This is a genomic window from Micromonospora sp. NPDC004336 (genome assembly GCF_053602615.1).
Map to the genome: position 1 here is coordinate 1 of NZ_JBSGDY010000039.1, position 43,505 is coordinate 43,505.

Below are 43,505 nucleotides of genomic sequence, written 5' to 3' on the forward strand. Positions count from 1 at the left end.
AGCAGGCGGCCCGGAGGCGACCCGGTTCGCCGCCGGTACTGGGGCAGGCGGCTCGGAAGCCGCCCGGTCCGCCGCGGGCGCCGGAGGAGGCGGCCCGGAAGCGGCCCGGTTCGCCGCCGGTACTGGGGCAGGCGGCTCGGAAGCCGCCCGGTCCGCCGCGGGCGCCGGAGGAGGCGGCCCGGAAGCGGCCCGGTCCGCCGCCTGCGCCGGGGCAGGCGGCCCGGAGGCGGCCCGGTCCGCCGCCGGTGCTGGGGCAGGCGGCCCGGAGGCGGCTCGATTCACCGGCGGCACCGGACCGGGCGCGCCGGTCGGCGGGGCCGGCGCGGTCATCGGGGCAGGGCGGTGAGCCGGCCGGCGGCCCGGTCGTCCACCGCCTCGTACGCCTCCGCCGCCGCGCGCACCGCCCCGGCCGTCGCCGCCACCCGGGCACCGAGGGCGCCGAACCAGGCGTGCACCGCCGACTCCAGCCCGGTCAGCGCCGCCCCGGCCGCCCACTCCGGGGCCGGCACCACCAGCCCGGCCGCCCCGGCCAGCAGGTGCGCCAGCCGGTACGCGTCGTCGCCGAGCGCCCTCGCGGCCCCGCGCAGCGCCTCTGGTCGTACGGTGATCGGCTCCTCGGTCATGGCGGCCCCCGTGCCTCGCGGAACATCGACGACCGGGACGCTAGGCGGCGTCCACCGGCCCCCAGGCGCCCTGTGGACGGCCGTCCCCGGCCGACGCACGCCGTCGTCCACAGGCGTTGCCCCGCGGTCAGCCGGCGGCTAATGTGCGGCCGCCCGCGCCGGTAGGGTGAGCCCGTGATCGTCGCTGTCGGCATCGACGTCGTCCTGGTCGAGCGGTTCGCCAGGGCCCTGGCGCGGACGCCGCTGCTCGCCGACCGGCTCTTCACGGAGGCCGAGCGCTACACCAGCTCCGGCAACCCCCGTTCGCCCGAGTCGCTGGCCGCGCGGTTCGCGGCCAAGGAGGCCGTCGCCAAGGCGCTGGGCGCGCCGGCCGGGCTGAGCTGGCACGACTGCGAGATCGTGCCGGATCCCGACGGCCGTCCCTGGCTGACCGTCTCCGGCACGGTCGCCGCGGCGGCCGTCGAGCGCGGGGTCAGCCGCTGGCACCTGTCGTTGTCCCACGACGGCGGGATCGCCTCGGCGATGGTGGTCGCGGAACGGTGATCGGGGCGCGCCGGCGGGGCGCGCCGGGAAGTCGGACGGGGGCGGTGGCGTGAGATCGGTGTGGCGGGTCGCGGACGTACGCGCGGCGGAGGCGGGGCTGATGGCGACCCTGCCACCCGGGACGCTGATGAGGCGGGCGGCCGCCGGACTGGCCCGGCGGTGCGCGCTGCTGCTCGCCGACCGGGGCGGGGTGTACGCCGCCCGGGTGCTGCTGCTGGTCGGCTCCGGCGACAACGGCGGCGACACCCTCCTGGCCGGCGCGCACCTGGCCCGCCGCGGCGCGGCCGTGTCGGCGCTGCTGCTCACCCCCGGCCGGGCGCACGCCGAGGGGCTGGCCGCGCTACGGGCCGCCGGCGGGCGGATCGTGGACCGGCCGCCGGCGACGGTCGACCTGGTGCTGGACGGCATCGTCGGGATCGGCGGCCGGGGCGGGCTCCGGGACACCGCCGACCAGCTCGCCGCCAGCCTGGTGCGGCACCGCGGGCGCGACGGCGCCCCGGCCACCGTGGTCGCGGTGGACGTCCCCAGCGGCGTCGGGGTCGACACCGGGCACGTGCCGCTGACCGCCGCCGGGCGGCCCAGCGCCGTCCGCGCCGACGTGACGGTCGCCTTCGGCGCGCTGAAACCCGCGCTGGTGGTGGGCCCGGCCGCCGCGCTCGCCGGCGAGGTGGAACTGGTCGACATCGGGCTGGAGCCGTGGCTGCGCGGCAGCCCGGCGCTGCGCGTCACCGAGTGGTCGGACGTGGCCGACTGGTGGCCCCGGCTCGGCGTGGCCTCGGAGAAGTACACCCGGGGGGTGGTGGGCGTCGCGACCGGCTCGGCGACCTATCCCGGCGCGGCGGTGCTCTCGGTCGCCGGGGCGCTGGCCGGCCCGACCGGCATGGTGCGCTACGCCGGCTCCGCGCGGGCCGACGTGCTGCACCGGCACCCGTCGGTGATCGCGACGGGTCGGGTCGCCGACGCGGGGCGGGTGCAGGCGTGGGTCTGCGGCTCCGGGCTCGGCACCGGCGAGGAGGCGGCCGGGGAGTTGCGCGCCGTCCTCGCCGCCCCGGTGCCCGTGGTGCTCGACGCCGACGCGCTGACCCTGCTGGTCGACGGCTCGCTGGCCGACCGGCTGCGCGGGCGGGACGCCCCGATCGTGGTCACCCCGCACGACCGCGAGTTCACCCGGCTCTGCGGGGAGAGCCCGGGAGCGGACCGGGTGGGGGCCACGCTGCGGCTGGCCGCCTGGATGAACGCGGTGGTGCTGCTCAAGGGGGACCGCACGGTCATCGGCACGCCGGACGGCCGGGCGTACGTGAACCCGACCGGCACCCCGGCGCTGGCCACCGGCGGCACCGGCGACGTGCTGGCCGGGCTGCTCGGCTCGCTGCTGGCGGCCGGGCTGGCGCCGGAGCGCGCGGCGGCCGCGGCCGCGTACCTGCACGGGCTCGCCGGCCGGGAGGCGGCCCGGGGCGGGCCGGTGACCGCGCCCGACGTGGCCGACGCCCTCCGCCCGGTCCTCGCCCGCCTCGGCTGAGGCGCGGCGGGGGTGTGCCGGCCTCGGTCTGGGAGATCAGCGCGGAAAGTAGGCTGGGGGCATGTGGCAGGCCGAGGTGCGGGTGGATCTGGACGCGATCCGCGAGAACGTGAGCCGGCTGAGGTCCGGCACCGCCGCCGAGCTGATGGCGGTGGTCAAGGGCGACGGCTACGGCCACGGCATGGTCCCGGCCGCCCGCGCCGCGCTCGACGCCGGGGCGGACTGGCTGGGCGTCTGCACGCTGGACGAGGCGCTGACCCTGCGTCGGGCGGGGATCACGGTGCCGGTGCTGGCCTGGCTCCTCGCGCCCGGGCTGCCGCTGCACGAGGGCGTCTCCGCCGGGGTCGACCTCGGCGTCGCCAGCCTGCCCCAGCTCGACGAGATGGTGGAGGCGGGCCGCGCCGCCGGTCGGCCGGCCCGGCTGCACCTCAAGATCGACACCGGGCTGGCGCGGGGCGGCGCGACCGTCGCGGACTGGCCGGCCCTGCTCGACGGCGCCGCCAAGGCGCAGGCCGACGGCCTGGTCGAGGTGGTCGGGGTGTGGAGCCACTTCGTCTACGCGGACTCGCCCGGTCATCCGACCATCGACCGCCAGATCGCCGTCTTCCACGAGGGCCTCGGCATGGTCGAGCAGGCCGGGCTGCGGCCGCGCTACCGGCACCTGGCCAACTCGGCCGCCACGCTGACCCGGCCGGACACCCACTTCGACCTCGTGCGGCCCGGGCTGGCCGTCTACGGCCTCTCCCCGATCGCCGGGGAGAGCTACGGGCTGCGCCCGGCGATGACCGCGCGGGCCCGGGTGATGCTCGCCAAGCGCGTCCCCGCCGGCTCCGGCGTCTCGTACGGGCACACCTACACCACCGAGCGGGAGGCGAACCTCGCCCTGGTGCCGCTCGGCTACGCCGACGGGGTGCCCCGGCACGCCTCCAACAGCGGCCCGGTGCGGCTCGCCGGCAAGCGGCGGACGATCTCGGGCCGGGTCTGCATGGACCAGTTCGTGGTCGACTGCGGCGACGACCCGGTGGCCGCCGGGGACGTCGTCACGCTCTTCGGCAGCGGCGTCGACGGCGCGCCCACGGCCGACGACTGGGCCGAGGCGACCGGCACCATCAACTACGAGATCGTCACCCGGTTCGGCAGCACCCGGGTGCCGCGCGTCTACGACGGCGAGCGCCCGTGACGTCGCGTTCCCGGATCCCGCTGCCCCGTTCCGGGCACGCCAGGGCCGCCGTCGGCGCGCTGGCCGCCGTCGGGGTCGCCGCCGCCGGGCTGGCCGCCGAACGCGCCCTGGTCCGCAAGCTCAAGGCCGACCCCACCGACCGGTACGCCGACGAGGTCTTCGACGACCAGCGGTACGACGAGTCGTTCCGGCTGGAGATGCCCGACGGCACCGACATCCACGTCGAGGTGGTCGAGCCGACCCGGCCGACGCCCGGCAACCCGACCGTGGTGCTGGTGCACGGCTTCTGCCTGGACATGGGCACGTTCCACTTCCAGCGCAAGCTGCTCGCCGAGCGGGGCGAACACCGGATCGTCGCGTACGACCAGCCGGGGCACGGCCGGTCCGGGCGGCTGGAGACCGGCGAGTACGACCTCACCGCGCTCGGCCGGACGCTGCGCGAGGTGATCGACCGCACCGCCCCGGAGGGGCCGCTGGTGCTGGTCGGCCACTCGATGGGCGGGATGACCATCATGGCGTTCGCCGAGCTGTTCCCGGAGCTGTTCGGCGACCGGGTCGTCGGCACGGTGCTGATGGCCACCTCCGGCGGCCTGCTCGCCGAGACCAAGCTGGTCGCGCCCGCCCTGCTCGGCCGGGTCGGCGCGCCGGTGCTGCACATGGTCGGCAACGTCACCCGTTACGGCGGCCCGGTGATCGACCGGGCCCGCAAGTCCACCACCAACGTGGCCTGGCTGCTTACCCGCAGGTACGGCTTCGGCACCCGGCACCCCAGCCCGGCGCTGGTGTCGTACGTCGAGACGATGAACTCGCGCACGTCCGCCGACACGGTGACCCGCTACCTGCGCACGCTGGCGACGCACTCCCGGTTCCCGGCGCTCGCCGCGCTGGCCGGCACCCCCGTGCTGGTGATCGTCGGCGACAAGGACATGATCACCCCGGTGACGCACTCCGAGGAGATCGTCCGGCGGCTGCCGCACGCCGAGTTCGTCAAGATCCCCGACAGCGGGCACGTGGTGATGCTGGAGCACGCCGACGAGGTCAACGAGGCGCTGACGCGCTTCCTGGAGGAGCTGTGACGCACGTCGTCGAGCTGCCGACGGTCGAGGACACCCACGCGTTCGGGCGGCGGCTGGCCGGGCTGCTGCGCGCCGGCGACCTGCTGCTGCTGACCGGGCCGCTGGGCGCCGGCAAGACCGCGCTCACCCAGGGCATCGGGGCCGGGCTCGGCGTGCTCGGCGACATCACCTCGCCCACCTTCGTGATCGCCCGGGTGCACCGGCCCGACCCGGCGCGGGGCGGCACGGTGGCGCTGGTGCACGCCGACGCGTACCGGCTGGGCGACGCCGCCGACCCGCGCGCCGAGATCGACGACCTCGACCTGGACGCGTCGGTGGACGAGTCGGTGACCGTGGTGGAGTGGGGCGAGGGCCTGGTCGAGCAACTGGTCGAGGCCCACCTGCGGGTGCGCGTCGACCGGCGCGACGACGACACCCGGGTGGTCGGGCTGGAGCCCGTCGGCGGCGACTGGGCGCGGCGCCTCGCCGCCCTCGCGTGAGCGCTGTCGTACCGTCTGCCTAGAGTGCGCGGGGACGGACCCGACAGGCGAAAGGTTGCCGATGCCCGACGACGCCCCCACCCTGGACCTGCTGGCGCTGCTGCCGGAGGCCTGGCGTGCCGTGCTCACCCCGCACCTCGACCCGGCCCGCACGGCCGCGCTGGGCGAGTTCGTCGCGGGGGAATACGCGACCCGCACCGTCTACCCGCCGGTGGAGGACCTCTTCTCGGCCTACCGGCTCTGCGCGCCGGCCGACTGCCGGGTGCTGATCCTCGGGCAGGACCCCTACCACAAGGCGGGGCAGGCGCACGGGCTCAGCTTCAGCGTGCGCGAGGGCGTCAGCGTCCCGCCGTCGCTGCGCAACGTCTTCAAGGAGCTGGGCGAGGACCTCGGCGTGCCGAAGCCGCGCAGCGGCAACCTGAGCGGCTGGGCGGCGCAGGGCGTCCTGCTGCTCAACGCGGTGCTCACCGTCCGCGAGGCCACGCCCGGCTCGCACGCCAACCGGGGCTGGGAGGAGTTCACCGACGCCACCATCCGGGCGCTCGACGCGATGGACTCCCGGGTGGTCTTCCTGCTCTGGGGCGGCTACGCGCGCAAGAAGGCCGCCCTGGTCACCAACCCGCAGCACGTGGTGCTGGAGGCCGGGCACCCCAGCCCGATGAACCCGCGCGGCTTTCTGGGCAGCCGGCCGTTCAGCGCGGCCAACAAGGCCCTCGCCGACGCGGGCCTGCCCACGGTCGACTGGGAGCGCTCGGCCGGCTGACGAAGTCCGCAAGCTGCGCGTCACCGGGCGGTGACCGTCCGCTGTAGCCTGTGGCCGCAAGCGGTCGGCGAGCCGGGAGGCGACGGATGACGGCGACGGTCAGCGACGAACGGTGGCAGGTGGCGCGGGCGGCCCTGGCGGAGCAGACCGACCGCTTCGTCGAGCTGGTCCGCGCCGCCCCGCCGCAGGCCGGGGCCACGGCCCACTGGTCGGTGGCGGACACGCTCGCCCACGTCGGGTCCATCGCGTGGCTTTACGTGTGCCTGGTGGACCCGGAGCGCCCGCTCCCGCCGGTGCCGGGCTTCGACGAGCTGCTCGACGGGACCACCGTCGACACGGTGGCGGGCTTCAACGACGTGCTGCTCGGGCACCTCACCGAGCGCGACCCGCACGTGCTGCTCGACCGGTTGCAGGCCGACGTGAAGCAGTTCCTGGTCGCCTGCGAGGGGCGGCGCCCCGACGAGACGGTGTCGTGGCTCGGCGGGGCGCGGGTCCCGCTCGCCGGCCTCTGCGCCCACCTGGTCAACGAGGTGCTCATCCACGGCCACGACATCTCCCGCGCCACCGGCCTGCCGTGGCGGATCCCCAACCCGCACGCCGTGCTCTTCCTGGAGCTGTTCCTGGCCGGCGTGGTCCGGCACGGCTACGGCCGGCTGATCGACGGCGGCGCGCCCCCGAGCGAGCGCCGGGTCGTCGTCGAGTTCCGTTCGGCGTACGCGCCGCCGCTCCGGCTGCTGCTGCACCGGGGCCGGGTGACCTTCGCCGAGCCGGACGCCCGGCCCGACGCCGTGGTCGACCACGAGCCCGCCACGCTCAACCTGATGATGTTCGGCCGGATCAGCCGGGCCCGGGCGGTGCTCAGCGGCAAGGTGCGCGTCGGCGGGCGGCGTCCCTGGCTGCTGCCGGCCTTCCAGCGCAAGTTCCGCACCCCGAGCTGACCCGCGTCGCCGGGGCCGCCGACCGGGGCGGCTAGGCTGGCTTACCGTGCTCGTACTGGTGGTGGACAGCTCGACGCCCGCGGTGACGGCGGCGCTGGTGGAGGTCACGGCGGAGGGCGTCGCGACCCGGGCGCACCGCTGCACCGTCGACGCCCGCGCCCACGGCGAACTGCTCGCGCCGCAGGTCGACGCGGTGCTCGCCGACGCCGGCGCCCGCCCGGCCGACCTGGGGGCGATCGTCGCCGGGCTCGGCCCCGGCCCGTTCACCGGGCTCCGGGTGGGGCTGGTCACCGCCGCCACCATGGGCCAGGTGCTCGACGTGCCCACGTACGGCGTCTGCTCGCTGGACGCCATCGGCCACCCGGCGGCCGCCGGCGAACCGGTGCTGGCCGCGAGCGACGCGCGGCGGCGCGAGATCTACTGGGCGGTCTACGACGGCGCGGGCCAGCGGCTCGTCGGGCCCGAGGTCTCCGCCCCGGCGGTCGCCGCCGAGCGCGCCCGGGGCCTGGCCGTCACGGTCGCCGTCGGCGACGGCGCGCACCGGTACGCGGACGTGCTCGGCCTGCCCGTGCGGGCCGAGCCGCGCTACCCGGACGCCGGCGTGCTGGCGGCCCTGGCCGCCGAGCGGATCCGCGCCGGCGCCACCGGCGAGGCGCTCACCCCGCTCTACCTGCGCCGCCCCGACGCCGTGGCGGCGACGGCCCGCAAGCCGGTCCTGCCGTGACCGGTGTGCGCCTCCAGAGGTTCCGGTGGTGGCACATCGACGAGGTGCTGCCGATCGAGGCGGACCTCTTCGGCGCCGAGCAGTGGTCGGCGGCCATGTTCTGGAACGAGCTGGCCAACGGCCACCACTACCTGGTTGCCGCCGCCGACGACGGCACGGTGCTGGGCTACGCCGGGCTCACCGTCGCCCCGCCCGACGAGGCGTGGGTGCAGAACGTCGCGGTGCGCCGGGACGCCCAGCGGCGCGGCATCGGCCGGCTGCTGCTGGAGGCGCTGCTCGCCGAGGCGGCCCGGCTCGGCGCCCGCGCCACCCTGCTGGAGGTCGCGGCGGACAACGCCCCCGCCCAGAAGCTCTACGCGACGTACGGCTTCGAGCCGATCGGCGTGCGGCGCGGCTACTACCAACCGAGCAACACCGACGCGCTGGTGATGCGGCGCACGCAGGATGTGAGCGATGACTGAACCCCTGATCCTCGGCATCGAGACCTCCTGCGACGAGACCGGTGTCGGCATCGTGCGCGGGCACACCCTGCTGGCCGACGCGCTCGCCTCAAGCGTCGAAGAGCACGCCCGCTTCGGCGGCGTGGTGCCCGAGGTGGCCAGCCGGGCCCACCTGGAGGCGATCGTGCCGACCATGGACCGGGCGCTGCGGGAGGCGGGGGTGACCCTCGCCGACATCGACGCCATCGCGGTCACCTCCGGCCCGGGGCTGGCCGGCGCGCTGCTGGTCGGGGTGGCCGCCGCGAAGGGCTACGCCCTCGCCGCCGAGAAGCCCGTCTACGGCGTCAACCACCTGGCCGCGCACGTCGCCGTGGACACCCTGGAGCACGGTCCGCTGCCCGAGCCGGCGATCGCCCTGCTGGTCTCCGGCGGGCACTCCTCCCTGCTGCTCGTCGACGACCTGGCCCGGGGCGTCACCCCGCTCGGCGCCACCATCGACGACGCGGCCGGCGAGGCGTTCGACAAGGTGGCCCGGCTGCTGGGGCTGCCGTTCCCCGGCGGGCCGCACATCGACCGGGAGGCCCGGGCCGGCGACCCGGCCGCCATCGGCTTCCCGCGTGGCCTGACCGCCGCCAGGGACCTCGCCGCCCACCGCTACGACTTCTCCTTCTCGGGCCTGAAGACGGCGGTGGCCCGCTGGGTCGAGGCGCGGCAGCGGGCCGGCGAGCCGGTCCCCGTCGCCGACGTGGCCGCGTCCTTCCAGGAGGCGGTCTGCGACGTGCTGGTGCGCAAGGCGCTGGACGCCTGCCGGACCACCGGCGTGGAGACGCTGGTGATCGGCGGGGGCGTCGCGGCCAACTCCCGGCTGCGGGCGATGGCGGAGCAGCGTGCCGCCAGGGACGGAATCCGGGTCCGGGTGCCCCGACCCGGGCTCTGCACGGACAACGGCGCGATGGTCGCCGCCCTCGGCTCGCACCTGGTCGCCTCCGGCGTCGCGCCGAGCCGGCTGGACCTGCCCGCCGACTCCGCCATGCCGCTGACCACGGTCAGCGTGTGAACCCCGAGGATGGCTGACGTGATCGTGCGGATGTGGGAGGCGCGGGCGGAGCCGTACGGCGTCGCGGACCTGATCACCTGGGTCTGCGACACCGCGCTGCCCGAGTTCGAGCACGACCCGATGCACCTGTCCAGCGAGGTGTTCTCCTCCACCGACCACCGGGTGGTGGTCGTCTCCAAGTGGCGCAGCAACCCGCGCCCGCTGCCGGAGCCGCCGCCGACGCTGCTCGCCCGGCCGCCGCACTCGTGGGACTTCACCCAGGTCGACCGCTGAGGCCGGCGGTCGGCGCCGCCCGCGCCGCCGCGCCCGTGCCGGCGTACGACCGGCCCTCCTCGCGGCGGGCGCCGGGAGCACCCGGGCAGCGGTAATTGGCTGGCGGGCGGGCGGGCCGGCCACCTAGCGTCGAACGACCATGCGCTTCTCACCGACCGGCGACCCCGGCGTTCCCGACACCCGTTCGGCCACCCGCTACCTCGTGTGGCTGGCCGGCCGGCACAGGGTGCTGTTCACCGTGGGCATCGCGCTCGGCGTCGTCTGGATGGTCGCCCAGGCGCTCGTGCCGGCGGCCGTCGGCCGGGCCGTCGACGGGCTCACCCGCCGGGACGAGGGCGCGCTGCTCACCTGGGGGCTGGTGCTGCTCGGGCTGGGCGTGCTCCAGGCGGTCGCCGGGATCCTGCGGCACCGCTGCGCCGTGCACAACTTCCTCGGCGGCGCGTACCGGACGGTGCAGCTCACCGTTGAGGCGGCGAACCGGCTCGGCGCCGCGCTGCCCCGCCGGGTGGCCGCCGGCGAGGTGGTGAGCATCGGCACCGCCGACATCAGCCAGATCGGCGCGGCGATCGACATCACCGCCCGGGGCGCCGGCGCGATCGCGGCGATCGTGACGGTGGGGGTGATCCTGCTCGACGCGTCCGTGCCGCTCGGGCTGGTCGTGGTGCTCGGCGTGCCGCTGCTGATGGCGGTCGTCGGGCTGCTCATCCGCCCGCTGCACCGGCAGCAGCAGGCGTACCGGGACTCCGAGGGGGCGCTGACCACCCGGGCCGGCGACATCGTCTCCGGGCTGCGGGTGCTGCGCGGCGTCGGCGGCGAGCCCGTGCTCTCCGCCCGCTACCGGGCGCGGTCCCAGGCGCTGCGCGCCGACGGCCTGCGGGTGGCCCGGGTCGAGTCGCTGCTGGAGGCGGCGCAGGTGCTGCTGCCCGGCGCGTTCCTGGTGCTGGTCACCTGGCTCGGCGCCCGGTTCGCGCTGCGCGGCGAGATCACCGCGGGTCAGCTCGTCGCGTTCTACGGCTACACCGCGTTCCTGGTCAGCCCGCTGCGGCAGCTCACCGAGGCGGTGGACAAGCTGACCCGGGGGCACGTCGCCGCCCGGCGCGTGGTGCGGCTGCTGCGGCTCACCCCGGAGCTGGTCGACCCGCCCCGCCCGGCGACGCTGCCGGACGGTCCCGGCGAGCTGGTCGACGTGGCCTCCGGCGTGGCGGTGCGGCCCGGCCGGCTGACCGCACTCGCCGCCGCGGCGCCCGAGGACGCGGCGGAGATCGTGGACCGCCTCGGCCGGTACGCCGACTCGGACGCGACGCTGCACGGCGTACCGCTGCGGACGCTGCCGCTGGCGACGGTGCGGGAGCGGATCCTGGTGGCCGACAACGACGCCCACCTGTTCACCGGCCGGCTGCGCGCGGAGCTGGACCCGCACGACCGGGCCGACGACGCGGCGATCGCGGCGGCGCTGGCGGCGGCGAGCGCGACGGACATCGCCGAAGCCCTGCCCGCCGGGCTGGACAGCGTCGTGGCCGAGCGCGGGCGGGAGTTCTCCGGCGGGCAGCAGCAGCGGCTGCGGCTGGCCCGGGCGCTGGTCGCCGACCCGGAGATCCTGCTGCTGGTCGAGCCGACCAGCGCCGTGGACGCCCACACCGAGGCCCGGATCGCCGAGCGGCTCGCCGCGGCCCGGGCCGGCCGGACCACGCTCGTCTGCACCACCAGCCCGCTCGTGCTGAGCCGCGCCGACCACGTGATCTTCGTGGAGGACGGCAAGGCGACGGCCGAGGGGACGCACACCGCACTGCTCGACGGCGAACCGCGCTACCGGGCGACGGTCAGCCGGGGGGAGGACTGATGGCCACCGCACTGCCGGTCGCCGACGCGCGCCAGGTGCGGCGGTACGCCCGCACGCTGGCCCGCCGGCACCCGAGGGCGCTCGCCGTCGCGCTCGGCCTGCACGCCCTGGCCGCCGCGGCGGGACTGGTCGCGCCGCGGCTGCTCGGCGACCTCGTCGAGGGCATCTCCCGGGGCACGACAGGCGTCACCGTCGACCGGATCGCGCTGCTGATCGGCGGTTTCGTGGTGGCGCAGTCGGTGCTGGTCCGCTTCGCCCACCTGGCGTCGGCGCGGCTCGGCGAGCGGGTGCTGGCCGAGCTGCGCGAGGAGTTCGTCGACCGGATCCTGGCGCTGCCGCTCGCCACCGTGGAGCGGGCCGGCACGGGTGACCTGCTCACCCGGACGTCCCGGGACGTCTCCGCGCTGTCCCGGACGGTCCGGTTCGCGGTGCCGGAGACGCTGATCGCGGTCGTCACCGGCTGCTTCATCGTCGGCGCGCTGCTCCTGGTCAACCCGCTGCTGGCGGTGCCCTGCCTGGTCGCCGTGCCGCTGCTGTGGGTGGGCACCCGGTGGTACCTGCGCCGCGCGCCGGACGGCTACCTGCGGGAGAACGCCGCCTACTCCGACATCACCGACGGCATCAGCGAGACCGTCGAGGGTTCGCGGACCACGGAGGCGCTGCGGCAGCAGGCGCGCCGCCGGGCCCGCACCGACACCGACATCCGCCGGTCGTACGCGGCCGAGCGCTACACCCTGCGGCTGCGCACGGTGTTCTTCCCGGTCACCGAGATCGGCTACGTGCTGCCGGTGGTCGCCACGCTGATCGTCGGCGGCTGGTTCTACCTGAAGGGCTGGGTGAGCCTCGGCGAGGTCACGGCCGCCACGCTCTACGTCCAGCAACTGATCGACCCGGTCGACCGGCTGCTCTCCTGGCTGGACGAGTTGCAGGTGGGCGGCGCCTCGCTGGCCCGCCTGCTCGGGGTGGCCGACGCGCCGGCCACCTCCCCGGCGCCGGCCGGGCCGACGGCGCGGACGTCCGTGCCGACGGGCGACCGGCAGCTCGCCGCCCGGGACGTCCGGTACGCCTACCGGGCGGGCCGGGACGTGCTGCACGGGGTGACCCTGGTGCCGGAGCCGGGGGAGAAGCTGGCCATGGTCGGCCCCTCGGGGGCGGGCAAGTCCACCCTGGGCCGGCTGCTCGCCGGGGTGCACGCGCCCCGCTCCGGCTCGGTCACCGTGGCCGGGCGGCGGCTCGACGAGCTGCCCCTGGCCGAGCTGCGGACGCACGTCGCGCTGGTCACCCAGGAGCACCACGTCTTCATCGGCACCCTGCGGGAGAACGTGGCGATGGTCCGGCCGGGCGCCGACGAGGCGGCCGTCCGCTCCGCGCTGGCCGCCGTCGACGCGCTGGACTGGGCCGACGGGCTGCCGGACGGGCTGGACACGGTGGTCGGCTCGGGCGGGCACCCGCTGTCCCCCGCGCAGGCGCAGCAGCTTGCGCTGGCCCGGTTGGTGCTGGCCGACCCGCACACCCTGGTGCTGGACGAGGCCACGTCGCTGATCGACCCCCGGGCCGCCCGGCACCTGGAGCGTTCCCTGGCCGCGGTGCTGGCGGGCCGGACGGTCATCGCCATCGCGCACCGCCTCTTCTCGGCGCACGACGCCGACCGGGTCGCCGTGGTGGAGGACGGCCGGATCACCGAGATCGGCCCGCACGACGAGCTGGTCGCGGCGGGCGGTTCCTACGCGGCCCTCTGGCGCTCCTGGCACGGCACCGCCTCCTGACGCCGGCGGGGCCGTCGCCCGTTTCCCGGGTTCCGGGGTGCCGCGCCGCGGCGCCGTACCACGATGGTGGAGCGGCAGGCGGCCGGCGCGTACCCGGCACCGTGGCGTCGGCCGGTGACGGGGGTGCGGCGTGGGCGGTCTCGAACTGATCGTGGTGCTGGGCGTCACGGTGCTGGTCGGCACGACCCTCGGCGGCCGGTACAGCGTGGCGCCCCCGGTCCTGCTCATCACGATGGGCGCGCTGCTCGCGCTCCTGCCGCCGCTGTCCCATGTGGTGCTGGAGCCCGACGTGGTGCTGCTGCTGTTCCTTCCGGCGATCCTCTACAAGGAGAGCATCACCACCAGCCTGCGCGAGATCCGCACCAACCTGCTCGCGATCGCGTTGCTCGCGGTGGGGCTGGTGGTGGCGACGATGGTCGCGGTGTCGCTCGTCGCGCAGCGGTTCGGCGTGGATCCGGCCGCCGCCTGGGTGCTCGGCGCCGTGCTCGCGCCGACCGACGCCGCGGCGGTCGCCGGCCTGGCCAAACGGATGCCGCGCCGGATCCTGACCACCCTGCACGCGGAGAGCCTGATCAACGACGGTACGGCGCTGGTGCTCTTCTCCGTCGGCGTGGGTCTGATCGTGGGCGGCACCGAGCCGGGTCTCCTCGGGCTCACCGAGCGGTTCGTCGGCGCGTCGGCCGGGGGCGTCGCCGCCGGCCTGCTGGTGGGCGGGGCGGTGATCCTGATCCGGCGACGCCTCGACGACCCGCTGCGCGAGGGCGCGCTGAGCGTCCTCACGCCGTTCGTCGCCTTCTTCCTCGCCGAGTCCGTGCACGCCAGCGGGGTCCTGGCGGTGGTGGTCGCGGGCCTCATGCTGTCGTACGCCGCCCCCCGGGTCGTCCGGGCCCGCTCCCGGGTGCTGGCGTTCGGCTTCTGGGACCTCGCCACGTTCCTGATCAACGGTGGGCTCTTCGTGCTCCTCGGGATGCAGATTCCGCGCGCCCTGCGCGGGGTCACCAGCCTGTCGGTACTGCGGGCGCTGGCCGTCGCGGTCGTGGTGACCGGTGTGGTCGTACTGACCCGGATGCTCTGGATCCACCTGGCGGCGTTCGCCTTCCTGGCCGTGGACCGCCGGACCGCGCAGCAGGACGAGCGGTTCGACTGGCGGGTACGGACGGCGGCCGGCTGGGCGGGGTTCCGCGGCGCGGTCTCCCTCGCGGCGGCCCTGGCGGTGCCGGTGGCCACTCCCACCGGCACACCGGTGCACGAGCGTGACCTGATCATCTTCGCCACCGCCGTGGTCATCATGCTGACGATGCTGGTCCAGGGCACCACGTTGCCTGCCGTCGTCGGGTGGGCGGGCCTCGTCGGCGACACCCGGCGGCTCGGCGAGGTGCGGCTGGCCCGGATGCGCGCCACCGAGGCCGCGCTGGCGGCGCTGCCGGAGGTCGCCGCGCGGATCGGCGCCGGGCCGGAGGCGGTCGACCGGATCCGGGCGGACTACGAGCAGCACCTCGACGACGTCCGCTCCACCGACGAGGGCCGCTCCGCGGACGAGGGCCGTGCGGCGGAGCGGGCCCGGGAGCTGGACCGGCGGCTGCGGCTCGCCGTGCTCGAACACAAGCGGCGCGAGATCACCCGGCTGCGGGACACGAACGAGATCGACGACATCGTCCTGCGGGAGTTGCAGGCCGTCCTCGACATCGAGGAGATCCGCCTGCTGGGCCCGGAGGCCAACGACTAGCGGCCGATTCGCGGCATGGCGGCCGGCCGCAGCGGGACGGCGGCGGTCGGGTGCGGCGCGGGGCGGCGAACGGTCGGGTGCGGCGCGGGACGGCGAACCGTCAGGTGCGGCGCAGGACGCGGTACGTGGCGATGCCGCCGGTGCCGAGGGCGGCGAGGAAGACCAGCCAGACCACCGTGCCGCTGACCCCGACCGGCGGGCCGGAGTTGGCGGAGGCCGCGGCGAGCAGCCCGTCGTCGCCGGGCGCGGGCAGGGCGGCCGGCGGCAGTTCCGCCCAGCGGACCAGCCCGGTGCTCTCCAGCATCCGCATGTGGTGCAGGACGAACCTGTTGGCGTCCTCGGCGAGCCTGCGCACGGTCGGGTTCCGGGTGCTGGCCCGTACCGCCCCGATCACCGGGAAGATCCTGCCGTGGGCGACCCGGAGCCGGGTGACGAAGATCTGGTCGAAGCGGGCGCCGGAGGCGTTCTGCATCTCGGTCAGCCAGCCCCGCTGCTCGGCCGTCGGGTCGGTCGGGATCGTCGCCCCGAGCTTGTTCGCCGCCTCGACGGTGAGCCGGTCCAACTCCTCGTGTTCGGTGGCGATGCCGGCGCCGATCTCCCGTACCCTGGCGCTCTGCCCTTTCCCGGCGGCCATCTGCCCGGCCGGCATCTCCCAGAGCCCGGCCAGCCGCACCCCGTTGAGCAGGGCGGAGTCGGCGGCGTTGAGCTGCTGGCCCGCCGGCGCGGCGACGGCCGGGCCGGGCAGCACCCCGAGCCCGGCGGCGATCGTGGCGAGCAGCACCGCCAGGCGACGGGACCGGTGCCCCGGCCGGCGGGGGGCGGGTCTGCGCGGTGCCATGTCCGTGGTGCCTCCTCCGTCCGACCGACGCGTCGCGGCCGGGCGGCGGCGCGTGCCGTCCGCCCGTCCGCGCAGTGGTACGGACCGCCCGGCCGATCAGTTCACCGGGCCCGCGCGGCGCCTCGCCGACACGGCCGCCTCGTGGCGGCTGCCGGCCGTCGGGCGGCCGGCGTGCCGTGGCGACGGCGAGGGCCGGGCCGGACGGCGAGGGCCGGTCAGGGTCAGCCGGCGTCGAGCGGGTCGGCGAGCAGCCGCTCGAAGGCCAGCTCGGCGGCGCCGACCAGCGCCGCGTCGTCGCCGAGCTTCGGGGTCCGCAGCCGGACGTGCTCCAGGCAGGCCGGCAGGGCGATCGAGTTGAGCCGGCTGCGGACCTGGGCCGCCGCGGCGAGGTAGAGGTCGCGCATGGTGCCGCCGAAGAGGACCATCTCCGGGTTGAAGATGTTCACCAGGTTGGCGACCCCGAAGCCGAGCCAGTCGCCGGCCTGGCGGACCGCGCTTTGCGCCCGGGCGTCGCCCCGGTCGGCGGCGTCGAAGACGGCCAGCAGCGCGTCCCGGCCCCGCGCGTCGGTGCGGCCCGCCGCGCGCAGCACCGCGTGCTCGCCGATCTGGGTCTCCCAGCAGCCCCGGGAGCCGCACTCGCAGGGCGCGCCGTCGCGGACGACCACCATGTGCCCGACCTCGCCGCCGTAGCCGCCGTGCCCGGTCAGCCGCCGCCCGCCGGCGATGATGCCGGCGCCCACGCCCACGTCCCCGTACAGGTAGATGACGTTGTCGCAGCCCGCCGCCGCGCCGCGCGCGTGCTCGGCGAACGCCGCCACGTCGGCCACGTTGCCGACCGTGACCGGCACCTCGCAGCCGAGTTCGGCGCGGAGCGCCGCGCCGATCGGCTCGTCCACCCAGCCGGTGGTCTGCCCCAGCCGGACCAGCCCGTCGTCGCGGCGGACCATGCCGCAGACCGCGACGCCCGCGCCGACGCAGACCGCGTCCGCCGGCACCGCCTGCTGCATCTCCTTGACCGCCCCGGCCAGCAGCGGGGCGGCCTCCGCGGCGGTCACGCCCCGGGGCCGGGCCAACTCCCGGCGGTCGAGCACCGCGCCGCCGAGGCCGATCCGCGCGGCCCGCAGGCGGTCCACCTCGATGCTGTACGCGTACGCGTGCACCCGGTCCGACTCGGGCCGGACGACCAGCGACGGTCGCCCGGCCCGGCCGGTCTCCTTCGGCGTGCCCTCGCTGACCAGCCCGGCGCCGGCCAGGTCGGCGGTCAGCGCGCCGATGGTGCTGCGGTTGAGTCCCAGCCTGGTGGTCAGCTCCGCGCGGGTGGTGGCGCCGTGCACGTGCACGTACCGCAGCAACGCGCCCAGGTTCTGCCGACGGATCTCGTCCTGGCTCGGTCCTGCGCGCATCGTGTCGTCACTCCGGTCGTGCGGTCGTCAACGGGTGCCGGTCGCGGCGGATCGTCGGCGCGAGAGGGCGTCCACACCGGCGGCGAGGAGCAGCACCAGTCCGGTGAAGACGTACTTCAGCCCCGAGCTGAGGTTGAGCAGGTTCATCCCGTTGATGATCACCGCCACCACCGCACCGCCGAGCACCGCGTCGATCATCCGGCCCTTGCCGCCGAAGAGGCTGGTTCCGCCGATCACCGCCGCGCCGACCGCGTACAGCAGGACGTTACTGCCCCCGGTGTTCGGGTCGACCGACCTGTCCCGGCTGGCCGCGATGATGCCACCGATCGCGGCCATGGTGGAGCAGATGACGAAGGCCGAGATCCGGATCCGGTCGACGTCGATGCCGGCACGGCGCGCCGCCTCCCGGTTGCCGCCGACGGCGTAGAGGTGCCGCCCGTACGCGGTGCGGTTGAGTACGAACGTCCAGGTGACCAGGAGCAGGGCGATCAGGGGCACGACGATCGGCATGCCGCGGTTCGACGTGATCAGCGGGTTGATGCTGCGCTCCTGGTTGAGCACGTACACGGCCAGACCGAGGACGACGGCCAGTCCCGCTATCCGGGCCAGCACGACCGCCGCGGGATCGGTCTGCAGCCCGCGACCGGCGCGCTTGCGCCGCCGAAGCAACTGGGCGGTGGCGTAACCCGCGACCGCGACGCCGACGAGCAACCAGCCGAGGGTCGGCGGCACCCAGTCGTTCTCGATGGAGACGATCACCTCGTCGGCGATGGAGATGTTGGTGCCCTCCTCCATCAGCAGCAGCACGACGCCCTGGAAGGCCAGGAAGCCGGCCAGCGTGACCACGAATGAGGGGATGCCGAGTTTGGCCACCAGGACGCCGAGAGTCAGCCCGATCAGCATCCCGGTGCCGAGCGCGGCGAGCACCGCCACGTACCAGGGGTGACCGAGCACGGTCACGACGTTGGCCAGGATCGCGGCGCAGACGCCGCTGGCGAAGCCCGCCGAGAGGTCGATCTCGCCCAGCAGCAGAACGAAGATCAACCCCATCGCGATCACGGTGACGGCCGCGCCCTGGGTGAAGAGGTTGGCGAAGTTGCCCGCGGAGAAGAAGACCGGCCGTACGATCGCGAACACCGTGCAGAGGACGACGAGGCCGGTGACGGCCGGCAACGAGCCGAGATCGCCGCCGCGTACCCGGGCGAGGTAGTTGCGGACATGGCTTCCGACGGTGGGGGCCGGGGCGACGGTCGCCGGCGAACCCTGCTTCACCGCTGTGTCGGTCATCGGACGGCTCCTGACGTGGGGTCGTGCTCGGTGGCGTCGCGGCCCGTAGCCGGCTCGGTGGTGAGCCCGAGAGCGCCGGAGCGACCGACGGTGATCAGCTCGACCACCTGTGAGTGGGTGATGTCGATGGTCTTCACCTGGGCGGCCAACTGGCCGAGGTAGAGCGCGGCGATGCGGTCGGAGACGGCGAATACGTCGTTCATGTTGTGCGAGATGAGGACGACGGCCAGGCCGTTGTCGGCGAGCCGGCGGACGAGTTCGAGCACCTGGGCCGTCTGCGCGACGCCGAGCGCCGCGGTGGGCTCGTCCAGGATGACCAGCCTGCTGTTCCACAGCACCGCCTTGGCGATGGCCACGGTCTGGCGCTGCCCCCCGGAGAGGCTGGAGACGTGCTGGCGCAGTGACTTGACGGTGCGGACCGAGAGCCCGGCGAGGGTTTCGGCGGCCATCTGCTCCATGGTCGGCTCGTCGAGCACGAGGCCGTTGCGCTTCTCCCGGCCGAGGAACATGTTCTGCACGATGTCGAGGTTGTCGCAGAGCGCGAGGTCCTGGTAGACGACCTCGATGCCCAGCGCGGCGGCGTCCCGCGGGGTGTTGACGCTGACCGGGCGGCCCTCGAAGAGGAAGGTGCCGGAATCGGCCGGGTGGATGCCGCTGATGCACTTGACCAGCGTCGACTTGCCGGCGCCGTTGTCGCCGACGAGGGCGGTCACCTCGCCGGAGTGGACGGTGAGGTCGACGTCACGCAGGACCTGGACGGGGCCGAAGCTCTTGTCGATCCCACGGAGTTCCAACAGGGGGGTCGCTGACACGGGGTCTCCTTCGCCAGATGTGGAGGATCGCGGAGCTCCGCCTGCTGTCGGCACCGCCCGGCACGGGTTCCCGTGCCGGGCGGCGGGTGGGCGGCGGAGTGCGCAGTCGGGTCAGCTGATGCCGGCGTCGGCGCAGAGCTTGGCGTACGCACCGGTGCAGACCTGCTCCTTGGTGACGTAGCCGTCGGCCACGACGTCCTTGACGTTGTCCTTGTAGATCGCCTTCGGAGCGAGCAGCACGGAGGCCACGTCACGGCCGCTCTGCGGGTCCCTGACCGTCTGACCGGTGTCCTTACGTTCCCCCTTGGCCAAGGCGATGGCCAGCTCGGAGGCCGCCTTCGCCTGCTCGCGGACCGCCTTGTAGACCGTCATGCACTGATCCCCGACGAGGATGTTCTGCAGGGCCTGCGGGGTGGCGTCCTGGCCTGTGACGGGAACCTTGCCGTTGAGCTTGTTCTTCTTGAGGATGGAGATGGCGGCGTTGCCGAGAGAGTCGTTGGCGGCCACCACGCCGTTGATCTTGCCGCCGGTCTGGGTCATCATCTGCTCGAAGATGCCGCCCGCCTCGGTGGCGTTCCACTCCGGGACGGCCTGGTCCGGGCCCTTGACGTACGCGCCGGAGTCGAACTTCGGCTTGAGCACCGAGTCGTAGCCGGTCTTCAGCAGCGTGGCGTTGTTGTCGGTCGGCGACCCGTTGAGGTACGCGATCACCGGCTTCTGCGCGTTCTTCTCCGTGAGGCACCTGCTGACGCCCTCGCCCATGAGCCGGCCGACGGCCTCGTTGTCGAAGCTGACGTAGTACTCGGCCGAGCCGCCCAGCGTGAGCCGGTCGTAGTCGATCGTCGCGACGCCCTGTGACTTGGCCTTCTCCAGCACCGCCTTGCCCGTGCCGGAGTCCAGGTTGACGATCATCAGCGCGGTGACGCCGTCGGTGAGCATGCCGTCGGCGATGGTGGAGAAGCTGGACTTGTCGCCCTGCGCGTTCTGGATGTTGTACTCGACGCCGGCGGCCTTGAACGCCTCCTCCAGGAACCTGCGGTCCGCGCTCTCCCAACGCGCGGAGGACTTGCTGTCCGGGAGGATCACGCCGATCTTCGCCTTCCTGTCGCCGCCGGCCTGATCGCTGCCGGAGTCGTCACCACAGGCGGCCATGCCGCCGGTGGCCAGCAGGCCCACGGCGGCGAAGGTGAGGAAGCCCTTGCGCATGTGCAGGGTCCTTTCGGTGGAGGAAGTGACGGTGGTCGTTTGTTGTGTCCGGCAACGTATTCCGCGTCACACTCGGCACGCAAGGGTGTCGGGGTCGGAGTTTGTTGGCGGCGGTAACAATTCCGCAACGCCGACGACACGCCCACCCTCGTCTGAGCGGCTCGTCCGCGGCGGGCGTGCTGGTCGTGTACCCGCATGCGAGAGCGGGACGTCTGCCGTCGAGGGTCCTCGGCCGCAGGTCTCCCGTGCGATGGCGGGAGCGGGCGGTGCCGAGCAGCGGCGTGACGGTTCCGCGCGGGTCGCCCGGCGGTCCGCATGCCCGGCGGCGGGGCGGCCTGGCGCGCCCGTCAGCGGGCCGACAGTGGAGCGACCCGCGCGTCTGTCAGGGCCAGCAGGTCGGCCGGGGCCAGCTCGACCTGGAGACCGCGCCGGCCCGCCGAGACGTAGACGGTGGGGTGGTCGAGCGCCGACGAGTCCAGCACGGTGGGCAGCCGCCGGCGCTGGCCGAGCGGGCTGATCCCGCCGCGCACGTAGCCGGTGGCCCGCTCGGCCACCGCGCGGTCGGCCATGGCGGCCCGCTTGCCGCCGACGGCCGCGGCGAGCGCCTTGAGATCCAGCTCGCCCGTGACCGGCACGACCGCCACGGTCAACGCCCCGTCGACCTCGGCGACCAGCGACTTGAACACCCGCTCCGGCGGCACCCCCAGCGCCGCCGCGACCAGCGCGCCGTAGTTCGGCGCGTCGGGGGAGACGTCGTACGGATGGGTGCTGTGGGCGACCTTGCGCTTCACGAGCAGCGCGGTCGCCGGAGTGCCCTGTCCCGCCATGACCGTCACGCTAGCGGGGCGCGGCGCCCCACCGCCGCCCCTACCGCTCCCCGACCGGCCGGCAGACCAGCACCGTCGGCGCGCCGGCCACCCGGGTCAGCACCAGGCTGGCCGCCTCGTCGCCGGCCAGCCGCAGGTCGCGGCGGAGCTTCTCCGGCTCCAGCGCGGACCCGCGCTTGAGGATCTCCACCCGGCCGACCCGGCGGTCCCGCAGCAGCGCCCGCAGCCGCTTGAGCGAGAACGGCAGCACGTCGGTGACCTCCAGGCAGCGGGCGAACGGGGTCGCCACGGGGGTGTCCGCGTAGAGGTAGGCGATGCTCGGGTCGGCCAGCGTCGCGTCGAGGGCGTCGGCCAGCTCCGCGACGAGGTGCGCGCGGACCACCGCCGAATCAGGGTCGTACACGAATCGGCGCGCCGGCCCGACGGGCGCCTCGGCGTCGCCCGAGCCGGTCAGCTGGAAGGCGGCGACCGCCGCCGCGCCGGAGGCGTCGGGAAGGTGCCCCGCCCTGCCGCGCAGCAGGGTGGCCCGGCGGGGGACCGCGGCGAGCCGGCCGCACCACAGGGCCGCCTCGACCAGGTCGCCGTCCACGCTCACCCACTCCGCCTCGGCGCCCGCCGGGATCAGCGCGTGGTCGATCCCGGGCGCCACCTTCACCACCGTGTGCGGCACCCGCTCGGCCAGCCCGACGACGAAGTCCCAGGGCGGGGAGTAGGAGTTCGGGTCGAAGATCCGCCGCCCGGTGCCCGCCCTGCGCCGCGCCGGGTCGCAGAAGACGCCGTCGACCCGGCCCACGTCGAACGCCGTGGCGTCGCCGCACTCCACCGTGAACAGCTCGGCCAGCCCGGCCGCCTCGGCGTTGGCGGCGGCCATCGCGGCGGTCACCGGGTCGGCCTCCACGCCGTACACCCGGATGCCGGCGCGGGCGGCGGCGAGCGCGTCCGCGCCGAGGCCGCAGCCGAGGTCGGCCAGGGTGCGCACGCCGGCGTCGCGCAGGCGGGCGGCCCGCCGGTCGGCCACCGGCCGGCGGGTGGCCTGCTCCAGCCCGGCCCGGGTCAGGAACATGCCCGCCGCCCCGGGCCCGAACTTGCCGACCGCCCGGCGGCGCAGCTCGGCCTGGGTGAGCGCGGCCGCCGACAGCGCGGGCGGCAGCCCGGCCGAGCGGAGCGCGGCCGCCGCGGCCAGCGGATCGCCGCCGGCCACGCGCGCGGCCGCGTCGAGCGCGGCCGACCCCTCGGGCGTACGCAGGGCGGCGAGCTGGTCGAGATCCACCCGGTCATTCTCGCCGCCCGGCCCGACGCGCCGACCGGCGGGCTGGCACTCTCCTTGACGGAGTGCTAGCCGAGGAATAACCTGCGATTAGCACTCTCACCCCGAGGGTGCCAGCTTCCGGGCCGTCAGGTCCGGGCGCTGAACGCCAGGCGGACCGGCACCCGCGACGACGGCCCCGCCCGGTGGCATGTGGCAGATTGACGCCGGTCGGCATGCCGATCGGTAACGAAACCAGTACCCCAGGAGGGTATGCCCGTGACTACCGCGACCAAGGTTGCGATCAAGCCGCTCGAGGACCGGATCGTGGTCCAGGCGAACGAGGCTGAGACCACCACGGCGTCGGGCATCGTGATCCCCGACACCGCCAAGGAGAAGCCGCAGGAGGGCACCGTCCTCGCTGTCGGCCCGGGCCGGATCGACGACAAGGGTAACCGCGTGCCGGTCGACGTCAAGGTCGGCGACACCGTCCTCTACTCGAAGTACGGCGGCACCGAGGTCAAGTACGCCGGCGAGGAGTACCTGGTGCTCTCCGCCCGCGACGTCCTCGCGGTCATCGAGAAGTAAGCAACCGATCAGTGTCGTTGCCCCGGTCCGGCTCGCCGGGCCGGGGCAGCGTCGCTTCGAAGGGACATTCATGGCGAAGATCCTGAGCTTCTCGGACGACGCGCGGCACCTGCTCGAGCACGGTGTCAACGCCCTCGCGGACGCGGTCAAGGTGACCCTCGGCCCCCGCGGGCGCAACGTCGTCCTGGACAAGAAATTCGGTGCGCCCACGATCACCAACGACGGCGTGACCATCGCCAAGGAGATCGAGCTCACCAACCCCTACGAGAACCTCGGCGCGCAGCTGGTCAAGGAGGTGGCGACCAAGACCAACGACGTCGCCGGCGACGGGACCACCACCGCCACCGTGCTGGCCCAGGCCATGGTCCGCGAGGGCCTGCGCAACGTCACGGCCGGCGCCAACCCGGCCGGCCTCAAGCGGGGCATCGACGCGGCGGCCGCCAAGGTCTCCGAGGCGCTGCTCGGCCGCGCGGTCGAGGTCGCCGACAAGGAGTCGATCGCGCACGTCGCGACGATCTCCGCGCAGGACGCCACGATCGGCGAGCTGATCGCCGAGGCGATGGAGCGGGTCGGCCGCGACGGCGTCATCACCGTCGAGGAGGGCTCGGCCCTGCACACCGAGCTGGACGTCACCGAGGGCCTCCAGTTCGACAAGGGCTTCATCTCGCCGAACTTCGTCACCGACGTGGAGTCGCAGGAGTCGGTCCTGGAGGACCCGTACATCCTGATCACGACCCAGAAGATCTCGGCGATCGAGGAGCTGCTGCCGCTGCTGGAGAAGGTCCTCCAGAACAGCAAGCCGCTGCTGATCATCGCCGAGGACGTCGAGGGCCAGGCCCTGTCCACCCTGGTGGTCAACTCGATCCGCAAGACCCTCAAGGTCTGCGCGGTCAAGGCCCCCGGCTTCGGTGACCGCCGCAAGGCGATGCTGCAGGACATGGCGATCCTCACCGGCGCCGAGCTGGTCGCCCCGGAGCTGGGCTACAAGCTCGACCAGGTGGGCCTGGAGGTGCTCGGCACCGCCCGCCGCGTGGTGGTCGACAAGGAGAACACCACCGTCGTCGACGGTGGCGGCCAGGCGAGCGAGGTGGCCGACCGGGTCGCGCAGATCCGCAAGGAGATCGAGGCCTCGGACTCCGACTGGGACCGGGAGAAGCTCGCCGAGCGGCTGGCCAAGCTGTCCGGCGGCATCGCGGTCATCAAGGTCGGCGCCGCGACCGAGGTCGAGATGAAGGAGCGCAAGCACCGCATCGAGGACGCGATCGCCGCGACCAAGGCCGCGGTCGAGGAGGGCACCGTCCCCGGCGGCGGCGCCGCCCTGGCGCAGATCATCCCGGCGCTCGACGACGACCTCGGCTTCACCGGTGACGAGAAGGTCGGCGTCTCGATCGTGCGCAAGGCGCTGGTCGAGCCGCTGCGCTGGATCGCCCAGAACGCCGGCCACGACGGCTACGTCGTGGTGCAGAAGGTCGCCGGCAAGGAGTGGGGCCACGGCCTCGACGCCGCCACCGGCGAGTACGTCGACCTGGCGAAGTCCGGCATCGTCGACCCGGTGAAGGTGACCCGCAACGCGGTCAGCAACGCCGCGTCGATCGCCGGCCTGCTGCTCACCACGGAGAGCCTCGTGGTGGAGAAGCCGGAGAAGGCCGAGCCGGCCGCCGCCGGCGGGCACGGCCACGGCCACGGCCACGGGCACGGCCACCAGCACGGCCCGGGCTTCTGACCCTCGCCGTACGCGACACACAGGGCGCGCCGTCTTCGCGACGGCGCGCCCTGTGTGCGTCGCGGCCCGTGTCGTCGCCCCGGACGCACGAACGCCGCGCCCCGGGTCGGGGCGCGGCGTCCGGCACGTCGGTGCGCGAAGTCAGGCGATCTTGCGCTGGGCGGGGACGGTCGACTTGTGCGGCCGGCCCAGGCGGGCCTCCAGCCGGGCGACGTCGACCCGGGTCTGCCGACGGTCGGCCAGGTCCTCCCAGCCGAGGGCGAGCAGCCGCAGCCGCTCCGACTCGCTGAAGCCGCCCCACACGCCGTACGGCTCCCGGACGGAGAGCGCGTGCGCGGCGCACTCGGCGCGGACCGGGCAGGCGCGGCAGACCGCCTTGGCCCCGGACTCGCGGCGCAGGCGCGACGAGCCGCGCTCGCCGTCGGGGTGGAAGAACTGCGCGCTGTCCCGGCCCCGGCAGGCACCGAGCCGCTGCCAGTCCCAGAGGTCGACGATGGGTCCGGGCAGTCTGCGTACGTTCGACATCAGCACCCCTCCTCCCGCGCGGCACCGCGCAGATCCTGGTGAATCGGCGTCCGGGCGACGGTCCGCGCAGGCGCGCCGTTTCCGGCCTGGATGCTCCCTACCCGAGCTTTCCCCGGCTCACACTTCTGTGATCCAAAACTTCGGACAACTCGCGGCATATGCCCTACTTGTCGGAAAAGTTCGGAGGATTGTCGGGAACCCCCTCGCGACTCGACCCGGCCGTGGTCTGCTCGTTGGCGGAGAGGAGACCCACTGTGCGTACGGTTCTCGTGTGCGTTCGGACACCGCTTGCGGCGCAGCATCTGACGTCCGCGGCGGCGCGGCTGGGGCTGTCCGCCGTCGTGCGGACCGCCGTCTCCGATCCCGAGGTGATGTTGCGGCTGGCCGAGCGCCCGGCCGACGTGGTGCTCGCCGACACGGCCCTCACCAGACCGGACAGCGCGGGCTTCGTCCGGCGGGTGCTCGCCCGCGCGCCCCAGGCCTCCGTCCTGCTGCTCGGCACCGAGGAGTCGGAGGCCGCCGCCGCCACGATCAGCGCCGGCGCCCGGGGCCTGATCCAGGGTGCCGACCACGACCTGACCAGCGCGGTGGCCAAGGCCCTGCTGCTGCTCTCCTCGCCCGGCCGGACGACCCGCCCCCGCGTCACCGATCCGGCGCGGGACACCGCGGCGGTCGGCGGACCGGTCCGCGCCACCCCGTCCGGTCGGTCGCCGGCCGACCCGGGCTCCGCCTGGTCGGCGGCGGCGGCCGACGGCGCGGGCGCCCCGACGGTGGTGCCGGCGCAGCGCGGCGACGACCCGGCCGAGCCGACCGACGCCCCGCCCGCGGGGCAGCAGCGGGCCGCCTCCGGCGGGCGCGGCGGCCGGTCCGCGATCGGGCTGACCGAGCGTGAGCTCCAGGTGCTGCTCGGCATGGCGGAGGGCAAGAGCAACGCCGAGATCGGCCGGGAGCTGTTCGTCTCGGAGGACACGGTGAAGACCCACGCCCGCCGGCTGTTCCGCAAGCTCGGCGCGCGGGACCGCGCGCACGCCGTCGCGGCCGGCTTCCGCGCCGGCCTGGTGGCCTGATCGCGCGGTGCCCTGCTGGCGCGGCCGGGGTCAGCGGTCGGTGTCGGGCTCCTCGTCGGTGCCCTCGGTCAGGGTGTCGTGCACGCCGTCGGCGTAGCCCCGCGCGTAGTCCCAGGTGACGTAGTGGTCCGGGTCGGGGTCGTAGGCCGGCTCGTGCACCCGGGGCCGCCCGGAGCTGAGCAGGTGACGCAGGTTGCCCCGGAGCAGGTCCCAGTCGAAGTAGTGCGGCTCCCGGCAGTCCTCGCACTCGATGACCAGCCCGCGCACCCCGACCGGCGCCAGCAGCGCCTGGTAGATCTCCAGGTCGGCGAGGTCCTCCAGCACGTCCTGGCGCTCGACGTCGGTCAGCGGGTCGAGCGGGGCGTCGTCGCCCGCGTCGTGCAGACCGGCGGCCGGATCGGCCGGGTCGCCGTTGAAGGGGTCGATGGGCTCGTCGTGCACCCCCTCACCGTAGACCCAACGCCGGTGCCGCGTCCGCCCCCGGGCACCGGTGACCTGGGCCGCCACCGGCGGGGACGGCCCAGGCCGGTGGGTACGATGGGACGACGCGCCGTCACCCGGCGCGCGCCCGTGCCCGCGCGCGCCACCTCGCTGAAGCCCGTCCGAGCAGCTCAGGGGAGCAATCGTGGAATTTTCGCCCAGCACCGATCTTCCGGCCGGCGCCGACAACGGCGAGGTGGGCGGCCACCTGCCGGAGCTGCCCGCCGGCTCGGCCCGGGTGGTCCCGCTCGGCCTGACCTTCGACGACGTGCTGCTCCAGCCGGGCGAGTCGGACGTGGTGCCCAGCCGGGTCAACACGGTGACGAAGCTGACCCGCAACATCAACCTGAGCATCCCGCTGCTGTCCAGCGCCATGGACACGGTGACCGAGGGGCGGATGGCCATCGCGATGGCCCGTCAGGGCGGCATCGGCGTGCTGCACCGCAACCTCTCCCTGGAGGACCAGGCGCTCCAGGTCGACCTGGTGAAGCGCTCCGAGTCCGGCATGATCACCAACCCGGTGACCGCCAGCCCCGACGACACGCTGCGCGACGTCGACGCGCTCTGCGGGCGCTACCGCATCTCCGGAGTGCCGGTGGTGGACGGCGAGGGCCAGTTGGTCGGCATCGTCACCAACCGCGACATGCGCTTCGTCTCCGACCCGGCCACCCCGGTCCACCAGATCATGACCCGCACCCCGCTGGTCACCGCCCCGGTCGGGGTCAGCAAGGACGACGCCCTCGGCCTGCTGCGCCAGCACAAGGTCGAGAAGCTGCCGATCGTCGACGGGTCGGGCAAGCTGCGCGGGCTGATCACCGTCAAGGACTTCACCAAGAGCGAGCAGTACCCGAACGCGACCAAGGACGACGCCGGCCGGCTGCGGGTCGCCGCCGCCGTCGGGGTGGGCGACGACGCGTACAAGCGGGCCAGGACGCTTGTCGACGCGGGCGTCGACGTGCTGATCGTGGACACCGCGCACGGCCACCAGCGGGCCGTGCTGGACATGGTCCGCCAGCTCAAGAAGGACGTGACGATCGACATCGTCGGCGGCAACGTCGCCACCTACGCCGGCGCGCGGGCGCTGGTCGAGGCGGGCGCCGACGGCGTGAAGGTCGGCGTCGGCCCGGGGGCGATCTGCACCACCCGGATCGTGGCCGGGGTGGGCGTACCGCAGATCACCGCGATCATGGAGGCCGCGCGGGCCGCGCGGCCGGCCGGCGTCCCGGTGATCGGCGACGGCGGCATCCAATACTCGGGCGACATCGCCAAGGCGCTGGTCGCCGGCGCCGACACGGTGATGCTCGGCAGCCTGCTGGCCGGCTGCGAGGAGAGCCCCGGCGAGCTGATCTTCATCAACGGCAAGCAGTACAAGGCCTACCGGGGCATGGGTTCGCTCGGCGCGATGCAGTCCCGGGGGCAGGCCAAGTCCTACTCCAAGGACCGCTACTTCCAGCAGGACGTGCTCGCCGAGGACAAGCTGGTCCCCGAGGGCGTCGAGGGTCAGGTGCCCTACCGCGGGCCGCTGTCCGCGGTCGCCCACCAGCTCATCGGCGGGCTGCGCGCCGCGATGGGGTACGTCGGCGCGGAGAGCATCCCCGAGCTGCACCGCCGGGGCCAGCTCATCCGGATCACCGCGGCCGGGCTCAAGGAGAGCCACCCGCACGACATCCAGATGACCGTCGAGGCGCCCAACTACCACTCCCGCTGACCCACCACCCCCAACCACCTGGAGTCCCCCATGCGTGACGTGGTCGAGATCGGGCTGGGCAAGACCGCGCAGCGCGGCTACCACCTGGACGACATCGCCATCGTGCCGAGCCGCCGGACCAGGGACGTCGACGACGTCTCCACCGCCTGGCAGCTCGACGCCTACCAGTTCGGCATCCCCTGCGTCGGGCACCCCTCGGACGCGACGATGAGCCCCGCGTCCGCCGTCCGGCTCGGCCAGCTCGGCGGCCTCGGCGTGCTCAACGTCGAGGGCCTCTGGACCCGCTACGAGAACCCGGCCAAGGTCCTGGAGGAGCTGGCCGCGCTCGACGAGGACGCCCGCACCACCAAGCGGCTCCAGGAGGTCTACGCGGAGCCGATCCGTCCCGACCTGATCGCCGAGCGGGTCCGCGAGCTGCGGGCCGGCGGCGGGACGGTGGCGGTGCGGGTCAGCCCGCAGCACACCCTGGCGCTGGCCCCGGTGATCCTCGACGCCGGCGTGGACATCCTGGTCATCCAGGGCACCATCGTCTCGGCCGAGCACGTCTCGACCACCGAGGAGCCGCTCAACCTCAAGGAGTTCATCGCCGACCTCGACCTCCCGGTCGTCGTCGGCGGCTGCACCGACTACAAGACGGCGCTGCACCTGATGCGCACCGGCGCGGCGGGCGTGATCGTCGGCATCGGCGGCGACGAGTGGTCCACCACCGACTCGGTGCTCGGCATCCGGGTGCCGATGGCGACCGCGATCGCCGACGCGGCGGCGGCCCGCCGGGACTACCTCGACGAGACCGGCGGCCGGTACGTGCACCTGATCGCCGACGGCGACATCGAGACCTCCGGCGACATCGCGAAGGCCCTCGGCTGCGGCGCGGACGCGGTGATGCTCGGCGAGCCGCTGTCGCTCTGCGCGGAGGCGCCGGCCGGCGGTGCCTGGTGGCACTCCGCCGCCAGCCACCCGTCGCTGCCGCGCGGCGCGTTCGAGGCGGCCGGCGAGCCGCTCGGCTCGATGGAGCAGCTCCTCTTCGGCCCGGCCGACGAGCCGGACGGCCAGCTCAACCTCTTCGGCGGGCTGCGCCGCGCGATGGCCAAGTGCGGCTACCGCGACCTGAAGGAGTTCCAGAAGGTCGGCCTGGTCCTCGACCGCTGACCTGCGCAAGCGGCACCACCCGCACCGGCCGCGCCGATAGGCTCGGCCGGTGCGTCGTACCCGCCGTCGGATCCGCCCCAGGCTCGCCGTCGCCCTCGTCGCGGCGCTGACGTTCACCTCCTGCACCGGCGGCGGCGAGCGGGGCGAGTTCCGGCCGGGGGCGGCCGACCTCGCCGACCCGTACGTGCCTGGGGCCGGCAACGGCGGCTACGACGTGGACAACTACCGCCTCGCCGTCCGCTACGACCCGCCCGGCGACCGGCTGACCGGCCGGGCCGTCGTCACCGCCACCGCCACCGCGCCGCTGTCCCGGTTCAACCTGGACCTCGCCGGGCTGGACGTGTCGCGGGTCAGCGTCGACGGCGCGCCGGCCCGGTCCGCCCGCGACGGCGACGAGCTGGTGGTCACCCCGCGCGACGGCCTCGCCCGGGGCGCCCGGTTCGCCGTCGAGGTGGACTACTCGGGCGTGCCGTCGGCGCGGGCCGACGGGCAGCTCGGCAGCGGCGGCTTCCTGCACACCGACGACGGCGCGATCGCGCTCGGGCAGCCGTGGTCGGCGGCCACCTGGTTCCCGGTCAACGACCACCCGTCCGACAAGGCCACGTACGACATCGAGGTGACCGTCCCGGCGGGGCTGGCCGCGCTGAGCAACGGGGTGCCGGGGGAGCGGACGAGCGCCGACGGCTGGACGACCTGGCGGTGGGCCGAGCGGGCGCCGATGGCGAGCTACCTGACGACCCTGGTCATCGGCGACTACCGGGTGCGGACCGGCACGCACGCCGGCCGGCCGATCGTCACGGCGGTGCCGGCGAGCCTGCCGGCGGACGGGCCGGAGGCCGCCTCGCTGGCCCGCACCGGCGAGATCGCCGACTTCCTGGCCGGCCGGTTCGGGCCGTACCCGTTCGACTCGTACGGCGGGATCGTGGTCACCGACGCCCGGGTCGGCTACGCGCTGGAGACCCAGTCCCGACCGGTCTACGGGCCGGGCTTCTTCCGCGGTGGACGCCCCAACCCCGGCGTGGTCGCGCACGAGCTGGCGCACCAGTGGTTCGGCAACAGCGTGGCGCTGAGCCGGTGGCGCGACATCTGGCTCAACGAGGGCTTCGCCAGCTACGCGGAGTGGCTGTGGGAGGAGCACGACGGCGGCCGCACCGCCCAGCGCAACTTCGAGCTGGAGTACGCCGCCACCGACTGGTCCCGCCCGGTCGTCGACCCCGGCCGGTCGGGGTTGTTCGGCACGGCCGTCTACAAGCGCGGGGCGCTCACCGTGCACGCGCTGCGCCGCACGGTCGGCGACGACGCGTTCTTCCGCGTCCTGCGCACCTGGACGGCCGAGCGGCGGGACGGCAACGCCACCACCGAGGACCTGGTCGTGCTCGCCGAACGGGTCTCGGGGCGGTCCCTGCGCCCGCTCTTCGACGCCTGGCTCGCCGGCCGCACCGCGCCCGCCCTGCCCTGACGCGCCCGCGCCCGGACCGCCCTGCCGCCGGCTCCGGGGCGCACTCGGTAGGCTGCCGCGGACCGGCCGGGGGCACGACCCGGCGCCGTCGTCCGGCGGCGGGCGGGGTCCGGCGGGCGCGGCACGGGCGGCGGCCCGCCGCGCGGACGGCCGGCTAGGCAGGGGAGGGGACGAGGCGATGACGCTGTCGCGGCGGGTTCTGCGCGCGGGCACCGGCCTGCTGCTCGGCGGGACGCTCGGGCTGACCGGGTGCGGGTCGGCCGACGAGCCGGCCCCGGAGCGGGCCACCGCCACCGCCACCGCCGCGTCGCCGGGCGCGGGCCGCCAGTTCAAGCCCGGGGCGGCCGGCGCCGGCGACGGATACTTCCCGACCTACGGCAACGGGGGGTACGACGTCAGCCGCTACGCGATCAAGGTCCGCTACGACCCGGAGAAGGACCGGCTCACCGGCACCACCACCGTGCAGGCGGCCGCGACCGCCGACCTGTCCTCGTTCAACCTGGACCTGGCCGGCCTGACCGTCCGGTCGGTGACCGTGGACGGCGCCCCGGCCAGGCACAGCCGCAAGGACGACGAACTGGTGGTCACGCCGGCCACCGGCCTGATCGCGGGCAACGGCTTCGTCGCCGAGGTCGCGTACGAGGGCGTGCCGGAGCCGCTGCGCAACGAGACCCTCGGCGTCGGCGGCTTCCTGCACACCGACGACGGCGCGATCGCCCTCGGCCAGCCCGAGTCGGCGAGCACCTGGTTCCCCGTCAACGACCACCCGTCGGACAAGGCCACCTACGACTTCGAGATCACCGTCCCGAAGGGACTGACGGCGGTCAGCAACGGCGTGCCGGCGGGGCGGAGCACGGCCGGCGACTGGACCACCTGGAAGTGGTCCGAGCGCGACCCGATGGCGAGCTACCTCAGCACCGTGGTCATCGGGAGGTTCCGGATCACCGAGGGCGAGCACAAGGGACGGCCGGTGTTCCACGCGGTCACCACCGGCCTGCCCGAGGGCGCGGCGGACCGGTCGATCGCCGACACGGTCGAGGTGGCCGACTACCTGGAGACCGTCTTCGGGCCGTACCCGTTCGGGTCGTACGGCGGCGTGGTCATCTCCGACGCCCGGATCCGGTACGCGCTGGAGACGCAGAGCCGGCCGGTCTACTCGGCGGCCTTCTTCTCCGGCGGCGACAACACCGGGGTCGTCGCCCACGAGCTGGCCCACCAGTGGTTCGGCAACAGTGTGTCGCTGGCCCGCTGGCAGGACATCTGGCTCAACGAGGGGCTGGCCACGTACGCCGAGTGGCTCTGGGCCGAGCACGACGGCGGGCGCACGGCCCAGCAGGCGTTCGACGCCCGGTACGCGGGCTCGTCCGGGCAGGTGTGGCGGACCCCGCCTGGCGATCCGGGGGTGGCGAACCTGTTCAGCGAGTCGGTCTACCAGCGGGGCGGAATGACCGTGCACGCGCTGCGGGTGGCCGTGGGCGACAAGAAGTTCTTCGAGATCCTGAAGACGTGGGCGGCGCAGAAGCGCGACGCCAACGCCACCACGACCGAGTTCGTCGCGCTGGCCGAGCGGATCTCGGGCAAGCAGCTCGACGACCTCTTCGACGCCTGGCTGCGCGGCACCGAGCGCCCCGCCCGGCCCGAGCGCCGGTGACCGCGGTCAGCCCTTGACGCGCAGCTCCGGGTGGGCGGCGAGGTACGCGTCCGCCCGGCCGGCGCGCAGCTCGGTGAGGAACTTCCGGCCGGTCGGTTCGAGCTGCTCGCCCCGGTAGGCGCTGCCCTTGCCCACCCCCTCGCCGGGCAGGCCCACCAGCACGAACCGGTCCGGCGAGAGCCCGCCGAGGGCGTACGCGACGTCGACGATCCGCGGCCCGCCGGCGTAGACCAGCGTGTCGCCGAGGGCGTCGGCGACCTGCTGGACGCGCTCCGGCTGCCGGGCCAGGTCCTCGTCGAGGATCTTGGTCACCAGCGCCTTGACGAGCTGCTGCTGGTGGCGCTGCCGGGCGTAGTCGCCGCCGGTGATGTAGCGCTGGCGGGCGTAGTCCAGCGCCTGCCAGCCGGTGAGGTGCCGCTCGCCCTTCTCGTACACCATCTGCGGCCCGACGTAGCCCCCGCCGCCCGGCGCGGGCTCCCGGTGCCGGCCGTCGGGGCGGCGGTGCAGCGAGACGACCCGCTGGTCGACGTAGAGGTCCACCCCGCCGAGCTGGTCCACGAGCTTGTCGAAGCCGTTGAAGGTGAGCACCGCGCCGGCGTCGATGCGCAGCCCGGTGTAACCGCTGACCGTGCTGCGCAGCAGCTCGTACCCCTGGGCGGTGCTCGGCTGCTTGGGCTTGCCGGGCACCCGGCTGCCGTAGCTCATCGCGTGGGTGAGCTTGGTCCTGCCGCCGCGGTAGCCGGCCTTGGGGAAGGCCGGGATGTCGACCAGCAGGTCGCGGGGGAGGGAGAAGAGGTACGCCCGGTCGAGGCCCTTCGGCACGTGGACCACCAGCACGGCGTCGCCGTGCGGCTCCCAGCCGGGCACGCTGACCCGGGTGTCCACGCCGACCAGCAGGAGGTTGAGCGGGCCGGTGATGCCGGCGCCCGGCGGCGTCGTGGGGCTCGGACTGGGGCTGGGGGTGGCGCTCGGGCCGGGCGTGCCGGTGGCGGCGGTCGGGCCGGGCCGCCGTGGCCCGTCGTCGCCGACGAGCCGGGTGACCACCAGCGCGCCGACGGCGACCAGCGCCACCACCGCGAGGGCGACCAGCCCCAGCACCCACCTCGGGCGTTGCGCTCCTGTCCCCTGAGCCATGGCGACACCCCCGTGTGAGACAACGTTCGGACGCCGGGCCCGGGTTCGGGTGGGCGCGCCCGGATCGACGGACCGGAGCATGATCGCGCGAAACCCGTGCTGGCGCGATGGCTACCGACCGGTAATGATGCGTGCATGCGGTACGACGTGGTCGTCATCGGGTCCGGCTTCGGCGGCAGCGTCACGGCGCTCCGGCTGGCCGAGAAGGGCTACTCGGTCGGGGTGCTGGAGGCGGGCCGGCGCTTCGCCGACGACGAGTTCCCCGAGACCTCCTGGCGGCTGCGCCGGTTCCTCTGGGCGCCCCGCCTCGGCTGCTACGGGCTCCAGCGGCTCACCCTGCTCCGGGCGGCCGACCGGCGGGCCGGCGGCGGCGTGCTGGTGCTCTCCGGGGCCGGGGTGGGTGGCGGCTCGCTGGTCTACGCGAACACGCTCTACGAGCCGCTGGACGCCTTCTACGCCGACCCGCAGTGGCGGGACGTCACCGACTGGCGTGCCGAGCTGGCCCGCCACTACGACCAGGCCAAGCGGATGCTCGGCGTCACCACGTACCCGGTCGCGACCCGGGCGGACCGGGCGATGCGGGCGGTCGCCGAGCGGATGGGGGTCGGGCACACCTTCCACTCCACCCCGGTGGGCGTGCACATCGGGATGCCCGGCCGGCGGGTCGCCGACCCGTACTTCGGCGGCGCCGGCCCGGAGCGTACGGGCTGCACGCACTGCGGCGGCTGCATGACGGGCTGCCGGCACGGCGCGAAGAACACGCTGGTCAAGAACTACCTGTGGCTGGCCGAGCGGCTCGGCGCGGTGGTGCACCCGCTGACCACGGTGACCGCCGTGCGCCCCGCCGAGGGCGGCGGGTACGAGGTGCACACCGTGCGTACCGGCGCCTGGCTGCGCCGCCGACGCCAGGTGGTCCACGCCGATCAGGTGGTCTTCGCGGCCGGCGCGCTCGGCACCCAGCGGCTGCTGCACGAGATGAAGGCGACGGGCGCGCTGCCCGCGCTCTCGCCCCGCCTGGGCGAGCTGACCCGGACCAACTCGGAGGCGATCCTCGGCGCCTCGGTGCCCCGGCGGCGGGCCCGCGCCGAGGGGCTCGACCTCACCGAGGGGGTGGCGATCACCAGCTCGTTCCACCCCGACCCGCAGACCCACATCGAGCCGGTCCGCTACGGGCGGGGCTCCAACGCGATGGGCCTGCTCCAGTCGCTGCTGGTCGACGGCGGGCCGCGCCGGGTGCGCCGCTGGCTGGGCGCGCTGCTGCGCCAGCCCGGGCTGGCGGCGCGGATGCTCTCGGTGCGCGGCTGGTCGGAGCGTACGGTGATCGCCCTGGTCATGCAGTCGGTGGACAACTCGCTGACGACCCGGCTCCGGCGTGGCCCGCTCGGCCGGCGCCTGGTCTCCGGGCCGGGGCACGGCGCGCCCAACCCGACCTGGATCCCGGCGGGCAACCAGGCGGTCCGGCTGCTCGCCGAGGAGATCGGCGGTACGCCCGGCGGCGCGCTGACCGAGCCGTTCGACATCCCGGTGACCGCGCACATCCTCGGCGGGGCGGTCATCGGCGTCACCCCGGCCGAGGGCGTGATCGACCCGTGGCACCGCGTCCACGGTCACCCCGGGCTGCACGTGGTCGACGGCGCGGCGGTCTCGGCGAACCTCGGGGTCAATCCGTCGCTCACCATCACCGCCCAGGCGGAACGCGCGATGTCCTTCTGGCCCAACAAGGGCGACGAGGACCCCAGACCCCCGCTGGGCTCCCCCTACCGCCGCCTGGACCCGATCCCACCCCACCACCCCGCAGTCCCCCCCACCGCCCCCGCCGCCCTCCACCCCTAACCCCCCTCCCCACCCCCCCCGCGCCCCCACCCTCGCCGTCGATCTTGCACTTTCGGCCCTCGATATGCGCCTTTCGCGTGGTTTGTCGGGGCAGGAAGTGCAAGATCGCGCGCGGGTGAGGGCGAGGGCGGGGCGAGTGTGGCGGGGCGTGGGGGGAGCGGGGGTGACGGTCGGTAGGCTTTCTGCACATGAGCACGCCTCGCCCCGTCCTCGTGGTGGACTTCGGAGCCCAGTACGCCCAGCTCATCGCGCGCCGGGTGCGCGAGGCCAACGTCTACTCGGAGATCGTGCCGCACTCGATGCCGGTCGCCGAGATGCTGGCAAAGGACCCGGCCGCCATCATCCTCTCCGGCGGTCCGTCCAGCGTCTACGCGCCGGACGCCCCGCAGATCGACGCCGGCATGTTCGACTCGGGGGTGCCGGTCTTCGGCATCTGCTACGGCTTCCAGGCGATGGCCCAGGCGCTCGGCGGCACGGTGGCGCGCACCGGCAACCGCGAGTACGGCGGCACCCCGCTGCGCCCCCGCCTGCTCGAACCCGGCGTGCTGCTCCGCGACCTGCCGGCCGACCTGCCGGTGTGGATGAGCCACGGCGACTGCGTGACCGAGGCCCCGGCGGGCTTTACGGTCACCGCCGAGTCGGCGGGCGCGCCGGTCGCCGCGTTCGAGGACCTGACCGGCCGGCGGGCCGGCGTGCAGTTCCACCCGGAGGTCGGGCACACCGCGCACGGCCAGGAGATGCTGCGCCGCTTCCTCTACGACATCGCGGGCATCGAGCCGACCTGGACGCCCGAGAACATCATCGACGAGCAGGTCGCCCGGATCCGCGAGCAGGTCGGCGACAAGGAGGTCATCTGCGGCCTGAGCGGCGGGGTCGACTCGGCCGTCGCCGCCGCGCTGGTGCACCGGGCGGTCGGCGACCAGCTCACCTGCGTCTTCGTCGACCACGGCCTGCTGCGGGCCGGCGAGGCCGAGCAGGTGGAGAAGGACTACGTCGCCGCCACCGGCATCAAGCTCAAGGTGGTCGACGCGCAGGAGCGGTTCCTGGGCGCGCTGGCCGGGGTGACCGACCCGGAGCAGAAGCGGAAGATCATCGGCCGTGAGTTCATCCGGGTCTTCGAGGCCGCCGCGCGGGAGATCGCCGCGCACGGCGACGTCGAGTTCCTGGTGCAGGGCACCCTCTACCCGGACGTGGTCGAGTCCGGCGGCGGCACCGGCACCGCCAACATCAAGAGCCACCACAACGTCGGCGGCCTGCCGGAGGACCTGAAGTTCGCCCTGGTCGAGCCGCTGCGCACGCTGTTCAAGGACGAGGTCCGCACGCTCGGCCTCCAGCTCGGCCTGCCCGAGGCGATGGTCTGGCGGCACCCGTTCCCGGGCCCCGGTCTGGCCATCCGGATCATCGGCGCGGTCGACCGGGAGCGCCTCGACCTGCTTCGTCAGGCCGACCTGATCGCCCGGGAGGAGCTCACCGCCGCCGGCCTGGACCGGGGCGTCTGGCAGTTCCCGGTGGTGCTCCTGGCCGACGTGCGCAGCGTCGGGGTCCAGGGCGACGGCCGCAGCTACGGGCACCCCGTGGTGCTGCGGCCGGTCTCCAGCGAGGACGCGATGACCGCCGACTGGTCCCGGCTGCCCTACGAGGTGGTGGCCCGGATCTCCACCCGGATCACCAACGAGGTCGCCGAGGTCAACCGGGTGGTGCTGGACGTGACGAGCAAGCCGCCGGGCACCATCGAGTGGGAGTGACGACCGGCCCTCACGCCGCCGGCGGGTAGGCCGGCGGCGTGGGCTGCGCGACCGTCGGCTGCGTCGCCGTCGGCGGCGCGGCCGGCGCCGGGTGCGGCCAGGCGGGGGCGTCCGCCGGCTCCTCGGGCATCAGGAACCACATGATCGGGTACGCGAGCAGCGCGAGCCCGCCCGTGAGCAGGCCGGTGACCGCGAAGACCACCCGGACGAGCGTGGGGTCGACGGCGAAGTAGCGGCCGAGGCCGCTGGCCACACCGGCGACCATCCGGTCCGTGACGGGGCGGCGGAGTTGCTTGTACGGGGGCTGGGAAGGGGCGGTGGAAGTCATGCCTCCACCATCCGCGCCGGCGGCCCGGCCGGCCTCGGTGACCGCCCGGAGCCTTACCCTGACCTGCCCCTGAGTCGCGATACTTGAGTCAGGAATCTGACTCTTTTCGATGCAGGTAACCCGGGCCGGGGAGAATTTGGCCCCGTGACCACCATGCTGGAGCCGCTCCGCAAAATCGCGGCATACGCAGTTTGTGCTGATTCAGTCGGCCGAGTGTTGCTGGTCCGCGCATCGGAGCGCTCCGGCACCCCCGGCACGTGGTCGCTGCCCGGCGGGGCGGTCGATCACGGTGAGGACCCGCACCACACCGTCGTCCGCGAGACGGCCGCCGAGACCGGCCTCTCCGTGACCGTCGACGGCCTGCACGACGTGCTGGCCGACATGCGGGCGCTGCCGGACCGGGGCATCACCATCCACACCGACCGCCTCGTCTACCACGTCTCCGTCCGGGGCGGGACGCTCACCGACCGCGTCGACCGGCCGACCGACCTGGCCCGCTGGTTCACCCCCGAGGAGGCGCGGGAGCTGCCGCTGCGGTCGTTCACCGCGCGCGCCCTCGGGCTGCCCGCCTCGTCCGCCGACATCGTCCCGGACGAGCCGCCGGAGTTTCCCTCGTTCTACGCCGTCCCCGGCCCCGACGGGCTGCACCGGGCCCAGCGCTTCGCCGCGTACGCGGTGGTGACCGATCCGGCCGGGCGGGTGCTGCTCACCCGGGTCTCCGACGGCTACCCGGGCGCGGGCTGCTGGCACCTCCCGGGCGGCGGCACCGACTACGGCGAGCAGCCGGGGGCGGCCCTGATCCGCGAGCTGGTCGAGGAGACCGGGCAGACCGGCCGCCTCGTCGAGCTGCTCGGCGTGGCCAGCCACCGGGACGCGGCGTCCCTGGGCCCGGAGGGCTACCCGATCGACTGGCACGGCGTCCGCGCCTTCTACCGGGTCGTGGTCGACAAGCCCGCCCCGCCCACCGTCGCCGACGTCGGCGGCTCCACCTGCGAGGCCCGCTGGTTCGGCCGGGACGAGCTGGGCGCTCTCCCCGTCGACCGGCTGACCGAGGTGACGGCGGAGGCCGTCCAGGCCGCCCGCCTGGCGTGACCCACCCCGCGTGATCAGGAAGTTGACCGGCCGGCACGCCGCGCCGGCTGCCGCTAACCTCATGATCGACGTGAGCGGGTCGGCGCGGGCGGGGGAGTGCGGCGGGTGGAGCGACGGCGGCGGGTCGGGGCGTACGGGGTGTGTCGGGGCCCGGGCGGGCGGGTGCTGCTGGCCCGGGGCTCGGCCTCGTGCCCGTACCCGGGGGTCTGGCAGCTGCCCGGCGGCGGGCTGGAGCACGCGGAGGATCCCGCGCACGCCGTGGTCCGCGAGTTCGCCGAGGAGACGGGGCTCGCCATCGAGGTGACCGGCCTGCGGGCCGTGCTCGCCGACGTGACCACGTTCCGCGACGCCGCCGTGGCGGTGCACACCGACCGCGTCGTCTTCGACGTGACGGCGCGCGGCGGCGAACCGCGTCCGGAGCGGTCCGGCGGCACCGACGAGGCGGCCTGGTTCACCCTGGACGAGGCGGCGGCGGTGCCGCTGATGCCGTTCACCGCCGAGCTGCTCGGGGTCCCCGTCGTGCCCCTGCCGGCGGGCCTGCCCCGGTCGCTGCCCCGCGAGCAGGCCGACCCGCCGCACCCCGACCGGCGGCAGCGCTTCGGGGCGTACGGGCTCGTGACCGACCCGGCCGGGCGGGTGCTGCTCGCCATGATCGCCGACGGCTATCCCGGCGCCGGCCGGTGGCACCTGCCCGGCGGGGGCACGGACCACGGCGAACAGCCGGAGGCCGCGCTGCTGCGCGAGCTGGTCGAGGAGTCGGGCCAGCTCGGGCGGGTGGTCGAGCTGGTCGGCGTGGACAACCTGCACAACCCGGCCGCCCGGGGGCCGGAGGGGCGCCCGCTGGACTGGCACGGCATCCGGGTGGTCTACCGGGTGGCGGTCGACGCGCCGACCGAGCCGCGGGTGACCGAGCTGGCCGGGGGCTCCACCGCCCGGGCCGACTGGTTCACCCCGGAGCGCCTCGCCGGCCTCCCGCTCACGGAGATCGCCGCCCTGGCGCTAAACCGCCCGCCCCGCTGACCACCCGCCGCCCCGCTGACCCCGGCCCCATAGCCCCCGACCACGGCGCCCTTGGCCTTTCCCTCCTGCCCCATCCATGAGGGCGGCTCGACAGGGGTTGAGCAGTGGCATCGCCACACGGTCACAGCCGGCCCGTCGCGACGGTCCGTAACCGGACATCGGGGCAGCCGCCACCCGCTCGCCGAGCCGGTGGTGGAAGCGTCCGGTACATTCGATGTGGGGTTGGTGGAGGAAACGGGCGATGGAGCCCGGGATGGGAATAAGCGAGCGGTTCGCGCGGTTTCAGGAGATATGAGTACCGCCGGCAGCTATCGCCAATCCCCACCCCCCTATGCGATGGTGTACTCCGCAAAACGGCTGCCGGGCCAGAAAGGTCCGGCACGAGACAGCCGGACACCCGCCTTCGCGGCGGCCAGCCGATCCGGTGATGGAGGAAACGTGCCGAGAGCCCCATGGCGCCGGCGTCGTACCACTGACAGTCCGCGTCCCGCAGGGCGGCGCTGGGCGGGCCCGCTGCGCCGCAGCAGCACGTTCGCCCGGCAGGTACTGCTGGTCCGGGTGGGTCGCCGCGACGACGACCTGCGCGGTGCCGGCGACCTGTCGCTGCCCGAGCACCGCTACGCCGACCGGCCGCGTCGCCGTTACGGCCCGAGCCGGTTCCAGCGGGCCGAGGTCGAGGCGATCGTCCCGGTCAGCCCCGCCCTCGCGCCCGCGGCCCCCGTCGACGAGCCGGCCATGTCGATCCCGCTGCTCCCCGGTGAGCGGACGCTCGCCCGCCGGATGAAGTTCGCGGTGGTCAACGCGTGCACCCTCAGCAGCCTGATGCTCGGCATGCTGGCGATCTTCCTGGCCATGCGGGGCGAGGTGCGGGTCGCCGCGCTCTGCCTGATCGCCTGCGTCGTCTTCGACGGTCTCGACGGCGCGCTCGCCCGCAGGTTCGGCGTGGCCAGCCCGTTCGGCGCGCAGATGGACTCGCTGGCCGACATGTGCTCGTTCGGCCTGGCCGCACCCGTGGTGGTCTACGCCTCGCTGGCCGGTTCGGTCTCCACCCCGGCGGCGGCGGTGGCGTGCGCCCTCGTCGCGGCCTGCGCGGCCATCCGGCTCGCCCGGTTCAACGTCTCGCCGAAGGACGGCCGGTTCTTCTGCGGCGTGCCCACCACGATGGCCGCCGCCGTCCTGGCCCTGACCGTGGCCATCGGGCTGCCGGTGCCGGGCACGGTCCAGGTCGCCGGCGTGGCGCTGCTCGCCTTCGCCATGGTCTCCAGCTTCCCGTACGCGAAGCTGGCCCGCCTGGTCAAGCTGCCGCCGTGGCTGTGGCTGGCCCCGGTGATCGGCGCGCTGATCGACATCCGGCTCACCTTCGCCCTGATCGTGGTCGGCTACCTGGTCAGCGGCCCGGTGCTCTGGCTCCGCCAGCGCCACACCGCCTGACGCACGTACGCGAAAGGGGCGCCGCGCGATCGCGCGGCGCCCCTTTTCGTGTGCTCAGCGCCAGCGGGCGATGACGGTCGAGCCGCCGACCACCTTGTCGCCGGGCCCGACCAGCGGCTCGGCGGCGTCGGCCGGCAGGTAGACGTCGGTGCGCGAGCCGAACCGGATCAGGCCGAACCGCTCGCCCCGGGCCAGCAGCGCACCGATCGGCGCCCGCTGCACGATCCGCCGGGCGATCAGCCCGGTGCGCTGCGCCACCACCACCGTGCCGTGCGCGGTGTCCAGCACCGTGTACGCGGCCACGTTGTGCTCCGCCGCCGGCTTCATCGCGTTGGCGAAGCCGCCGTCGGCGACGAAGTAGTCGACCACCTTGCCGGCCACCGGGGCGCGGTTGACGTGCACGTCCAGCACCGACAGGAACACGGCGATCCGCAGCCACTCGCCCTCGCCGAAGCGCTCGTCGTGCAGTCGCTGCACCGACAGCACCTGCCCGTCCGCCGCGGCGACCACCGCCGACGGGTCCTCCGGCACATCGCGCTCCGGGTCCCGGAAGAAGGCGGCGACCGGGGCGGCGGCCACGGCGGGAAGCAGCCAGAGCTTCGACTTCGGCCGGGCGAGCCGGGCCAGCGCGGCCAGGCCGAGCGTGATGCCGGCGGCGGCCACCCCGTTGGAGTCGATGTGCATGCCGCGGGTCAGCGGCACGCTCGACGGGCGGTGCGCCGGGGCCAGCCGGGCCGCCGAGGCGGCGTCGGCCGGGGTGAAGCGGAGCCGGTAGACCCGCAGCGGCGGGGTGTTGCGCAGCACCAGGTCGGCGCCGACGCCGTACAGCGCGCCCTGCCGGTCCAGCTCGGCGGCGGCGCCCGCCGTACGCCCCGGCGTGGCGGTCGTCGCCACGCTGAGCACCGCGCCGTCGGCGAGGTACTTCGCCAGGCCCTCGACGGCGCCCCGGGTCTCGTCGGCCGTGCCCGTGAACGGCTCCCCGGCGATCACCACCGCGGCGGGCTCGGCCTCGGCGAGCGTGTCGACCACGCGGACCCGGTCGGCGACCCAGCGGCCCTGGGCGTTGACGTGCTCCCGCAGCGCCCCGGGGCTGGTCGCCCCGGCGGGCACCAGCGTGAGGGTGTCGCCGGGCAGCAGCGCGTCGATCGCCGCGGCCAGGACCGCGGACTGCGGTGCCGCGCCGACCAGCAGGGCGGCCTTCGGGTCGTTCATCCGGGCGAGCTCGGTGACGAGGGTACGGGCGGCTCGCTCGCCGATGCGGACGGGACCGGACCGGCCGGCGGCGCGCACGGCGGGGGACTGCGTCATGTCGGACGGGCTCCTGACGAGGTAGAGACGGGAAGCGCGGCGGGACCGCCACGGCGGCGCGGTCCGGCCGGCGCGGCGGCCGGGTCGGGGCGGGCCGGCCGGCGGAGGCGGGATCTCCACCGGCCAGCATAGGCGGCTGCGGACCCGGGCCGCACCGCTGTGGTCAGCCCTGCGGGCGCTCCCCGCCCGCCGCCGGCCGGGGACGGTCGTCCTCCTCGGCGGGCCGGTCCTCGACCGCCTCGGCGCGGACGTCGGTGACGGCGTCGGTCGGCCGCTCGTCGGCCTCCTCCCCCGCCGAGGAGCCGGCTGTCGCCCCGCCCGGGACCGGCGCGGTATCCGACCCGGGCCGTCCGCCCGACACCGGCGCGGACACGTCCCACTCGGGCCGTCCGCCCGAGACCGGCGCGGACACCTCCCACTCGGACCGCCCGCCCGAGACCGGCGCGGACCCGTCCCACTCGGACCGCCCGCCCCACTCGGCCGGCTGGCCCCAGTCCGGCCGCCGATCCCACTCGGCCGGCCGGCCCGGGTCGGGTCGACCGGCTTCCCACGGTGCCGGATCGTCGACCGGGACCGGACGGTCGAGGTCCCACCGGGTCGGATCCAGCCGGGCGTAGCCGGTCGGCGCGGCCACGTGCGGATCGTTCGGGCTGTGCCAGGAGGACCAGTCGCGCTGCCACTGCTGATGGCGTTCGGTG

The 43,505-nt window shown here is 74.9% G+C and carries 40 protein-coding genes; 26 read left to right on the forward strand and 14 right to left on the reverse strand.

Annotated features, from left to right (window positions below; genetic code table 11):
* Positions 1–326: 326 nt before the first annotated feature.
* Positions 327–623 (reverse strand): hypothetical protein, encoded by a 297-nt coding sequence (locus ACWENR_RS11280; RefSeq protein ID WP_452276878.1) that lies wholly within the window; start codon positions 621–623, stop codon positions 327–329.
* Positions 624–797: 174 nt separating this feature from the next.
* On the opposite strand from ACWENR_RS11280, the gene ACWENR_RS11285 reads away from it, so the two are divergent.
* The 14 genes from ACWENR_RS11285 (at position 798) to ACWENR_RS11350 (ending at position 14,947) form a co-directional block, all read left to right on the forward strand.
* Positions 798–1,166 (forward strand): holo-ACP synthase, encoded by a 369-nt coding sequence (locus ACWENR_RS11285; protein WP_452276879.1) that lies wholly within the window; start codon positions 798–800, stop codon positions 1,164–1,166.
* A 49-nt stretch (positions 1,167–1,215) separates the two neighbouring features.
* On the forward strand, positions 1,216–2,685 hold the full coding sequence (locus ACWENR_RS11290) for an NAD(P)H-hydrate dehydratase (protein ID WP_452276880.1): 1,470 nt from the start codon (positions 1,216–1,218) through the stop codon (positions 2,683–2,685).
* Between the two features lie 61 nt (positions 2,686–2,746).
* Positions 2,747–3,865, forward strand: coding sequence for an alanine racemase (gene alr, locus ACWENR_RS11295; protein ID WP_452276881.1), 1,119 nt, complete (start codon positions 2,747–2,749; stop codon positions 3,863–3,865).
* Positions 3,862–4,941, forward strand: a complete 1,080-nt coding sequence (locus tag ACWENR_RS11300) for an alpha/beta fold hydrolase (RefSeq protein WP_452276882.1) — start codon at positions 3,862–3,864, stop codon at positions 4,939–4,941. The genes alr and ACWENR_RS11300 overlap by 4 nt, the downstream gene beginning before the upstream one ends.
* Positions 4,938–5,420, forward strand: coding sequence for a tRNA (adenosine(37)-N6)-threonylcarbamoyltransferase complex ATPase subunit type 1 TsaE (gene tsaE, locus ACWENR_RS11305; protein ID WP_452276883.1), 483 nt, complete (start codon positions 4,938–4,940; stop codon positions 5,418–5,420). Before ACWENR_RS11300 ends, tsaE begins: the two co-directional genes overlap by 4 nt.
* Before the next feature lie 61 nt (positions 5,421–5,481).
* The gene (gene ung / locus ACWENR_RS11310) at positions 5,482–6,183 is read left to right on the forward strand and encodes a uracil-DNA glycosylase (RefSeq protein WP_452276884.1); all 702 of its coding nucleotides are present in this window, start codon (positions 5,482–5,484) and stop codon (positions 6,181–6,183) included.
* 86 nt (positions 6,184–6,269) lie between these two features.
* Positions 6,270–7,121, forward strand: coding sequence for a maleylpyruvate isomerase family mycothiol-dependent enzyme (locus ACWENR_RS11315; protein WP_452276885.1), 852 nt, complete (start codon positions 6,270–6,272; stop codon positions 7,119–7,121).
* Positions 7,122–7,167: 46 nt separating this feature from the next.
* Positions 7,168–7,845, forward strand: coding sequence for a tRNA (adenosine(37)-N6)-threonylcarbamoyltransferase complex dimerization subunit type 1 TsaB (gene tsaB / locus ACWENR_RS11320; RefSeq protein ID WP_452276886.1), 678 nt, complete (start codon positions 7,168–7,170; stop codon positions 7,843–7,845).
* On the forward strand, positions 7,842–8,306 hold the full coding sequence (rimI, locus tag ACWENR_RS11325; protein WP_452276887.1) for a ribosomal protein S18-alanine N-acetyltransferase: 465 nt from the start codon (positions 7,842–7,844) through the stop codon (positions 8,304–8,306). The genes tsaB and rimI overlap by 4 nt, the downstream gene beginning before the upstream one ends.
* Positions 8,299–9,342: a tRNA (adenosine(37)-N6)-threonylcarbamoyltransferase complex transferase subunit TsaD gene (tsaD, locus tag ACWENR_RS11330; protein WP_452276888.1), complete on the forward strand. Its 1,044-nt coding sequence runs from the start codon at positions 8,299–8,301 to the stop codon at positions 9,340–9,342. The genes rimI and tsaD overlap by 8 nt, the downstream gene beginning before the upstream one ends.
* Before the next feature lie 18 nt (positions 9,343–9,360).
* Complete coding sequence (locus tag ACWENR_RS11335; protein ID WP_452276915.1) at positions 9,361–9,615, forward strand: hypothetical protein; 255 nt, start codon at positions 9,361–9,363, stop codon at positions 9,613–9,615.
* A 139-nt stretch (positions 9,616–9,754) separates the two neighbouring features.
* A complete protein-coding gene (locus ACWENR_RS11340) occupies positions 9,755–11,455 on the forward strand; it encodes an ABC transporter transmembrane domain-containing protein (RefSeq protein WP_452276889.1) in 1,701 nt (566 codons plus the stop codon).
* On the forward strand, positions 11,455–13,221 hold the full coding sequence (locus ACWENR_RS11345) for an ABC transporter ATP-binding protein (protein ID WP_452276890.1): 1,767 nt from the start codon (positions 11,455–11,457) through the stop codon (positions 13,219–13,221). The genes ACWENR_RS11340 and ACWENR_RS11345 overlap by 1 nt, the downstream gene beginning before the upstream one ends.
* A gap of 130 nt (positions 13,222–13,351) precedes the next feature.
* Entirely contained in the window at positions 13,352–14,947 is a 1,596-nt protein-coding gene (locus tag ACWENR_RS11350; RefSeq protein WP_452276891.1) for a Na+/H+ antiporter, read from the forward strand.
* A 100-nt stretch (positions 14,948–15,047) separates the two neighbouring features.
* Here the strand turns inward: ACWENR_RS11350 and ACWENR_RS11355 are convergent, their stop codons facing one another.
* The 7 genes from ACWENR_RS11355 to ACWENR_RS11385 form a co-directional block, all read right to left on the reverse strand.
* Positions 15,048–15,785, reverse strand: a complete 738-nt coding sequence (locus ACWENR_RS11355) for a DUF4142 domain-containing protein (RefSeq protein WP_452276892.1) — start codon at positions 15,783–15,785, stop codon at positions 15,048–15,050.
* 221 nt (positions 15,786–16,006) lie between these two features.
* Positions 16,007–17,188 carry an ROK family transcriptional regulator gene (locus tag ACWENR_RS11360; protein ID WP_452276893.1) on the reverse strand — a complete coding sequence of 394 codons (1,182 nt, stop codon included), beginning with the start codon at positions 17,186–17,188 and terminating at the stop codon, positions 16,007–16,009.
* Positions 17,189–17,215: 27 nt separating this feature from the next.
* Positions 17,216–18,475 carry a sugar ABC transporter permease gene (locus ACWENR_RS11365; RefSeq protein WP_452276894.1) on the reverse strand — a complete coding sequence of 420 codons (1,260 nt, stop codon included), beginning with the start codon at positions 18,473–18,475 and terminating at the stop codon, positions 17,216–17,218.
* Positions 18,472–19,287 carry an ATP-binding cassette domain-containing protein gene (locus tag ACWENR_RS11370; RefSeq protein WP_452276895.1) on the reverse strand — a complete coding sequence of 272 codons (816 nt, stop codon included), beginning with the start codon at positions 19,285–19,287 and terminating at the stop codon, positions 18,472–18,474. Before ACWENR_RS11370 ends, ACWENR_RS11365 begins: the two co-directional genes overlap by 4 nt.
* Before the next feature lie 111 nt (positions 19,288–19,398).
* A complete protein-coding gene (locus tag ACWENR_RS11375; RefSeq protein WP_452276896.1) occupies positions 19,399–20,493 on the reverse strand; it encodes a sugar ABC transporter substrate-binding protein in 1,095 nt (364 codons plus the stop codon).
* 347 nt (positions 20,494–20,840) lie between these two features.
* Positions 20,841–21,320: a Cys-tRNA(Pro) deacylase gene (gene ybaK / locus ACWENR_RS11380; RefSeq protein WP_452276897.1), complete on the reverse strand. Its 480-nt coding sequence runs from the start codon at positions 21,318–21,320 to the stop codon at positions 20,841–20,843.
* A 40-nt stretch (positions 21,321–21,360) separates the two neighbouring features.
* Entirely contained in the window at positions 21,361–22,590 is a 1,230-nt protein-coding gene (locus ACWENR_RS11385; protein ID WP_452276898.1) for a THUMP-like domain-containing protein, read from the reverse strand.
* 249 nt (positions 22,591–22,839) lie between these two features.
* Between ACWENR_RS11385 and groES the strand changes: the two genes are divergently transcribed.
* Both groES and groL read left to right on the forward strand, forming a co-directional pair.
* The gene (gene groES, locus ACWENR_RS11390; RefSeq protein WP_088998427.1) at positions 22,840–23,154 is read left to right on the forward strand and encodes a co-chaperone GroES; all 315 of its coding nucleotides are present in this window, start codon (positions 22,840–22,842) and stop codon (positions 23,152–23,154) included.
* Between the two features lie 70 nt (positions 23,155–23,224).
* The gene (gene groL / locus ACWENR_RS11395) at positions 23,225–24,877 is read left to right on the forward strand and encodes a chaperonin GroEL (RefSeq protein ID WP_452276899.1); all 1,653 of its coding nucleotides are present in this window, start codon (positions 23,225–23,227) and stop codon (positions 24,875–24,877) included.
* Positions 24,878–25,018: 141 nt separating this feature from the next.
* On the opposite strand, the gene ACWENR_RS11400 is transcribed toward groL, so the two are convergent.
* Positions 25,019–25,402, reverse strand: a complete 384-nt coding sequence (locus ACWENR_RS11400) for a WhiB family transcriptional regulator (protein ID WP_452276900.1) — start codon at positions 25,400–25,402, stop codon at positions 25,019–25,021.
* 254 nt (positions 25,403–25,656) lie between these two features.
* Here ACWENR_RS11400 and ACWENR_RS11405 point away from each other — a divergent pair, with 254 nt between their 5' ends.
* Complete coding sequence (locus ACWENR_RS11405) at positions 25,657–26,469, forward strand: response regulator transcription factor (RefSeq protein WP_452276901.1); 813 nt, start codon at positions 25,657–25,659, stop codon at positions 26,467–26,469.
* A 30-nt stretch (positions 26,470–26,499) separates the two neighbouring features.
* On the opposite strand, the gene ACWENR_RS11410 is transcribed toward ACWENR_RS11405, so the two are convergent.
* Entirely contained in the window at positions 26,500–26,910 is a 411-nt protein-coding gene (locus ACWENR_RS11410; RefSeq protein ID WP_452276902.1) for a DUF5319 domain-containing protein, read from the reverse strand.
* 184 nt (positions 26,911–27,094) lie between these two features.
* Here ACWENR_RS11410 and guaB point away from each other — a divergent pair, with 184 nt between their 5' ends.
* The 4 genes from guaB to ACWENR_RS11430 all read left to right on the forward strand — a co-directional run bounded on the left by guaB (position 27,095) and on the right by ACWENR_RS11430 (position 32,916).
* Positions 27,095–28,657: an IMP dehydrogenase gene (gene guaB, locus ACWENR_RS11415; protein ID WP_452276903.1), complete on the forward strand. Its 1,563-nt coding sequence runs from the start codon at positions 27,095–27,097 to the stop codon at positions 28,655–28,657.
* A 30-nt stretch (positions 28,658–28,687) separates the two neighbouring features.
* Positions 28,688–29,806 (forward strand): GuaB3 family IMP dehydrogenase-related protein, encoded by a 1,119-nt coding sequence (locus ACWENR_RS11420; protein ID WP_452276904.1) that lies wholly within the window; start codon positions 28,688–28,690, stop codon positions 29,804–29,806.
* A gap of 49 nt (positions 29,807–29,855) precedes the next feature.
* A complete protein-coding gene (locus ACWENR_RS11425; protein ID WP_452276905.1) occupies positions 29,856–31,265 on the forward strand; it encodes a M1 family metallopeptidase in 1,410 nt (469 codons plus the stop codon).
* A gap of 178 nt (positions 31,266–31,443) precedes the next feature.
* On the forward strand, positions 31,444–32,916 hold the full coding sequence (locus tag ACWENR_RS11430) for a M1 family metallopeptidase (RefSeq protein ID WP_452276906.1): 1,473 nt from the start codon (positions 31,444–31,446) through the stop codon (positions 32,914–32,916).
* A gap of 6 nt (positions 32,917–32,922) precedes the next feature.
* On the opposite strand, the gene ACWENR_RS11435 is transcribed toward ACWENR_RS11430, so the two are convergent.
* The gene (locus ACWENR_RS11435; protein ID WP_452276907.1) at positions 32,923–34,050 is read right to left on the reverse strand and encodes an LCP family protein; all 1,128 of its coding nucleotides are present in this window, start codon (positions 34,048–34,050) and stop codon (positions 32,923–32,925) included.
* A 135-nt stretch (positions 34,051–34,185) separates the two neighbouring features.
* Between ACWENR_RS11435 and ACWENR_RS11440 the strand changes: the two genes are divergently transcribed.
* Together ACWENR_RS11440 and guaA are read left to right on the forward strand one after the other, a co-directional pair.
* Positions 34,186–35,883 carry an FAD-dependent oxidoreductase gene (locus tag ACWENR_RS11440; protein ID WP_452276908.1) on the forward strand — a complete coding sequence of 566 codons (1,698 nt, stop codon included), beginning with the start codon at positions 34,186–34,188 and terminating at the stop codon, positions 35,881–35,883.
* Positions 35,884–36,071: 188 nt separating this feature from the next.
* Entirely contained in the window at positions 36,072–37,628 is a 1,557-nt protein-coding gene (guaA, locus tag ACWENR_RS11445; RefSeq protein WP_452276909.1) for a glutamine-hydrolyzing GMP synthase, read from the forward strand.
* Between the two features lie 10 nt (positions 37,629–37,638).
* On the opposite strand, the gene ACWENR_RS11450 is transcribed toward guaA, so the two are convergent.
* The gene (locus ACWENR_RS11450; RefSeq protein WP_452276910.1) at positions 37,639–37,956 is read right to left on the reverse strand and encodes a PspC domain-containing protein; all 318 of its coding nucleotides are present in this window, start codon (positions 37,954–37,956) and stop codon (positions 37,639–37,641) included.
* Between the two features lie 144 nt (positions 37,957–38,100).
* Here ACWENR_RS11450 and ACWENR_RS11455 point away from each other — a divergent pair, with 144 nt between their 5' ends.
* From ACWENR_RS11455 to ACWENR_RS11465, 3 genes are all read left to right on the forward strand, one after another.
* Complete coding sequence (locus ACWENR_RS11455) at positions 38,101–39,048, forward strand: NUDIX domain-containing protein (protein ID WP_452276911.1); 948 nt, start codon at positions 38,101–38,103, stop codon at positions 39,046–39,048.
* Positions 39,049–39,153: 105 nt separating this feature from the next.
* Positions 39,154–40,068, forward strand: a complete 915-nt coding sequence (locus tag ACWENR_RS11460; protein ID WP_452276912.1) for an NUDIX hydrolase — start codon at positions 39,154–39,156, stop codon at positions 40,066–40,068.
* A gap of 513 nt (positions 40,069–40,581) precedes the next feature.
* Positions 40,582–41,499: a CDP-alcohol phosphatidyltransferase family protein gene (locus ACWENR_RS11465; RefSeq protein WP_452276916.1), complete on the forward strand. Its 918-nt coding sequence runs from the start codon at positions 40,582–40,584 to the stop codon at positions 41,497–41,499.
* Between the two features lie 54 nt (positions 41,500–41,553).
* Here ACWENR_RS11465 and ACWENR_RS11470 read toward each other — a convergent pair whose 3' ends face one another.
* Both ACWENR_RS11470 and ACWENR_RS11475 read right to left on the reverse strand, forming a co-directional pair.
* Positions 41,554–42,807 (reverse strand): phosphatidylserine decarboxylase, encoded by a 1,254-nt coding sequence (locus tag ACWENR_RS11470; protein ID WP_452276913.1) that lies wholly within the window; start codon positions 42,805–42,807, stop codon positions 41,554–41,556.
* A 163-nt stretch (positions 42,808–42,970) separates the two neighbouring features.
* On the reverse strand, positions 42,971–43,505 hold a 535-nt coding region (locus tag ACWENR_RS11475; RefSeq protein WP_452276914.1), incomplete at its 5' end, for a hypothetical protein.

Excerpts from the sequence above, each read along its gene's own strand:
- tsaD (WP_452276888.1), top strand. The coding sequence starts at position 8,299 with ATGACTGAACCCCTGATCCTCGGCATCGAGACCTCCTGCGACGAGACC.
- ACWENR_RS11340 (WP_452276889.1), top strand. The coding sequence starts at position 9,755 with ATGCGCTTCTCACCGACCGGCGACCCCGGCGTTCCCGACACCCGTTCG.
- groES (WP_088998427.1), top strand. The coding sequence starts at position 22,840 with ATGCCCGTGACTACCGCGACCAAGGTTGCGATCAAGCCGCTCGAGGAC.
- ACWENR_RS11360 (WP_452276893.1), bottom strand. The coding sequence starts at position 17,188 with ATGCGCGCAGGACCGAGCCAGGACGAGATCCGTCGGCAGAACCTGGGC.
- ACWENR_RS11440 (WP_452276908.1), top strand. The coding sequence starts at position 34,186 with ATGCGGTACGACGTGGTCGTCATCGGGTCCGGCTTCGGCGGCAGCGTC.
- ACWENR_RS11400 (WP_452276900.1), bottom strand. The coding sequence starts at position 25,402 with ATGTCGAACGTACGCAGACTGCCCGGACCCATCGTCGACCTCTGGGAC.
- ACWENR_RS11365 (WP_452276894.1), bottom strand. The coding sequence starts at position 18,475 with ATGACCGACACAGCGGTGAAGCAGGGTTCGCCGGCGACCGTCGCCCCG.
- ACWENR_RS11420 (WP_452276904.1), top strand. The coding sequence starts at position 28,688 with ATGCGTGACGTGGTCGAGATCGGGCTGGGCAAGACCGCGCAGCGCGGC.
- ybaK (WP_452276897.1), bottom strand. The coding sequence starts at position 21,320 with ATGGCGGGACAGGGCACTCCGGCGACCGCGCTGCTCGTGAAGCGCAAG.
- ACWENR_RS11450 (WP_452276910.1), bottom strand. The coding sequence starts at position 37,956 with ATGACTTCCACCGCCCCTTCCCAGCCCCCGTACAAGCAACTCCGCCGC.
- alr (WP_452276881.1), top strand. The coding sequence starts at position 2,747 with ATGTGGCAGGCCGAGGTGCGGGTGGATCTGGACGCGATCCGCGAGAAC.
- ACWENR_RS11315 (WP_452276885.1), top strand. The coding sequence starts at position 6,270 with ATGACGGCGACGGTCAGCGACGAACGGTGGCAGGTGGCGCGGGCGGCC.
- ung (WP_452276884.1), top strand. The coding sequence starts at position 5,482 with ATGCCCGACGACGCCCCCACCCTGGACCTGCTGGCGCTGCTGCCGGAG.
- ACWENR_RS11280 (WP_452276878.1), bottom strand. The coding sequence starts at position 623 with ATGACCGAGGAGCCGATCACCGTACGACCAGAGGCGCTGCGCGGGGCC.
- ACWENR_RS11375 (WP_452276896.1), bottom strand. The coding sequence starts at position 20,493 with ATGCGCAAGGGCTTCCTCACCTTCGCCGCCGTGGGCCTGCTGGCCACC.
- groL (WP_452276899.1), top strand. The coding sequence starts at position 23,225 with ATGGCGAAGATCCTGAGCTTCTCGGACGACGCGCGGCACCTGCTCGAG.
- ACWENR_RS11435 (WP_452276907.1), bottom strand. The coding sequence starts at position 34,050 with ATGGCTCAGGGGACAGGAGCGCAACGCCCGAGGTGGGTGCTGGGGCTG.
- ACWENR_RS11470 (WP_452276913.1), bottom strand. The coding sequence starts at position 42,807 with ATGACGCAGTCCCCCGCCGTGCGCGCCGCCGGCCGGTCCGGTCCCGTC.
- ACWENR_RS11345 (WP_452276890.1), top strand. The coding sequence starts at position 11,455 with ATGGCCACCGCACTGCCGGTCGCCGACGCGCGCCAGGTGCGGCGGTAC.
- guaA (WP_452276909.1), top strand. The coding sequence starts at position 36,072 with ATGAGCACGCCTCGCCCCGTCCTCGTGGTGGACTTCGGAGCCCAGTAC.
- ACWENR_RS11430 (WP_452276906.1), top strand. The coding sequence starts at position 31,444 with ATGACGCTGTCGCGGCGGGTTCTGCGCGCGGGCACCGGCCTGCTGCTC.
- ACWENR_RS11355 (WP_452276892.1), bottom strand. The coding sequence starts at position 15,785 with ATGGCACCGCGCAGACCCGCCCCCCGCCGGCCGGGGCACCGGTCCCGT.